This is a genomic window from Paenibacillus agaridevorans, from assembly GCF_003112455.1.
In the GTDB taxonomy this organism is placed as follows: domain Bacteria; phylum Bacillota; class Bacilli; order Paenibacillales; family Paenibacillaceae; genus Pristimantibacillus; species Pristimantibacillus agaridevorans.
The window spans coordinates 1-50,567 of record NZ_BDQX01000077.1 but is presented as its reverse complement, the minus strand read 5'-3'; the positions used below and the strand labels follow the sequence as shown (position 1 = coordinate 50,567).

Genomic DNA, 50,567 nt, shown 5'->3' with positions numbered 1-50,567 from the left:
CCCTCTTTCAAGATTGTACTTTATTTCCACTAGTACTCTCCAACTTAATTAGGGGGCTTAATAGCTTTAGTGCTGCTGAACAACTCTATATACTCAAAACTCACTCGGTTGATCGCTGCAGTGCTGGTGAACAGCTCTATTCACTCACAAATCTCTCATTTGATCGCTGCAGTGCTGGTGAGCAGCACTATTCACTCATAAATCGCTCATTTGATCGCTGCAGTGCTGTTGAACAGCACTATTCACTCATAAATCGCTCATTTGATCGCTGCAGTGCTGGTGAGCAATTCTATTCACTCGAGACCCTCTCATTCGATCGTTGTAGTGCTGGTGAGCAGCTCTACTCCCTGAAGGATCGCCTGAAAATGCAGCCCCTTCAAAGGAGCTGTTCGCCACCCGTCCGTCACTCCGAGTATTGATCAATCAATGCCTGTGCCTCACTGAACAGCAATACTCTTGCATCCTCCGATATAGAGGCTTGCAAACCCGGATTGTTCAGCTGTTTCTGAAAGTCACGTAGTTTTTTAATCATCTGCTTGATTTGACCTTTATCCAGATGATGCTCAGCCTGGTCAAGGCGTTTACTTAGTTGCTGATACAGAGGCGTTTGCAATGCGCCACTATTTTTGTAGAAATCGAGTTTTTCCCGAAGCAGTGGAATGTTGAAAGCGGGCTTTACGGTCGACATAGACAAAGTATAGCTCAGATTCCCACTACTCGTTTTTAAAGTTAATACCTGCATTCGATATTGAAAAATGTTGAAATCCGTTTGTTCGAGCTGGGTTTCGGCTGCTTCGTCAAAGGTAATTTCAAGCACCACATTTCCGCGAATCAGCTTGACACTGCCAGCTCCCTCCAAAATGTGATCATCTGGTCCGATCATCAATGGGATTCGCTCTTCGAAAGCCTCCTGATGCTGAACGGTAACTGAAATACTATTCTCCGCGAAACTGATTGTTTTATTACCTGCTGTCCCCAAGCTATACTTCATTTCTACATCACCTTGCGCCACATCGCCATGCCCAATCTCCGGCTGAAGGGCCACGCCATCGATGGAGTACACTGGGGTAACAGTGCCGTTTTCATATACTCGACTGCCTGTCATGCTCCTAGTTCCCCAAGACAAATTTCGACTAGTCGCCAAAGATGAGGCTTCTGTCTGACTGGACATCATAATTCCACCCTCTGGGTGCCAGATCAAGCCCAGTCCGAACACTTGCAAATTACCTCTCTGCAGGCCTGCATTAAACGTCGCATAATAATCCGGTCTTCGCAAATAAGTAAATTGCAGCCCGCTCCGATCATCAACCCGTTGATGGTTGAACCGATCGCTAGCTAGATAAGGTAGGGTTTGAATAGCCACAGATCGTTCGTTTTCTGTCGGATAATAGCGATTGAACAGCCTGTTATAAAGGCCGTACGGATTAAAAGAATTATCTCCTCCAAGCTTCAATGCATCCACATTCGGCCAGTTATCTTTTATAATGTCTGCCTTCGCCTGTGCTATTTCAGCTGCTATCTCCTCCTGTGTTCTAACAAACGCGCGAGCGATTGGAAGCTTTTCAGCTAAAGGAATATCCTTCCTTTCGATGCTGCTCGCAGTAGTCCGTCTCGAGGGCGCAGCATTAGGCGTGAAAAATGAACCGTCTGGTTCAAGCACCAAATTGTAAGACAACCAATCAAAAAAAGCGCGTTCTTTCTCTAGAAACGGTTGTTCGAGATCAGTATCTTTAAAGTAATGATAGCCAATCAGATCATTTTGCAGATGAACCCCAAGGTTATACCCCATATCAAATCCATCAGCTTCATAGTAAAATCCTGCTGGACTTATTAACTCGCTCGCCGATTGAGCAAACCTTACACGCATCTGCTGTTCAATTGCAGGATCTGGAAAGTATTCGAGATAAGCCGCTGCAGCCGACCATATCAACGTGAATTGATTCGTGTAGGATCTGCCATAGGTCCACAATTCATTGTCGTTTAACACATGGACAAGCGCCTTCCGGTAAGCCTCCACAACTCGGTTATATAAATCCTCATTAATGGAAGTAAACTCCACATCTTTAGCTTTCGCTTCATTTAACAACCGGACCGTCTGACCTAGAAACTGTACGGCAAACGTAGTACCTGCCAAGTTATACGACTGCCAGCCATACTCGGAAAATGCACCCTCTGGACTTTGCAAGGTCAGCAGATGCTCCAGCACTTCTTCAAGACGAACCTTCACCTCGGGCATCCCGTAATACATATTCCAGGAGGCTGGATTCGTATAAAAATACGTAAACCATAGATGGTTTTCTTGGACCCTGGCATTGTAAGGAAAATTATTGGCAGTACCGCGGTGCACCACAATATCAATAAATCCGCGGTTAGGCTTCTCCAGCCGCACCGCATTGACCACCGTACTGAAATGATAGTAATAATACGGTATTCCACGCCGGTCCTTATTCCAAACACGGGGCGAGATAAAATCCTCATCGGCAAAATCATCCACATCAAGCAAACTAAAATCCGGTGCAGGAACAGGACCAATAGTAGCTGTAGTTAAGACTGCCGGTCCCAGCACCTTGGATTGGTCGCCTTCTGAGCTGGCAACAATATGAAACTCATAGTCCATTTGCGGTCTTAGTCCTGTAAAGGTATACGTTGTCCCTGCTACTGCAGCTACCTCGCTATCATTTTTATATACATGATAGATGATGGCTGAATGGCTGTCCGCTTCCATAATAGACGGCCATGCAATCGTCATCTTATCAGGCCCTGCGGCAGCAGCCGTAATGGATGCACTCGCAGGCCAATTCAGCGCTAGAATAAACGTATCTTTGAATAGGGCACGAGCTTGCACCAGATCAGCATAAGCTGCCTGCAGTTGAGCTGTTGATGAAGTTGAATTGTCTGCTATGACCTGTGCAGCAGAGATGGCATCCATAAAAGCTTGGACCGCCGAAACTGGGTATTCACCTGGATTCGTACCTGCTGACGCATGATCCAGCTCGACTTGTGCCGAGGCTATCTCGTCATGCAGTGCCTGCAGGCTGTTGTCTTCTGCGTAAAGCATTACTTTACCAATCTGAATCGCCCATGTACTTGGATGATTCGTCGTATTTCCAAATATGAGTTTGATATATTTGGTTCCGGCTGGCAAAGACGATGCCGCCCAGCTTACCTCGCTCCAGCCACCTACCTGAGGCAGACTGCTAACTATTTTGCTATAATCCCCAACTGCCGTATAGGTGATATTATCGTTTGAAACCTCGAATGACATATCCCCCGGCAGTTGACCTCCGACGCCTTTATTGTACCATGTTTCCACATGGAAGCCGGTCCAAGCATGTGCGGCTGTATGCGGCACCTCGTAAATCACATAAGCTTCCGCTTCCGAGGTTTTATAAAACCTCGAAGTATCGCCATTATATCTTTCTGGACTACTCGTACTTACTTGAATATTAGCGGTCTTCATAAACACTTTGGAAAAATCTTCGCTTTCATCCACAATCGCCAAGCCTTCAGCCTTTAATACTTGTGCACCATGCAGCATACTCCCTATCAATCCGATAAATATAAATGTCAGTACAACCAGCCACGGAAACGATTTTTGCTGCGGCAGGCTGCTTTGAGCCGAGGTGGAATAACTTGCTAGATATGACATACTTGTTGTCTCCCATCATTCAAATTATTCCTCCCACTCCCAATATCTCTAGTCTCTAATTCTCTAATCTCTAATCGATCTTAATCTCGTACAGATCCTTTGTCATAATTGCATCGGCACTATGATTCACATACCAATTCGTGTACCAATCCTCTACCTGCTTGCCGCCTGATTTCTCCCAATACGCTTGTGCATCAGCCGCTGCCTGCTCCACCGTATATTTGCTTCCGCCAATAAGCGATTGCTGGTACATACTCGTAATTTGTTCTCTTGTATTTGTATTGATCAGCTGCAATTCTTTCGGTATTGTCGGCTTATGCTCACCATGTGTCATTTCCGCAAACGGAGCCTTAGGGTTCAGGTATGCTGCGTCTGCCTGATCCATAATCGCCATATACTCTTGATCGACCGGGTTATTTGGATCTAGCTGGTGCTTAAAGCTGCCGCAATCGCCAAACAAGCCACCGGAAACGAGCATCCGATAATCTGCCATCCAGCCTAGCTCCTTCTGATTCTTCTCTGCATCGATCGGCGTTGGACAACCGCTCTCACCCATTTTATAATGCTCATTTTCAATGCCAAACTGCAGCGTCTTCATCGTAGATTCGCGAACGAGAAAGTCGACATATTTCATTACAGCAACTGGATCCTTTGCGTTCGCGTTAATAGCTGCCGTCCCTTGCACAGGGTTGTTGATAATGGGACCGAATTGGCCGAATTCGCTTGCCGGTAGCGAAATCGCCATCACTTTTGCATCTGGAAGATTAGCCTTAAGCGCAGAGAACGTGGCGTAAGCTTCGCCTCCATTTACCCCATAAAAACCTAGCTTGCCGTTAATGAAATCCTGCTTGGCCTTCTCGCCATTCTTATCTGTCAAAAAGTCCTTATCGATCAGAGCGTTATCATAAAGCTTTTTCAAAAAGTTATTTTTCGCTATACTGTTTTCCCAGGTGCGCACAACAGCGCCATCTTTCACCTTGTATGCAACATCCTGAAACATTTGGTCAATAATCACACCGCCAACCATCGTAACGCCCATCGCTAGCGTATCTGTCTTGCCATTGTTATCCGGGTCCTGCTTAACGAATGCTTCTGCCACCTCATAAAATTCCTCCATCGTCTTCGGAACAGAGAGACTCAGCTTTTCCAGCCAGTCCTGACGGACAAACAAAAGATGGTTCGTCATCAAGCCGTTCAGCCGTGCAAATTCATACATATTGCCGTCCTCGCGAGTCGCTACCTTGCGTAGAATCGGATATTTCTCCAGCAGCGCCTTATATTCAACGCTATGCTCTTCAATTAGATCATTCAGCGGCATAAGCTGCTTCTGAGCAATCAGCTCATTGCGATACGCCGTATCATATTCGAAGATAAGGTCGGGTGCTTTGCTGGAAGCGAACATGACGTTGAACTTTTCCTTCGATTCCCAGCGCGGTACCGGTACAAACTTAACGTTCGCCGGCCCGTTCTCGCTCATCCATTTTGTCCACCGATTGTTTTCGGCCGTCCCTTCTTCTGGAGGCACGGAGCCGCGGTCATATATGGATACGGTAATATTTCCTCGTTCCTCTTTTACCGCTTCCTCTTTATTTTCTTCCTTGGTTTTTTCTTTTCCCCCTGTATTTACATTGCCACCCGAACAGCCAGCAATAAGCAAAGCAAAAACGAGCGTCATTGACAAACCTATTTTCCAACTGAAACGTTTTCCCATTGATAAATCCCCCTAGTAAAATATGAATGCTTACCCTTTAATGGCGCCAATCATAACACCTTTGACAAAATACTTCTGCAGGAACGGATAGATGATGACCATCGGCAAAATCATGACAATAACGCCCGCGGATTTGATCGTCTCTGACGTCATATTCATCACGTCCTCCGGCTGCAGATTCGATAATTCCTGAAGCATCGATTGGCTTCTTATCATTTGCTGTACCATGACGGTTAAATTGTATTTCATAGGATCGTTCAAATAGAGCAGCACATTCATAAATTGATTCCAAAAGCCTACCGCATAAAACAAGGTTAACGCAGCCAGCACCGGCATCGAAAGCGGAAGCACTACTCGTATAAGCAATCTCCATTCATTGCAGCCGTCTATGCGAGCAGCTTCCTCCGTCTCAAGCGGCATACTTTCGAAATACGTTTTGAGCACAAGCATATTAAACACGCTTACAAGCCCCGGCAGCCAAATCGCGCCATAAGAATCAAGCAAGCCAAGTGATTTAATGACCAAATAATTCGGAATAATACCGCCCGAAAATAACATGGTGAACACAACTGCCATCGTGAAGAAGCGCCGTCCATACATATCCCTGCGAGATAGCGGGTAAGCGGCAATGATCGTACATGCCATGCTTAGCGCAGTTCCTACGACCGTGATGACAACATTATTTTTGAAAGCATTCATTATATTCGTTCCGATAAATAGATTTTCATAGGATTTAAACGTGACATTCACTGGCCAAAATACAACCTTGCCCGACATGACGGCTTGCGCATCGCTGAAGGACAACGCCAGTATATGGACAATTGGCAAAATGCAGCTCAAGCCAATCAGCGACAACAGCACATAGTTCATCCCATAAAACAGTTTTTCTCCAAATGTAGGCTTCATGCTGCCCTCCTTACCACAAGCCTTGACCGAAACGGCGAGCTACAGTATTTGTCATGACCACCAGTACAAGACCGATTATAGATTCAAACAATCCCATGGCAGCGGTCAGACTGAATTGCAACTGCTGCAGTCCGATCTTGTATGCATAGGTGCTGATCACTTCGGATATTTCGAATACGGCGGAATTTTGCAACGTATACACCTGATCGAATCCAACCTCCATGACGTTGCCGACTGATAGGATGAATACAATGACGATCGTTGGCGCAATCCCTGGCAGCGTAATATGAAAGATTTGCCTCCACTTGCTCGCTCCATCCATACTAGCCGCTTCATACAAGCTCGGATCGATGGAAGAAAGCGCTGCCAGATAAATAATCGCTCCCCAGCCCATTCCCTTCCAGATACCGGAGCCGATAAAAATGGACAGCCATGAGCCATCCTTATACAAGAAAGCGAATGGTTCTCCAAGCCAGCCTGCAAACAGATCGTTAATAACGCCTTGCGTAGAAAAAATAGTAACGACCATGCCAGATACGATGATCCAGGATAAAAAATGCGGCAAATAAACGAGTGTCTGCACCAACCTCTTAAACCAAGCTCGTCGCGCTTCATTCAGCATGATCGCCAGCATTACTGGGAATGGAAAGCCGATCAGTAGTGAAAGCACACTGAGCACAAACGTGTTTCGAATAATTTGCAGCGTCTGTGGATTGCTGAACAATGTCTTGAATTGACCGATTCCATGCCATGGGCTTCCGAATACGCCGTCCGCAAAGTTATAATCCTTGAAGGCGATGACAAGTCCTCCCATCGGCATGTATTTAAAAAGGATGAAAAACACAATGACAGGGACAAACATGATGAAATAGGGAATGTTTTGTTTGAGCCTCTTCCGGTCGACCCTGCGTTCCTGCTGCCAGTCTGTACGACGGGGCACGGTCTCCTCGGCTGTATCCAAGCGAACCACCTCTTCTTTGATTGGTATGTCGATCGATCATGCTTCCCACTATACGTCCGTATTGCTGTTAACCGCAATCCGCATGATTCCCGCTGTATGCACAATATTCGAAAGCCTCGCTATAGCTGAGAAAGGGGACAGCTAGCCTGCTGTCCCCTTGCACCAATCCACTATTTTCGCCGCCTATGTGATTTTCATATCTACTGTACGCTGTTCATTCTCCTGGAAGCTTTTTCGGTAATCGCCTGGCGTAAAGCCGATGGTCTTCTTAAAAGCACGGATAAATGAAAAAGCATGATTATAGCCGACACGCTCGGCAATACTTTGAATCGAATGATCAGTAGAGTGAAGCAATTTTTGAGCATGCGAAATTCTTACTTCCGTCAAGTAATCCACGAACTTTTCACCGGTCTCTTCTTTGAACAAGTGGCTCAAGTATTTCGGACTAAGCTGGAAACTGGCGCTCAAAAAATTAAGTGACAATTGGGAATCTGCATGATGCTCCTCAATAAATTGCTTTACATTCTGCATGGTGGCTGAATAGGTTCGATCACTGCGCAATTTCATAAACTCCTGTTCAGCTCTTTCCATTAGACTAAATAACTGCTCCTCCACCTCTTGCAGCGTATCTGCTTCATTCAAAACAGCGTGTATGCGAGGCAGCAGCTCTTGATCCCATATTTTCCGATAATCACTGCTTAACGTATAGATATCTGCCGACAATTGATAGATCAAGTAGTTCAGTAAATACCATGTATCTTCTTTGATTAACAGTTGCTCCTTCAGCTTGCCGATCAGATCATGATAGGTCGTTCTCCACTCCGCATCCTGACGTTTAAACTGAGTTGCAAGCTGTTGAACCTGAATCATATTCGCGACGGGATTCAAGTCATCCGGATTAGGCATATCCCAATACCCGATCAAACGGCCGCCGCCCAGCGAAGACTTATACTGCAATACTTCTAGAGACCTTTCATAGGCATGCTGAATATGTTCAACCCGCTCTGCTGCTTCTCCCATTCCAAAGGTAATCGTAAAGTTCAACTGTTCGTTTATCCATGTTAGAATCTTTTCAACCGCTTCTCTTATTGCATGTTCATTCTGATCAGATTTATTCACTACGGCAACCCAGAGATTCGGAAGCGCCCAATCACCCTCCGATTCAAGCCGATGCTCACCCATAACCTCATTAAACACATTCATAATGACAAACTTGTGCAAGGACTGATCACGGCGGCTGTATTGCTTCTGAAAGTCAGCATATTTATCAATTTCAGCAACAATAATCGTATGCTCGCATGCTCGAAGAGACCAACCGAATAACTGCTCAATCTCCGGCAAACCCTTGCTTACCGCTTCAAATTGTCCATCCAGCAGCGCCTTGAGACTTAGCTTCTTTTTATGCTTCAAATGCTCCTCCCTTTGCTGTATAAAATCGTCTGTCTCTTCAATCATTTTGTCGAGCGCAGATTCAATATAGGAAAACTCATCCTTATCCGCTCGATTGAACAAATGCTTCGCTCTCTTCGTCGCATAATGCTCAATTTGCTCCGTTAGCTTAAGAATGGGCTTATAATTTTTGCGAGAAATATAAGTAATATATAGCGCTGACCCTATGACTGCAGCAATCCCAACAATCCACAGCATGTACATAAGGATAGATGTATATTGCAAATAACGATTGCCGCGCATTTCTGTATGCAGCTGCCAGCCTGTCTTTTCTGAAACGACCTTGGCGTTGGTATCCTGAACCATCGTATTATTGGGAGCATCAGAATGAGTTGTTATCCCCTCAAAGATTTGATTATTCTGGTCGGCAAGCTGTACGGATACAATTTTCGACCCGGCAATATCTTGAACCAGATTCAATATTTTATTAACGTTAATATTAATAACCACCAGGCCTTGATCGCCGTTCAAAACTGGATAAGGACGGACGAGCGAAACGACATTTTTTGGATTCTGATTCTTGAATGTCCGATATTGGCGCTGGCCTGACCATGAGCCGTAATTCGCTGCACCTTGATAAGCTTCAACCAATGACTTGTCTTCAAATTCGTCCAGTGTAGTGGACGTGTCGTTGCTAATGACTTTATGATCCGACCAGCGAACCATATATATTGAATCAATCAAAGCGTTTTCAACTGCGAAATCGGTCAATCTTTTTGCTGGCACAACTGTCGATTTCAGCACATCATCCTTAGAGGCTGTAAAAAAGCTCTGCAGCTCCCGACTGCTTGTCAAATTGGAATCCAGCATACGCAGAAATTGATACTCTGTATTGTCCAAAGCATTATCCACCATCTGCAACACATGCTGCGCCGAGCCTTGATCCATCGCCTTAGCCGCACTTTTCGTAATTTCCGCTACACTAAAAACAAAAATCGTTACCAATAAAGAAATGACTATAAAAAACACTGGCAAATAGGAAAACAATAGCTTCGTATACCATGTTCTTTTCATTTGCGGCCCCTTCTCTCCGTTGTTCGATGCTATGTTTCTCCTGCCAGTGTGTGCATTCGTTAATCAAATTCCCGCTTAACCCTCACCTGATAGCTCATCATGCTTTAAGCTTTCCACAAGCATGAGCAGCACCATCGATTGGCCGTATGCCATAGGCGTAATAGGAATGTCTCGGTAAACCTGCAAGGATCTCCCCAGCCCTGTGCCATAAGAGACGCCATGAACGACACCCTGCTCGTCAATTTGGCGCAAAACCGCTTTATAGGCCTTTACCGCGACTGGCTTGTATGCAGCAGGCAGCATATTTTTGCGAATGGCCTTAAGAATCCCATACGCAAAACCGGCTGTGGCAGAGGTTTCCTCATATGAGGCTGGATCATCAAGCAGCGTATGCCACATGCCTGACTTCGCTTGAACGTCCTGCAGCTTCTGGATTTGACGTTCCAGCGAGGAAAGCAGAAACCACTGAACACCTTGCGGCAGCTCCGCCATCTCCAAATAATCAACCAAGCCCGCCGTGTACCACGCATTGCCTCTTCCCCACAGTGCCCGAGAATAATGATGCTTATCTACAAACGTCCATCCATGGAAGAACAAGCCCGTTACTGGATCGGTCAAATATTTTAGATGCACCAGAAATTGCCGTATACTTTCTTGAATGTAATCGTCTCGCTTATCGATCTGACCCATGCGGCAAACAAATAATACGGTCATGTATAAAGTATCGTCCCATAACTGTCCTTCATTTAGATGCCCGGTCCCAACATGCTGGAAGCCGTTTTCTTCTGTACGGGGCAGCTCGTTCATCGCATATTCCACCCATTCCTTGCAAAGCGCTAAATAATCAGCTCTTCCAGTTTCCTCGTATACATAAGTAAGCGTAAGCATCGGACACATCGTATTAATATTTTTCTCTGGCAGCCCCTCTTGAATCCGCCGATCATACCACTCAATGAGATACTCTAAAATCTCTCTTTTTCCCGTTTCTTTATAGTACAAATACAGTGAAAATAAACCGACGCCTTGCGGCCATTCCCAGTTCTCCATGGAAATAATGCCAATAGGACAGCTCTCTTGAACGGTCCCCCCGCGTAATTCCTTCATCTGCTCAATGACACGCTCAATTCTATTATAACTGGCTTCTTTCGTCTCTTGCGCTTCTAACATGATCATGTACTCTCCTTACCCTTTTGTATTGAACCCATATGACAAACAAATATAAGCAAGCGTATGTGAGATGCTCCCAAAGCGCAATAAACAGATTTCCGATTATGCACAATCCTCCAAAAGCCTCGTATATTCTAGCGTTGAGCGGCTTACTCTATACAAATAGCTTGTCGAAAAGATAGTTATATTGAGTAGTAGAAAAAGGGGGCATACCAAAAGAAGCTGTCCCAAAGTCATGAATGACTGGGACAGCTTCTTTTGCTGGGTGGGCAAACAGCTCGTTCACGAGCAATATCACTATAGTGCTGGTGACCAGCTCTATTCACTCGAAACCCGCTCGTTCGATCATAGTATCGGAGTTTTTCAAAAATCGAGTGACTTTCCAATACGTGAAAATACGCCATGCCCACTCAAACGGTCCCATTTTAAATATTCTCAGCCATACAGCACTAAAAATAAATTGAACGACGTAAATGGCTGCACACAAGTAAAATGTTTGAATATATGTTAAATTCGCTGTCAAGTTGAATAGCTTGCCTGCTATCAAAATTAAAGCCGTTTGTCCGCTTTCTGTAGAGCTCCAGCTAGTAGGGACATACCTGTACATAACCCGTCATCTCCGGCATAATTGCGTCTTGCCCGTTAGGAATGAAGTCATTCGGTGTCAAAAGACGATCCCGATAAAACTCCCCGTTTAAATGGTTCGTAATGGCTTTAAACCCTTTGCGCAAATGTCCGGTTATGAGCTGACACGAATGATTCGTGAGCGGTTTACACTTACGGAGCTCCTTGTAACTTTTCATGTACATAACAGGTTGAATAGCGGGATGTTGTAGAACAAGAATAAGGAAAGCATGGATCTCGACTACAGTTAAACTGGAGATCTGGCGGAATGATCAAAATAGCCTATGATGCCCGGCACAGCGTTTACGGTCTATATTAAAGCAACTAGAGGAGCATCCTTGGCTGCTTCTTTCTTAATTTTCGCCGATAGACCCGTTAAGCTGAACCGTATCACAAGTAGAGCGGAATTATAGGATAGGAAGCGGAACTCTTCATAGCGGACTAAGGAGTCTAATGCGTATATGCTGTTACTTCCCGATTTCGTCGTCCGCGCGGTTGCGGTACTCGGACGGACTCGTGCCGGTCATGGACTTGAATACCCGGCTCAAATAATAGGGGTCCTCGTATCCGACCGCGTTGCCGATTTCTTTCAGCGTGAGCGGCGGGGTGTGGCGAAGTAATTCCATCACTTTCTCGATCCGCAATCGTGCGATAAATTCGGTCGGAGGAAGGTTTTTTGCTTTTTTGAAGATGGCGCTCAGGTAGGGCAGGGTAATGCCGAATTGCTTGGCAACCGCCTATTCCCCGTCTATGTATCTAAAAAAGCAGGATTGGGGGAACCCGTATCCTGCTTTCATATGTGTTATATGTTTTCTAGTGTACTAAATTATCCAAATCAGGCTGCAATTTGTTCCTCAGAACATACAGAATGATGGCCCCAACAAGGAATGCAACAACATCCGCAATGACGAGTGACCAAACTACCCCGTGAAAGCCGTTCATCCGGTTGGCTATATAAAGTACAGGAATCAGAGTAATTCCTTGTATAACAGACATAACAAACGCGGCGGTTCCTTGAGCTGTTGCTTGGAAGATTCCTATAAAAAGCGTAGTCATTCCTGTAACGAACAAGGATAAGAATGTCACATGTAGAACGTAGCTCCCCATCTGGATTAATTGCGGGTCATTCGTGAATAAACCAATCAAGTGGTCGGAGACCAGATAGACGATGACGCCGAATACGACTGCTAACGCAACAATTGCTTTGATTGTAAAACCAATTGTATGCTTCATGCGTAACTTATTAGCTGTAAAAGAAAAAGCAATCAACGGCACGACTCCCTCGCATAAGCCCATTAGAATAAACTCAGGAAATTGCAGTAAACGTGAGGATATCCCGTAAGCCGCTACAGCCGAATCCCCATATTCAATAAGATAGTGGTTTAAGATGAGTGACATAGCACCCAAGAAGATACTCATAATAAAGACAGGGACGCCGATTTTGAATACATTGCTTAGAATCTCCTTGGAAGCCTTAAACCATTTTACGGAGATAGATAAAAATTTGCTCTTATTCCCAATGTGAAAGGCAAAGAATACACTCGCAACCAAGTTAGAAATGACCGTAGCAGACGCAACCCCGATTACGTCCCAATGGAAGACGAAGATGACTATTGCATCGAGAATAATATTAACCACAACACTGAGAATCATACCGACCATTGATGTGATGGCTGCATCCTCCGAGCGGACGATATTCTCCAGCGTAAAGAATAATACGACGAATGGTGAACCTATAAGCATAATTGTGACAAAGTCCTTCGTGAATCCGAAGGAGTCATACGTTGCCCCCAAACTATGAACGATTGGATCAATCAACGGAAGGCCGACGGCCATCACGATAAGCCCGAGGACTAAACTACTGTAAAAGGCGAATGAAGACACATGCTTTACATCATCGTATCTTTTCTCTCCTAGCAAACGGGAGATGAATGTACCGCTACCCATGCCAATCCAGTTACCTAACGCCATAATGGCTGCGAATAACGGTAAGGTTAGTGCGAGTGCGGTTAACATGGCTGTATTGCCAAGTGTACCAAGGAAGTAGGCATTCAAGATGGAATATATGACACTCATTGACGTACCTAGCATCATCGGTACAGCGAAGTGTGCGACAGCTTTTGCTACTGGTGCTTTTTCAAAGTAATGGAGGTTTTCTGCATCCATGTGGGTCACCACTTTCTTTAATTTTCATCTAACAGTGTTAGTTTGAACCTTACAGTGTTAGATGATATCATGAGCTTATGAACATGTAAAGAGTAAACTTGCACTGTTAGATAGAAGGGAGGATAACGATGAAGAAGAAGCAGCAACCACAGATTTCGGAGAATAAGATTTTGGAAACCTCGTGGGAGCTCCTGGGAGAGGATGGCATTGAGAAATTCAGCTTGAGACGATTAGCCGACCGGCTTGGAATTCAGGCTCCCTCCCTGTACTGGTACTTCAAGAGCAAGCAGAATCTCTACCAGCGTCTGGCCAACCAGGTATCGAAAACGATTCTGGAGGAGTTCTACTCCGAGGGGGACTGGAAGGAGCAGCTGATGGGAATTGCGGTAACGGTACGGAGTGTACTCAGTCGTTATCCCTGCTCCACGCAACTCATGATGATGACGCTACCCCACGAACCGGACATCATCCGGTTCACAAACCGTATGCTGCTCTGCGTAGAATCGACGCCGCTTGAGCAAGAGCAGAAAATACAAGTGATTACTACGCTTGTGAACTATGTTTACTATTTCGTCCTAGACGATTATCAGCATGAGCGCAATGTCTCCGTTATCCTTAAGGAGGACCCGGGAGCAGTACCGGGTGAGGAGATGATTGGCCTTCTGGACACTATGAGCGAGACGGAAGCGGGACTGTTCCGGAAGATGTTCAAGAGCGGGCTATTTGAGCTGATGGGGACAGATGGGGCATTTGAGTTCGGCTTGAAGCTGATTCTGCTTGGGATTGAGCAGGTGATAAAGGAACAGGAGAAGTAGAATGTAAAAACCGCTCATATGTTTATTGGATGGGCGAATTTGATGAGGCTTATAGTTTATTCGCGCAAAAGTTTGCCCTATAGATGATACGGCGAACCGTACCATAAGTGACGGCGAAATTTTTCGCAGTTAGGGTGTTGAAGGAGAACCTTACCATAAGTGACGGCGAAAAATGGGGTCTAGAAAATAAAAAGCATGGGAGCGAGTCTCTGAGACTTTTGGTCTCAGAGGCTTCTTAGGATACTTCGAACGCGATCAGCCGAGCATCTTGCACTCGCGTGCCAGTGACTGCTGATTCAATCTTCATTTGACATCAGCCACCCCATATGTTTAAATGATTAAACCAATAAACGAAAGATGGAGATAACGTGTATGAACCAAGAGTATGAGCAAATGGTACAACAATTCAAAAATTATGTTCCTCTGCTTGATGCATTAAAAGACGAAAAACGTCATGCCATTATTCTGCTGCTTGCCCAACATAAGTCCGGACTTAATGTGAATACGATAGCAGAACATATCCAATTGTCCAGACCTGCGATCTCTCACCATTTGAAAGTGTTAAGGCAGGCAGGCTTTGTTGATTATGACAAAAGGAATGTAGAGAACTATTATGTGTTGACGATCCGTAAACCGCTTGAACAACTTAAATTATTAATTGCGACTATTGAAGCTCAATGCAGCCAATCCTGATTGGTAAAGAGCAGAGTTAAAAATAGTTGCTTGCTTTGTTGTCATTTGGTTTATATGTTTGAACCAATGAACATAGGAGAGGTGTTGTCGATGAAATCGATGGTCATTGAGAAATACGGAAAAAGTGTCCCCTTAGTGTTGAAAGAACGTCCGATGCCAGTTCTCGGTGAACATGATGTGCTGGTGGGCATTCGCGCCGCAAGTCTGAATCCCATTGACCATAAAATAAAAGCGGGAAAATTAAAGCTTCTATTGCATTATGAGATGCCTTTAATCTTGGGAAATGATTTTTCCGGTGTTGTTATCAAGGCTGGAGACAAAGTTGATCAATTTAAACCTGGGGATGAAGTATACGGAAGACCGCGAAAGAACAGGATCGGAACGTTAGCGGAGTATATAGCAGTTCATCAGGATGACATTTCTCTGAAGCCGACGAATCTTAGCTTTGAAGAGGCTGCATCCATACCGCTGGTCGGATTGACCGCTTATCAAGCCTTCCATGATATTCTCAAATTACAAAAAGGCCAAAAGATTCTCATTCATGCCGGTTCCGGAGGCGTAGGAACGTTTGCGATTCAGTTGGCCAAATCAATGGGGGCATATGTAGCGACTACAGTCGGCGAAAAAGGCTATGATCTGGTTAAATCATTGGGGGCCGATCAAATCATCAATTATAGAAAAGATGATTTTGAACAACTGTTGGAGGGATATGATGCCGTTTTGGATACTTTAGGTGGTGATGTTTTGAAAAAATCATTTCGTGTATTGAAGCCGGGGGGCAAAATCGTGTCTGTTTCCGGCCTTCCGAATGCCCGATTTGGCAAGGAGGCGCGTTTGGGGCGGTTGAAGACCATTCTTTTATCGCTTGTCAGTCACAAGCTTACAGCACTCGAGAAAAAGACTCAGACGCGCTACCATTTCTTGTTTATGAAGCCTGACGGAGCGCAACTGAAGAAGATTAAGGAGCTAATGGAAAAAGAGCGTATTATTCCTGTTATTGATCGGGTGTTTAAGTTTGCGGAAGCACCACAAGCCTTGGAATATCTTGAAGGCGGAAGAGCTAAAGGAAAGGTAGTCATATCCATATCGCCGAACCCATAATATTCCATAATCTCCCTTGTTGTAGGCTTTGTTTTAGCCATTGGATGGTTTAAGAGAGGGGCTGGCAGGCATGGGCAACAGGTTGCTTCGTCAAACGAAAGGGGAAATCTCGATAAGATCCGCCGAGCTCTATTAGATGGGCGAAAGATCAGATTTCATTATTCATTCCGATATCGAATTCGTGAGGAAGCCTGAAAAATTCTAGAACGCTACTGACATAATGTTGTAAGTAGCGTTCTTTTATAATCGGTCATGTAAACGTAAACGAGAGAGATAAGTAAAAAGTATGTTTTGAAACGGCTGGGGGCACAGCTCAATCTACTATTACTAGGAAGAAGGATATCTTGTGAATTTCGCTTCTGTACGCATCATTACAGATGACGTGGATCGTCTCGTCGAGTTTATGAGGGATAAGCAGAAGTGAGGTGGGAATGAAGTTGCGCGAGAAGGAGAAGGAGATCGCGTAGGACAGTTCTGGAGGCGCAGCTTCCATTTCGTATATTCTACATGTGGGCAAGACTCCTGAAGGAGAAGGCCACATAAGAATATTCAACTAACGGGAGTCAATAGCACCACGACATGAAGTCAGTCCGTTTTTTACAATCAACAAGATTGACATAGAAACTATAATGGTGATTGTAAGGTGTTGGGCATTTATTATAAAAATATGAGTCTGGAGGAACATTGAAATGGAACTAACTCACACTCGCATATTAGTGGATTGCTTTAAAGAATGTTTTATATTTTATCGGGATGTAATGGGATTTGAACCTATATGGGGCACGGAAGAGGGCAGATATGCTGATTTCAATGCAGGAAATACCACGCTAGCTCTTTTTGATAGAAAGTCCATGGCTGATGCAATCAACGAGGCTTATTCTGTAAACGATCAATTTAATGATCGTATCGTACTTGTGTTTCAGGTGAAGGATGTAGACAAGTCATTTCTGGAGCTGAAAGAAAAAATTAAATTTTTATCGGAGCCGATTTCTAGACAATATGGGATAAGGAGTGTGAACTTCAGAGATCCCGCAGGAAACTTAATCGAGTTATATCATGAAATCCCGATGGAGTAAGGGGAGATTGATAAGGAAGTTCTATTTTTTTGAGAATGACGAGATTCCAAACCATCCTAGACTAGGTCTTAATCTTACCCTAAGCCAAGAAAACGAGGATACGGATACATTTGGACCATCTAGTGAACATATTCAACAAGTTATTTTTTATATGTATGTTGAGGATGTTTATAGGCTCATCCAAAAGATGACAAATACAAATAGAGATGCCGAGGTTCTAATCGAACCCGAAGAGACTTTCTGGGGGGACATAAGAGCAAGATTAAAGGATCCATTCGGATACTTATGGGATGTTGCTCAAAAAGTGCATGTTTGAAAGAGTTCAACAGGTTTTCCGGTAATAGGAGACGGTAGTACAATACAAGATAAAGAATAAAACCTTTCATTAAGAAGCAAACTAGAATTAATAGCTTTTAAAGGGAGGTACTTATGCATCCCGATAGAAAAAATCTAAAAATGCCTCAAGAATCCATTCTAACGGAGAACGATAGTTGAATACCGATAACAAGGCCGCCAATTACTTCGGTGGCCTTCTGTGCATATTAAGAAAACAAGATCATCTGTGGAATAAGTAGCAGACCTCTTAGATGTCATGTTTGCTAAAACTTTGATAGTATATAATGAGTTCAAATTTGGCGGTGAGATTAATATTGTCTACAAGAAGGAGGCATGAATGAAACTAGCTTTTTATCTAGACACACATGGAACGTGTGTAGGTCAATTGAGTGATGAACTATTACCATTAGAAGAAGTAGCAGAAACATGGCAGTTTCCGTATGATATCATTGTTGTCTGGCGTGTGTTACCTGAAAGTTATGGCCGAAAAACATTTAGACGCTTTGATAGCAATGATAATACTTTAGCGTTAGACATGAGCATTACCTATGAACGGTATCAACTGATGTCTAAAAATGAACAACGTGAGGCATTAGGGATTTATCTCTATACTTATATGTCGGAGTCTGTTGCTAAATATAAGAAGTATGCAGATAAGGAAACGCAAAATCAATTTTTAGCTAAGATAAAAAGTTGGATGTTGGAAAACAATTGGCTAGATGGAAAGGTAAATCAAGCACGGGAACTTCTTACGCAGAATATGGGACTTTATGAAGTCAGCCAACAATTGCAAATGCCGTTAGAAGAAGTTGAGTATATCCTTCTCCGTATGAATGATTATGAGCAGGCAGACGTTCATCCTGATAATATTGTAGCCGGAAAAGCTCCGCCCTATCAGTTGTAAGAAGGCTGTGAGGGGATATGAGGCCCCTCTACTCTATAAGCAAATCAACGAAGGAGCTGGCCGCGGCAGCTCCTTTCGTCATTTTCGCCGATAGCCCCGTTAAGCTGAGCCGTACCACAAGTAGCGGCAAGTTTTTTAAAAATCGCGCTGAGGGCTTGGAACGGAGCCTGGAAGGACATGGGTTGAAGAGCGGTCACGCGCAGCAGCGAAGATGGAGCAAACGGACTTTTGCAAGCTTCTTGGAATTACAAATTTCAAAATAACGGAGGGTTATAAATGAAGTACTTTTACGGAGTATTATCTCTTTTGGGACTCGTCTTGCCCTATTCGCAATTTATCCCCTGGGTCGTGCGCAACGGCCTCGATCTATCTCTCCTATTTGAAGCCATAACCAGTACTCGTATCGGAGCTTTTGCATGGATGGATGTTTTAGTTACCGCGATCGTGCTTATGGGATTCATTCTGTTAGAAGGCACCAGAAAGAGAATGAAATATTTATGGCTGCCGATTGCAGGTACGCTACTGGTAGGTCCTTCACTGGGTCTTCCCTTGTTTTTGTTTCTTCGACAATTACACTTGGAGAAAAACATTCTAAAATAGCATCAAAAATGGGAACGGAAACATGGTTAAACGAATCAGTTTAAAATGTTCGGCATTTCTTGAACGTCATGGTTCCATCGACGCAGCAAAGAATGTAAGCTCGGATACAGAGGCATGGATCGTGGGGAGACTTTCCACAAGTAACGGCAAACAAAAGCTTTAGCTCCGTATTGAATTGAACTCCTTATAACCGTGTTGCATCAGGGCCGCCTAATTAACCGTCTGACGGGGCGTACTTCCCCACGTCCGTCTCGAATGTCGCTCCGCTCTCTTGGTCCAGCTCCACGTGGGTGGTTCCGCGATCGTCGGTCAGCACGATCAGTATCGACCCGACGACAGGGACGCGGTCGGCGCTGGTGCGCATGTATGCTGAGACGACACGAGGAGCACCGTCAACGATATAATGTACCTCAACCGTGAAAATCGGGAGATTAAAGAGCCAACTATTAGTAAAATTCAAGGCGGTCAACGTTCCGATGCATGACAAACCCTCCTTGCGGAGCCGCTCGATGTCCACCTGACGCCGCCGGGCGTGGGCGATAGAGCCGGGCAACCGCAGGAGTGTAATGGCGGCCCATAGGGCGAAGCTAGCTCCGACGACGGCGCCGAGCTCTAGGGGGATCGTCTGCGATGTCGCTATGGCCTCGAGGTCAAAGGGGCGAGACAGGTCGCTTGTCAGTGTCCAGAACAGGAGGATTCCCGCGACTGCTGCGAGCCCTCCTGTTACCGATAGCGTCGCGAACAGGCCGGCCACCCTGGTCTGCCCGAACTGCTCAATCGATCTCGAGTACGCTGTAGCGGTCATACTGATTGCCACGAACAGCAGCAAAACGGCGACCCCAACTGTGACCGGATGACCGAGCACCATGCTAATCGCCGGTGTTGGCGCCATGCCGAGCAGTGCGCCGAACGGCACGGAGCCTGTCAGCGCCCACAGTACAGCGGCTGTAAGCAGCCACGGCATCAGCGGAGCCGCGCGTCCGACGCGACGTCCCGGCGGGAGCATAGTCATCCGTCCGTTCTTATCCGTAGTGGAGAACAGCGGCAGCGTCTCGATATGTTCTTGCTGCCCGTGCTTCTGCTGACCCTCAGCAGTATCCCTCATTGGCATCGCCCTCCCGAGAAAACTACCCGCACCCTGAGCGGCGAAGGGGGATTCCCCGCGGCGCGGCCAGGATGAATAACTATAAAATTTTTATCTATATTTTACCACTATAAGGTTACCTGCTGTAAATACCCCCAAGCCGACATGCATTTCAATATGGCGTAACGGGAGATTAATTTAATAGTGAATCTAGCATCTCTCTTGAAACTAGGTTATTATTGGAAGAATTAATTGTGAGGGGAGATGCAGATGTCGGACATACAGGCAATTGTATTAGACTTGGACGGAACTTTGCTCGGCAACGACAAATCCATATCACCTAGAAATTATCAGACTGTTAAAAGGTGTTATGATTCTGGAATTCATATTATCGTTGCCACGGCGCGACCGCCTAGAGCTGCTAATCGATTTGTGAAGAATTTTCCTTTTGTAGACTACTTGGTTTATTACAATGGTGCTCTAATAACATGCAAGTCTAAGCAAACTCAGCGGCACATTAGTATCCCAATGGAGATTAGCCAACAGATTAACAATTTCATCGAGTTACATGCACCTCAATCGATAATTTCATACGAGGTCAATGACTCATGGTATACGTGTACACCAATTCCCGACTCGCAACTCGGTCATTTCGGTATCCGTCCAAATGATCATAAACCCCCGGTTGTTGATAAGGATTTCATTAGTTCACTATCCCCAACCAAAATATTGGTTCATGGATACAGCAGATGGAGGGACGTTATTGAGCAATTCGGCGACCATGTGAATGTAATCGCAACCGATAGAGGAGTATTGGTTCAAATCATGCAAAAATCAGCCTCAAAGGAAGAAGCCGTGCAATGGGTACTTAATGATATCGGGGTGAAGTCAGAACATGTAATGGTATTCGGGGATGACTTTAACGATTTAGGACTATTCCATAAGTGCGGATATCCGATCGCTATGGAAAACGCGATAATTGAGCTAAAAAATTGTGCAAAACACATTACCGAATCAAATGATAACGATGGTGTTGCTGTTGCTCTTGAGAAATTTGTGGTGTAATCAATTGCTGATAATGATTCACCTAACGGGACACAGCACTACCTCGATGCGCTTATATCTGCGGACGGATGCAAAAAGTGATGAGCAAGGAAAGGACGCCGATGCAAAATCGGTATGTCATACGCTTCAAAAGAGAAGGGGCTTCCTTTCAGCACCAAGTGGTCAGTGGCGCGATATTCGAGCCGCTTGGCGGCGAATTTCGCCGTGTGGATATCCTCCTGTTCGGCCAAATCCTCGAAAGCGGGATCCATTGCAAACCGATCCGCCGCTTCGTGGTGCAAGAACAACTGTTTCGCGCTGTTGCCGCTGTTCTTCATTGGTTTATCGTAAACCGACATTCCGGCATTCATCGTATTGACAAACCCGACCGCGCCTGTCCCCCTATGACGACGACAAAAACGATCTTCTCTTCCTAGCGGAACCTCTAAAAATCAAAGAGGCATCCCCTCTTTGCAAATTCAAGCAGATGTCTTCGTTTTTTTATCCCTTGACGCGGGGCTGGAGAGCTCAGGGACACGATAGTTAAATCATCGATAATAAGGCCGCCGATTACTTCGGTGGCCTTATTGAATTAAGCTTTGTTTATTTAAGCAAAAACTAAGACGGAATGTTCATAGCGGTCTGAATATTTTTTAGATCAAGCTGAATTTGCTCCGGAATATGGTAGGGATGGTATTGGCCCCGCTGCATCATGTAGTTTGTTATCTTTTCATGGGAGTCTATAGCTTCGTCGAGCTGTTTCATCAAAATTTGCTTGATTTCGGGGGTGGCACATTCGGTTACGGCCATGGCGTAGTTTCTGACTCCGCTCTTGGCGTTCATCAAAAAATCCATTGCGATCACGTCGTCGGTCAGCGTATGAAGCCCTGTCATGTGTTCTAGTAGGGTATTCATGTTTCTATCCTCCTTTTAAGTTAGAGTCACTTTAGACAGCACTCCACCAAGCTCCTGAAGCTGCTGCTGTGATAATTGCACATCTTGCTGCAAAATTTGCTTGAGCTCCGGGTCGGTTACCAGAGCTTGCATGGTTTTGGATTTGGTCATGCAAACGGTCTTGAACGCAGCCATCTCATGAACCTCCAGCATCTCATGCAAAGCGTAATTGGAATTCATTCGGATTGTCCTCCCCTGTATTTACCCATATTCAGGGCTTTAAGATGACTTTGATGCAATCGTCCGTTTTCGTATCGAACACTTCATAGCCGCGCTTGGCATCGCCGAGCGGAATGACGTGCGTAACAATGTCTCCAGGGTCTACTTTGCCTGACGTAACCAGCTCATACATATACGGCATGTAGTGAATGACCGGAGCTTGTCCGGAACGGATATTCACGTTGCGCTGCATGATGTCGCCGAGCGGGAATCCGTTATAGCGTCCGCCGTATACCCCAGTGACTTGGATGGTCCCGCCTTTGCGGACAGCCTGAGACGCAATGATAAATGCGCTCATGGTGCCGCCTTGCAGTTTCAAACCGCTGGCTAGAAATTCGAGATCGCTCATCTTGCCGTCCATTCCTACCGCATCAATCACGACATCGGCGCCGCCTTTGGTCATTTCCTTGAGATTGTTGCCAATATTTTTATCCTGTTCGAAGTTTACGATTTCCACATTGTTTGTTCGTTTCGCATGCTGTAAGCGATAATCGACATAGTCGACGGCGATGACCCTCTTTGCTCCCTTCAGCCAGCAGAATTTCTGGGCCAGAAGTCCGACCGGACCGCAGCCGAGCACGATGACCGTATCTCCATTCTTGACGCCGGCGTTATCTACGCTCCAGAATGCCGTCGTCATGGCATCGGCGATCAAGCTTAGCTTTTCGTCTGGTTGCTCGCAGTTTTCTGGAATCTTGAAGTGGGTGAAATTAGCAAACGGAACTCGTAAATACTCGGCTTGCCCGCCAGGGTAACCACCGGTTGTTCCGGAGTAGCCGAAATATGCACCCATATCCCCATGTTCGTTCGAATTGTCGCATTGGCTTTCCAGCTGATTCTTACAATAAAAACATTCTCCGCAAGCGATGTTGAAAGGGATGATCACCCTGTCGCCTTTCTTTACCTTGGTCACTCCAGGGCCTACTTCTTCAACAATCCCCATCGGTTCATGCCCGATGACATAGTTTTCCTGAAGGTTAGGGATCATCCCGTGAATTAGGTGAAGGTCCGAACCGCAAATGGCGGAACTGGTGACTCTTACGATCATATCGTCCGGTTTCTCAATCTTCGGATCCGGTACCTCTTTGACCACGACATTTTTAATCCCCTGATACGTTACCGCCTTCATGCATTATGTCCTCCAATATGTTCATCTGGGGTCCGATCAAACATCCCTTTACGCGACGTATCATCCGGGAACAAATTCATCTGCCCGATCATCACCGTATTTTTCGCTGAAAGCTGATCGAGTTGGTACTGTTCGTTCAGCTCGTAAGGATGGAACCATTTTTTGCGAATCATAAGCTCCGTGATTTCTTGGTGCAGTGCAATCCCCTGCATAAGATGATTGCGCAGCAGCGCTCTTACATCGGGAGAAGCCGTTTCCGTCAGGGCGATGGATAAATTTCGCACGCCTTCCTTGGCCCGAATAAGGAAGTCCATTGCAAATGTCATATCTGCCATCTCTGGCATATTTAATGAATTAATCGGGTCTAAATAATCGGTGTTCATGGGCGCTCCCCTTTAATGAGTAATAGGTGTTGGGCTATTCGGAACAGGCGCTTGGAATGGAGCTCTTGCGTAGATGGCCTGGAGCTCGGCGATCTGTTGCGTGGATAATATGACGTCCTTCTGCATCAACGCTTTGAGCTCTTGGTCAAAAACCAAGCCTTGCATAAGTTTTGACTTAGCGAGGCAGAGCGTTTTGAAGTTTAGCGCTTCATGTAGTTCCATCGATTCGTGTGGCGCTAGAGTTGACATATTCATTGAGGAATTATCCCTTCCTTTCATTTATCAACGTTAGACTTTCCAACGCATTGGAACCCTATTCTGAAATGATTTCCGGAAATGTGGGGTCCGAATATTCCCATGCAGTCGCAAGAATATAAACAAAATCTCAACCGCATACTTATTTCTGTTTAAGTTATTAATCTTTGCTCTAGGAAGGAGGAATCATCTTGCCCAATGAAAACAAAATTGATCTAGCGACCGAAAATGCAAGAAAACCGGCAGAAGGCACACTTCACTCGAGCGGCAATACGCTGGAGCAGCATGCATCCAACGCGGTTTCTGAGGCGCAAACAGCTTTAAATCAGGCGATAAGCTCGATAAGTGAATCTAATGCGGCAACAAATTCACAAGCTTTGGAGACGGCCCGGCAGCAATTGACCCAAGCAGAGGAATTTCTAGATCAAGCGCAAACTTCGGCAAACGCATTACGTCTGCCGGACCAACAATAGAGGCAGTCCCAAAAGTCGTTTTTGGTTTTTTGCCCCCATTTAAATGGTCAAGGCTAACAAAAAGGAGCCTTCAATTCCACTTTAATAGTGGTTTTGAAGGCTTCTTCAATATAATTTTGCGACTGCTCGATGGTCGACTGCACTGAAACACATCACCGTTTACTCGTTGTCCGACATAGGCACGAACTTGCGGGGATCCTGTAAAATTATTTATAATCCAGGCACTTGAACCACATTCAGTCATATAAATAGGTGATAGCAGTTCGAACCTGTTGAGGAGGATTTATACAAGTGATGTTACCGAGTGAAAAGTATTTCGGTAAGTTTGAGGCGGTTTTTTTATTTTACGGAGCTATGCCTACAGGTGTTACTGTTTCTGAAACGGGGCGCATTTTTATTTGCTTTCCGAAATGGGGAGACGACGTTAAATTTACGGTGGCTGAAATCGTTAGCGGCACATTGCAGCCTTATCCTAGTTTAGACGCCAATGTGGTAAGCCCATCGAATATCACAACGTCCTTCGTTAGTGTCCAAAGTGTCGTTGCGGATGGAAAGGGAACGCTTTGGGTACTGGATACGGGGGCTCCTAATTTCTCGGAACCCATCAAAGGGGGGGCGAAGTTAGTCGCTGTAGATTTAAATTCAAATACCATAAGAAGGGTATATACATTTACGGAGGATGTTGTCCTTCCAACCACTTATCTGAATGATGTCCGAGTTGACTTTCGTGTTGGTAAAGCAGGTTATGCGTATATAACGGATTCGTCTTCCCGAGGACCAGGAGCCATTATTGTCGTTGATTTAGAAACCGGTTATGCCTGGAGACGGTTAAACGGGGCAAATTCAACTTCACCCGATCGCTTTTTCTTACCGAAAGTCGAAGGTAAAATCCTGATGAATCGAAACAAAGATGGATCTGCTTCACCATTTAGATTGGCATCCGATGGTATAGCGATTTCCCCGGACGGCAAAATATTGTATTTTTGTCCTCTCTCCAGTCGTCATCTGTACTCGATTTCAACGGATGCCCTAAGAGACCGAACGATACCGGATATGAATTTACTATCTCACGTGAAGTATTGGGGAGAAAAAGGTGCTTCAGATGGAATGATCACCGATGCAAAAGGAAACGTTTACGCTGGAGACTATGAAAACAATAGTATTCGTAAGATATTGCCGAATGGAATAATGGAAACCATCGCACATGATCCGAGAATTTTATGGCCGGATACTTTTTCTATTGGTCCAGATCAATACTTATATTTCATCGTGAACCAATTACATCGGCAGGCAAGATTTCATTATGGAGATGACCTGCGGCAGAAGCCTTATAGTTTACTCCGTATGAAAATAGACGAACCACCTGCCCCTACCTTTTGGTAAATATTTCGCTTTACAAAGTTGACTCTATTTGAATAAAAAATGTATTTTATGACTTTATAGTTATTAAGAATTTGGAGGCTGCCGCTCGGCAGCCTGTTCAGCTTAACGGGAGGCGTAAGGTCAATGAATATTTCCCTCCATAACGGATGAGAAAATACATTTTACCCGGGTAATATTGATTTTTTATTTTTATCCGGGTATAATTTGGCGAGACATTCATAGAGGAGGTCAGCATGAATAATGCTCTAACGCGTTTTTACTGCACGGCATTTTTAGGCGTGCGAGTCGTCGCCAGTGGTTCGTTACAGCACGTTGTTACTACAGTGAAGGATGCTCTGGATGACGGAGACCTCACACAGCTGCTTTTATTTGACGATTCCACGGGGAAGCCGATAGATGTTGATTTTCGCGGAAAGACAGATGATGTGCTCAAACGATTAGGAGAACAGTTTGATGACTTACCCGGTACGGAAATGAATGACCAGCCTACGCGGCGGGTCGGTCGACCCAAGCTGGGGGTTGTTTCCGGTGAGGTTACGTTATTGCCACGGCATTGGGAATGGCTCAAGAGTCAACCTGGAGGGGCGTCGGTAACCTTACGAAAACTCATTGATGAGGCTCGCCGAGCTGGGGATAAACAGAGCAATATCCGAGAGTCACAAGAAGCAACACATAACTTTATGACAGCTATGGCCGGGAACTTCCATCAATACGAAGAAGCTCTACGGGCACTGTATGCTGGTGATTTGGATCGTTTTCACGACTTCATCGATGACTGGGCGCCTGATATCAGAAACCATGTCAAAAGATTAGCCGCTAATGCGTTCTCTAAAGAGCATTAGTGAATGAAAGCGATCGAAGATTCGCGCCTTCTGCCTATGGCAGAACTTCCGATACCGAATTAATTGGAGGAGAACATGATCATGAATATTGTGAAAGTCAACGGAGTTGATTTGGCTTATGACAGTTTCGGTAACGAAAATGACGAGGCTATCATCCTCATCTCCGGGCTTGGAACCCAGATGATTCGATGGACGGTTCCGTTTTGCGAGATATTGGTAGAGCGGGGCTTTCGCGTAATCCGCTTTGACAATCGCGACGTAGGTTGCTCGACACACTTTAACCAATATAGGGCGCTGGATTTTGACGCACTGGCGAATGCGCTCATGTCAGGACAACGAACGGACATCCCTTACACTCTCGATGACATGGCAGGCGACGCTATCGGACTGCTCGACGCCCTTTCAATTGACCGGGCACATTTCGTTGGCAGGTCGATGGGCGGAATGATCGCCCAGATTGCAGCGAGTGCGTACCCTGAACGGGTTTTATCACTCACCTCCATTATGTCTAGTTCCGGTAATCCCACCCTTCCGCAAGCTTCCCCGGATGTCATGGCGATGATGACTAAACCGGCACCGACCCCCTTTGAGGACGAAGCAGGATTTTTGGCGCACAACCTCTCTTTTGCCAAACGCATCGCAGGCACTGGCTATCCATTTGAAGAAGACGCTTATCGGGCACTCATTCTGGAGGAAGCCCAGCGAGCCTACGATCCAGGCAGTGTCGGACGACAAATTGCCGCGATCGCTGTTTCCGGTGACCGTCGTCCGCGGCTGGCGACCATAAAAGTACCAGCGCTTGTCATTCATGGGGTGGACGATCCCCTGTTCGTCCCGGCGTGTGGCGAGGACACGGCTTCTGCAATCCCGGGCGCCGAGCTAATGTTGGTTGACGGCATGGGACACGACTTGCCGCACCAACTGTATAAAGTAATCGCCGATGGCATAGAACGAACGGCTCGTCGCCACTGACACGTTTGTTAAAGTAGCCCCATGTGAACGTATATGTGGAAACGATCGAATAAGCGCCGGTTTCATGATAACATCGTGAGCCGGTTCGGGTTTGGGATAATTCTTACAATGTGGAAAAAATGGGTCATGGTGTTAGGCATTACTTGACGCTGTTGACCCTTTTTTTGTTCTTTCGCCAGCTTCGTATTCGAAGTGTGTTGCAAGCGCGAACTTAAAGATTTCTTTATCTTTCACACAGGGGCTAATCCAGCATGATAGAGTAGTAGCAAAATAGGATACATCAGCCAATGGGAGGCAATTATGAGAAGAACGTTTTCTAGATTTTTAATCACTATAATCATAGTTAGTTTCATTGTTTCACCAGGAGCTATGGTGTCTCATACATACGCTGGGGATGATCCTTGTTATGGGCTTGATCATTGTTTTATATCCACCAATGAAACGGGTACCACAGCTACTTTAGAATGGGAACCAATCGAGGGAGTTCAAAGTTATTCGTTGAAAATAACAATACCTTTTAACTATGATGATACGGATGAAGTAGTCTTAGAAGAGGAGCTAGATATTGATGATCTGCTCTTTGACTCTGAAAAGAACAGATACATATATAATCTGACAGGTCTGAAGTCTGGAACACTACACTATGCTTTGTTAAAATATGGTGAGGGGGATTGGGATTGGTCTCCTCTTTACTTCACTACCCTTACAAGCGTAGAACCACCTGCTAATGTGGAAGTCATAGATATAACCGAGACGAGTGCTACAGTACAATGGATGGATAATCCGGGTCACTCTGAATATTACATTAGCTGGGGTCCTGAGCTTTCGACTTATGTGCGAGACGGTTCTGGTTCATACACGATTGAGAACTTAACGAGTAATACGACCTATACAGTGTCTATCTATGCATTGGTGGGTACTACACTAACTTCTGAGCCTGTTGAAATCTCGTTCACCACAACGGAAGCGGCGATCGTATGGCCTACTGAAGTGAATTTTGAGGCAGAGGATATCACTCATCGGACAGCAACGCTAATATGGGATGAAGTTCAAGGTGCAACGGAATATCACTTATCCAATGGGGATGGCTGGGAGGCGACTGTAACTGATGCTGCCTATCAGCTTACAGGGCTAACGCCGAGTACAAGCTATACCTATAAGCTGACTGCAAGTAATGGAACAAGCACCTCGCAGGAGTTTACCCATACGTTTACTACGGCAATAGCAGCAGTGGACCATGAAACGATAAAGGTAGACATGCTAACACACGACAGTATAAAGCTAACTTTTGATGCTGTTGATGGTGCTGAAAAATATGCTTTTGAAGGTGCTAGATTTTATTCGGACAAGGGAACCAGTATACACATTAATTCGTTGGCTCATCAGACTTCATATACGATAAAGCTCTATGCCGTTCATCCAGGCGGTATAAAATCTGCTCCAACCCTATTTACTTTTACAACACTGGCTCCACCTTTACCAGGTGATGCTAACTTATCTTCTCTGGATTTTAGAGTAGAGTATCAGGAGGGCTTAAACGTCACGCTGGGATGGACTGCATGGATCCCGGATGCTTCCAGTTATGAGTTAATCATCGATGGGGGCGAACCGGAATATTTTGCGCGTGAAGATATGCATTGGTATGCTTTTCATCATCGTTTCACTAAGAGTTTAGCCTTTCGACAAAATGGAACTCATACTGCAAGCCTGCGCGGTGTGAATATGACGGGTAAATCTAAAGCCTATGAACTTACGTTCACCGTAGCAGCTCGTGAAGCCAATCCCACTCAGAGTGTGGTGCCAGTGTCAAAAGTGGGGGAAACGTTAAACGGGTTGGAAAATGTTATAAACAACTTAAACAACACCTTAAGTAACGGAACATGGAGGACTCTCCCTGAAGGTATGAAGCTAGATATTATGAACTCTATTATGAGTATCGTTAATGAAGGATATAATGAAGTGGGCAAAGTTATATTTACTTCTCAAGTAGAAGGGAATATTGCAAAAGCTACAGTAAGTGCTGCTGACGTTGCTTTGGCTGCAGCAGAAAGTAAGGATTATGTGGATCAGGCGAACAAACACTTAAATAAGCTTGGCGCCAATCCCGTCAAACCTGCGGTAGTCCTGGACTTTGAAGACGTTACCCTTCAATCTTCTGAGATTACGCTTGATGCCTCGGCTATGAAGACGCTGCTGGATGCTGGAGTCGAGAGTGTGACAATCAAGTTGAATGGCACACAGGTTTCCATCAATCCAAAGGAGTTTCCAAACGGATTTGAGTTGAATCGCGGGCAGCAGAGTGCGCCGAAGAATGCGTCTAATGGTTCTCCAAATTTTGTATCAGATATACACAGCTTCGAATTTACTGACAACAACGGAGTGCATTCTACTTTTAATAATCCAGTAGGTGTTTCTTTACCAACAAGAGGTTTGGGGAATGTGGATACTGCACTATTAACGGTAGTGAACGTTAGCGAGACTTCATCTGAACAAGGAGACGAACCAACAACGATTATCGGTAATTTTGGAGGAACTTTCAACCCTGCGACAGGTACCGTTGATACGGTGCTACATGGCTTCTCCTCCTATGCTGTTATCGAGAATAAAGTGAATTTCAACGATATGGGTTCGGTGAAATGGGCAGAACGTTCGATTCAGGTTGCTGCTGCCAAGGGGATCGTCGTTGGCGATGGCAAAGGGAACTATAACCCTACAGGCGATGTGACTCGTGCTGAATTTCTGAAGATGCTCGTCACTACATTCCATCTGAAAGCGCCTAAGGCAACGGAGCCGTTCATCGACGTGAACGATTCGGATTGGTTCTCTCCTTATGTTAAGGCTGGATTGAATAGCGGAATCATTGATAGCAGCACAGCATTCAATCCTCGCGCCGCGATTACGCGTGAAGAAATGGCCCAAATGATCGGCAGAGTATTGAGGAACCAGCCTGGAGCCTTCGAGATTGCGAATACAGATGAAATATTGAAGGATTTCCCAGATGCTGCGAGTATCTCCTCCAATATAAAGGATGATCTGGCTTTCACCGTGCTGAAGGGGATCATGGTTGGTAAGGATAATGGTTTTGAGCCAACGGCCAAGACAACACGTGCTGAAGCAGCTGTAATTGTGAAGAGGCTGATTGACCTAAAGTAATTCGTAACCCTATATCTAAAATGAAAGAGCATGGTCTTGCAATGGATCATGCTCTTTTCGCTTTTTTTGCGCTAAGGATGATAAGGAGAACCGTATCACAAGTAGGGCGAAAGGCCTGCAGAATAAGTGCAGGAAGGTGCTATGGTACAAGGCGTTTTGTTAAAGTAAATATGAAGTGGTGAAAAGCTAAAATTGACGATAAAATGAATCATATGAAGTAGTAGGATGGAGCGGGTGATCCTTATTTTAAAAAATACGGGCGGAACTCATTTGAATGTGAGTATAAATCGATGAACATGACCATTTTAGCCACAAAACTGTTTATCCCCGTGCCACGGACAACCGTTGTCCAAAGGCAGCGCCTGATCGATCGGCTAAACGAGGGTCTGGACCGCAAGCTGACCCTCATCTCTGCCTCAGCCGGCTTTGGCAAAACTTCGCTGGTCAGCGAATGGGTCGCTGGTTGTGATCGACCTGTCGCATGGTTGTCGCTGGACGAAGGGGATATCGAATCTGTGCGCTTCCTGTCTCACCTTGTCGCTGCTCTGCAGACGATTGAGGACAATATTGGAAGTGGCACGGTTACTGCACTCAAATCCCCGAATCCACTGTCAATCGAATCGATTCTAATGATCTTGTTGAATGAAATCTCAGCTCTCCCATACAAATTCGTCCTCGTCCTGGACGACTACCATGTTATTGATGCTGAATGGATCGACGATGCTCTCAACTTCCTAATCGCGCATCTCCCTCCACAAATGCACCTTGTCATCGCCACACGCGAAAATCCGCAGCTTCCCCTGGGCCGATTACGCGCCCGGAGCCATTTGACTGAGCTGCGCGACACCGACCTGCGTTTTATTCCCGGCGAAGCGGCCGCGTTCCTCGATCAGGTCATGGGTCTGAATCTTACGGCCGACGAAATGATGGCGATAGAAACCCGTACCGAAGGCTGGATCGCGGGGCTTCAGCTGGCGGCGCTCTCGATGCAGGGGCGCGAGGATATCCCTACGTTCATTCAGGAATTTGCCGGAGACAATCGGTACATTATGGACTATTTGGTCGAAGAGGTCCTTCAGTGCCAGTCCGACCAGACCCGGAGTTTTTTGCTTCAGACCTCCATTCTCGACCGGTTGCATGGACCGTTATGTGATGCCATCACCGGCCAGGTGGATGGCATAGCGCGGCTCCAATCCTTGGAGCGAGGCAACTTCTTTGTCGTTGCGCTGGATGACAGGCGCCAATGGTATCGTTATCATCACCTCTTCGCCGAGGTTCTCTCTGTCCATTTGAGGTCGGATCAGCCCGATCAGGTGGCTGCATTACATCAGCGCGCAAGCATATGGTTCGAACGGCATGGCTTGCCGGACGATGCGATCCGACACGCGCTGGCCGGCAATGATTTCGGGCGGGCGGCAGACTTGATCGAGCTGGCGATACCAGCCTTGCGCAGGAGCAGACAAGAGGCCGTGATGTTGAATTGGCTGAAGAAGCTCCCCGACGAACTGATTCGTTGCAGACCTGTGCTCAGCGTCTGGTATGCCGGGGCGTTGCTGGCCGGAGGCAAATTAGATGCCGTTGAGGTCCGACTGCGAGACGCCGAACAATGGCTTGAGACAGTGGAAGATCAGGGTGAACGACAGCAGGGCAGCCCGGTCAAAATGGTCGTTGTGGACGAAGAGGAATTTCGCCGTCTCCCGGGTTTGATCACCGTGTACCGGGCCGGACTAGCCTTGGTTCTCGGTGATGTGCCCGCCGCCATGAGCTACGCGCGGCGAACGCTCCAACTCGTGCCCGAGGATGACCATCTTCCGCGCGGAGCGGCGACTGCGCTTCTGGGACTCGCATTATGGAGGAACGGGGATCTCGAGGAGGCGCGCCGGATATTTGCCGGTGGCATAGCAAGCGTGCAGCAGGCTGGGGCTATCTCCGACGCGATCAATGGCTCCATCGCTTTGGCCGAAATACGGATCGCACAAGGCCGACTCCGCGAGGCGATGCACATCTATGAGCGGGGATTGCAGCTTGCGGTGGAACATGGCGAGCCTGCTCTGCGGGGGACGGCAGACATTTACGTAGGAATGAGCGAACTTTGTCGCGTGCATGACGATCTGGAAGCCGCCACACGGAACCTGTTAAGAAGCAAGGAGCAGGGTGAGCACACTGGGTTCCCGCAATACCGGTATCGTTGGCGAGTCGCAATGGCACGAATACGGGAGGCCGAAGGGGATTTGAACGACGCGCACGATCTTCTCTGCGAGGCGGAGTCTCTGTATGTGGACGACTTCTTCCTAAATGTACGTCCTATAGCGGCGTTAAAGGCGCGGGTGCGGGTTAAGCAGGGGAGGTTAGGTGAAGCCCTCGATTGGGCACGGGAGCAAGGCCTGTCCGCCAAGGACGATCTTTGCTACCTGCGCGAATTCGAGCACATCATCCTGGCAAGGGTGATTCTGGCCCAATATAGAAGTGACCGTGCGGATCGAACCGTACTTGAGGCGATCGGTCTCTTGGAGCGTCTCCTTCAAGCAGCCGAAGAAGGAGGAAGGACGGGAAGCGCGATCGAAATCCTGGTGTTGCAGGCAATTGCTCGCCATATGCAAGGCGACATCCCTGCAGCGCTTTTGCTTCTGGAACGAGCCTTAACGCTTGCCGAGCAGGAAGACTACGTCCGAATCTTTGCAGACGAAGGCCGGCCAATGGAGGTCCTGCTGGAAGCGGCTGAGCAAGAGGGGATAGCCCCGAACTATGTCCGACGCCTTCTGACGGCATTTGGGAAAGAAGAGGGCAGAATGCTTGCCAAACCGGTTATTCGCGAACCTCTGAGAGAACCGCTAAGCGAACGTGAGCGCGACGTGCTTCGACTGCTCGGAACTGACTTGAGCGGCCCGGATATGGCCCGCGAACTCAGGGTGTCTCTGAACACCTTACGGACCCATACCAAGAACATTTACGAGAAGCTTGAGGTAAATAACCGTCGGGCAGCCGTCCGCCGCGCTGAGGAACTCGATCTATTAAAGTGAGCTTGAATAGTTGAATAGTTCATCCCCCCACGCCCTGGCACAATTGCCGGGCGTTTTTTTATTTTCAGCAAGTCCCTTGTTGAAAAAATCACCACGTCACTCACCACATGTGGTGATGCGGTCTCACCCTATGTACGTGTATTTTTAATTATGCAAGGAACAATTCCACCTCATTGGTCTACGTGAAGAAGCAAGGAAGGCGGCGGCGGTCAAAAATGAGTGAAACACACGGTTCAACAGAGGAACATCACAACCCCGATCTGTATGAAATTCGACTCAAGGGCCACCTTGATGACCGGTGGATTTATAGGTTCGAGGGGCTAAGCCTCACCCACGAAAGCGACGGAACAACCATCCTCACTGTTCAAGTGGTCGATCAGCCCGCATTGCACGGCGTGCTCAGGAAAGTTCGCGATCTCGGCTTGCCTTTGGTCTCGGTCCTCCAGCTTGATCCCAATCAGGCGAATGGTCCGAATAGCAACGAGAACAAATATCCTAATCATTCGAAAAAAAGGAGACAAACCTATGACAACGAATCAACCTACCGCAGTTCTAAAGGGTAGCGAGCATACGCAAACCAATCGGCGAGCCGCTATTACAGCCCCGAATCTTATCCGTTTCGCAGGTATAGCCGCTATGCTGGCAGGGATCCTGTTTATTGTCGTTCAGATGATCCATCCTGCCGATATTCTTTCGTCAGTCAACACCGGTCGATGGGCCATTGTTCACTACTTGGGCGTCGCCATGTGCTTTCTGGGCATGCTCGGCGTAACGGGGATCTACGCAAGGCAAGTGGAGAAGGCCGGTTGGCTCGGTTTGGCCGGTTATCTCCTGTTGAGCATCTTCTATGCGCTCACAATGGCTTTTCAATTCATCGAAGCCTTTGTCTCGCCACCGCTCGCTGCCGAATCGCCAACCTTTGTCGAGGGCATGTTGGGAATTCCAAGCGGCAATGTCGGCGATATCAATGTCGGCTTCCTCGAAACGATCTATTCGGTAACAGGGGGCTTGTATTTGCTCGGCGGGCTGCTGTTCGGCATCGCTACGCTCCGAGCAGGCATCTGTCGCGCTGGGCTGCCGGTCTGCTTACCATTGGGACCCTTCTGCCCCTCCCGCTGTCTTCGCTGATCCACCACCCGTATGATCGGATACTGGCGGTGCCGGTAGGGTTGGGTCTGGCTTGGTTGGGGTACTCGGTCTGGTCCAAACGGCGTGAGAAAGCCTGATATGAGAATAAAAGAGGTCGCGCTCGTAACAACTCGAAGAAACAAAAAGATAAAAGGAAAAATGCATTACACCCGCGCGGAACTGGGACCGTAGAAATGGAGGGATAGGGATGAAAGCAATCGTATACGAGCGGTATGGGCCACCGGATGTCTTGCAGCTGCGGGAGGTCGCCAAGCCGGTAACGCAAGACGACGAGATCCTGATTAAGGTTTATGCGGCAACTGCCGCTGCGGGGGATTGGCGATTACGTAAGGCAGATCCTTTCCTGGCACGGCTGTTCAACGGTTTATGGAGACCGAAACGAATCAAGATTCTTGGATTCGAATTAGCCGGCGTAGTCGAATCGACGGGCAGAAGCGTTACTCGATTCAAGCCAGGAGATGCCGTGTATGCCGCCTGTGGTGCCAGTTTCGGTGCGTACGCCGAATACAAATGCCTGCCGGAGACGGGAAGTGTCGCACCGATGCCGGTGAACATGACGTTCGAGGAGGCTGCCGCGGTTCCGGTCGGCGCCTGTACGGCCTTGCATTTTCTCCGGAAGGGCAACATCCGGCGCGGCAGCAGAGTGCTCGTCTATGGCGCTTCAGGCAGCGTCGGGACATATGCGGTGCAGCTGGCCAAGCATTTCGGCGCGGAAGTGACCGGAGTATGCAGCACATCGAATGTGGAGTTAGTAAGATCGCTCGGTGCCGATTGTATGATCGATTATACGAAAGAACGGTTTTCGGATGGCGGTCCGGCTTACGATATTATTTTCGATACGGTTGGGAAGAGTCCATTCAAGGTTTGCATCAAGCTTCTGACACCTGGAGGGTTCTACTTGCAAGCGGTCCAAGTAAGCCCATTGCTAATCGTTCAAGGTTTATGGATCAACTTGACGAGCAGCAAGAAGGTGATTGGCGAAACAATGAAGGAAAGCGCCGAAGACTTGATTTACTTGAAGGAACTGATCGAGGCCGGCACGTTGCGTTCGGTCGTTGACCGCCGTTATTCGCTGGAGCAAGCGGCGGAAGCTCACCGCTACGTGGAGCAGGGCCATAAAAAAGGCAACGTGGTTTTAAACGTTCGGCAGAATATTATAGATGATTTCTAAGCCACCAAGCTTCCACGATATCAATAGGATCTACGAAGGGCACCCCACTATCGGGTGCCTTATGGTGAACCACACCATAAGTGACGGCGAAATTTTTCGCAGTTAGGGTGTTGAAGGTGAACCTTATGATAAGTGACGGCGAATTTTCTGAGAAAACCAAATTTGGAAATATGTAACCAGAATTATCCTGAGAGTGCAAGGGGTATGATTAGTGATGCATCGGAAAGATAAGGTAACCCCCAATTCTTTACTGATCGTTCTCAATATGCTATATTGATGACTGGAGGGAGATGAAAATGGCGAGAAGTAAGGAGTTTGAAGAGAACGCGGTATTGGATAAAGCGATGAGACTCTTCTGGGAACAGGGTTACGAGAAGACGTCCATGACCGATCTGGTCGAGCGCATGGGAATCCATCGAAGAAGCTTGTATGACACATTTGGAGACAAACATATGTTGTTTCTAAAAGCGATGGATCGTTTTAGCGAGAAAATCAATGCTGAGCTTGAATCTGGAATTAAACGTTCCAAGACTGCAACGGAAGCTCTTCAATTTATATTTGGCTTCATGATTGATGGACAAGCAGACTCGCCTTCCGGCTGTTTAATGGTGAATTCCGCAGTAGAATTGGCAGTACGCGATGCCGATGTTGATGCCAAGCTCATTCAGGCGTTTACAATAGCAGAGCAGCAACTCAAGGAAATTATTCTCTGGGGGCAGCGGGACGGCGAATTCACCACGGATTACCATGCCGGAGAATTGGCGGAATACCTGCATAATGTATGGGTTGGTTTAAGGGCAATGGCAAGAATGTCGGTTGCCAAAGAAAAACTTCACCGTATCGCACATACATCTATGAAACTTTTAGAGAGGTGATGGCTTTTTTTTAATTTAATTAGAACGATCGTTCTCAAAAGGGAACCGAAACTAAAAAGGAGGAACCAGTCAATGTCTAAACAAGAAAAGATGAGAGTTATGGTAATGGACAAATACGGGAAATTCCCGTTCAGATCAACTGAAATTCCAATGCCCGCAGTAGGCGATCACGATGTGCTGGTGGAAATCCATGCGGCCAGCGTGAACCCTCTCGATCTTCTGGTGAGGGACGGTAAAGTACGCATCCTGCAGAAAATCGATATGCCTCATGTATTAGGATATGATTTTGCAGGCATGGTCATTCAAGCGGGACGGAAGGTTAGAAAGTTCAAGGTCGGCGATGAAGTATACGGACGACCAAGCAAGGGCGGAGCCTTCGCTGAATATATCTCCGTGAATGAAGACGATATCGCGCTCAAGCCTCGCAACCTTAACTTTGAGGAAGCGGCGTCCATTCCGTTGGTCGGGCTTACCTCCTATCAAGTATTGCATGAAAAATTGAAACTAAAGGCCGGACAGAAGGTATTGATTCAAGCTGGTTCCGGCGGAGTCGGTACTTTTGCTATCCAACTTGCCAAAGCGATGGGACTTTATGTCGCAACAACGACAAGCGAAGCTGGAGCCAAATTGGTCGAGTCGCTTGGAGCCGATCGAATCATCAATTACAAAACAGAACAATTCGATACGCTGTTACAAGGTTATGATGCCGTTTTCGATACCAAAGGCGGAGAGACTTTAGAGAAGGCCTTTAAAGTTGTCAAAAAGCAAGGTCAAATCGTATCCATCGTAGGGCCGCCCAATGCGCGCTTCGGAGAAGAGGAGAGGGCCGGCTTCGTCAAAATGAATCTATTTCGATTGGTTGCACGGAAGATTACCAAAATAGAGAAAATATATAAGGTCAAGTACAGCTTCCTGTTTATGAAACCAAGCGGCAAACAATTGGAGATCCTTACCGAATGGATCGAATCCGATGAAATAAAGCCCGTTATTGATCGAATTTATCCTTTTGAAGACACCCAGAAAGCGATTGAGCACTCCGAATCGGGCAGAGCAAAAGGGAAGATCATCGTAAAAATCAAGTAATCGCCACTTTAAAACAAACCATGCTAAGGAGCGAGTAATCATGAAAATTTCTGAACAAGTTGCCTTTATCACCGGCGCGAACCGAGGTTTTGGCCGTCATCTGGCTCTTGAACTTGTATCTAGAGGAGCTAAGGTTTATGCCGCGGCTAGAAATCCGGAGTCCATTGACATCCCAGGCGCAATTCCAGTCAAACTGGATATCACTAACCCTCAAGAAGTAGCTGAAGCTGCTGCTACCGCGAAAGATGTAACGATTCTGATTAACAATGCAGGAGTATCAACAGGCGCTTCCTTGTTTGACGGCGATCTCGATCACATCCATCTGGAATTCAATACGCACTTTTTCGGCACCCTATCCATGATTCGGTCTTTCGCACCTATCCTTGCGAATAACGGGGGAGGGTCCATTCTGAATATTCTCTCCGCCTTATCTTGGTTAAGTACGGGAAGCATAGGAGCATATTCGGCTGCGAAGGCGGCAGAGTGGGCACTGACGAACGATCTGCGTATTAGTCTGTATCCTCGGAATATTCGAGTGGCCGGCCTGCATGTTGGATACATGGAGACAGATATGACCTCAAGCGTTAATGCTCCTAAGTCCAACCCTGCGGAGATCGCAAAAATCGCTATTGATGGAATCGAATCCGGAAGCTTTGAGATTCTTGCCGATGATTCGAGCCGCATGATCCAAAGCGGGTTGGCCGGCGGTGTAGCTGCGATTTATCCGAATTTGGCATAACACAACACGAGAGGAGCTTATTAAATGAATAAATTATGGAGTAAAACAAGACTCGGAAGAATGGAATTGTCTAATCGCTTGGCGATGGCGCCCATGACACGCAGCAGAGCGCAAGAGGATGGGACTCCGGGAGAACTAACTTCCCTTTATTATGCCCAAAGAGCATCTATGGGACTTCTTATTACGGAAGGCACGCAGCCTTCCGATGATGGTCAAGGTTATTTAGGATCACCTGGCATCTATACGGATAAGCATATTGAAGGGTGGAGAAAGGTAACGGATGCGGTGCATGAAGCAGGCGGGTTTATGTTTATCCAGCTAATGCATGTCGGTCGTATGTCGCATCCCGACAATACGCCGCATCATCGCCAGCCTGTTGCGCCATCGGCTATCGCCCCCGCTGCGCAGATGTTTACGGCTAAAGGGATGCAGGATGTCCCCGTTCCGCGCGAGTTAAGCGAAGCTGACATTCAAGCGACAATTGAAGACTTCCGCCGGGCAGCTGCGGCAGCGGTTGAAGCCGGTGCGGACGGCGTCGAAATTCACGGAGCCAACGGTTATCTCATCAATCAATTTCTCAGCGAGAATTCGAATAGGCGAACGGATTCATACGGCGGCTCCGTCGAGAATCGCGCTCGTTTCGCGATAGAAGTAACCAAGGCTATCGTTGAAGAGATCGGGGCAGACCGAACAGGTTTCCGGATCTCCCCGGGAACAACGCTTGGAGGCATTGATGAAGGAGAGCAAGGTTCTGAAGTGTATCGTTATCTGGTCAAACAATTAGCCCAATTGGATCTGGCTTACCTTCATGTCATGCATCTCGGCAACGAGGCGCTACTTCGGGAGATCCGTTCCCTATGGCCCAATCCGCTATTAGTCAATCGGGCCGGGCGAGCACTTGAAGACCTTAGCGTCGATCTGGATAATGGCCTTGCGGATGTGGTACCGGTCGGGGTATGGTCATTAGCTAATCCGGACTTCGTCGAACGTCTTAAAGTAGGTTTTCCTTTGAATGAGGCAGACCGCGTAACTTTGTACTTTGGTAACGGAAGCGAGGGTTATACGGATTATCCAACGATGAAAGAATTAAAATCTCAGAACGGATGAGAGTAGCTAAGCAAGGCAAGGCAATCTCTAATGTTGTAGACATTGAAAAAGTCCTCGGTAGCAAGGTGACGACGGTAATCAACCGCTGTCACCTTATTTCATTTTATCGTTTTGCTTCTTCAAGAGGGACATCTGCTACTGTTGGGTGCCCTAAAATTCGCCGTTAGAGTGATACGGTGAGCCTTACCACAAGTGATGGTAAACAGAGTTAGACATGAAATTGTATTAGATAGTTACTACATAAGCAAGCTAATAAGAGAACCGTATCACAAATAGTGGTGAAGCTGAAAATCGAACTGAAGATTGACGAAGTAATGCTATATTTGCAGGAGGAAGCGCAAATACTCGACACACTCGGAGCCCTCTCTAGCAAAAAGGAGCTGACCTAGTTAGGCCAGCTCCAAAATCTTATGATCGCTTCGTTTGAAGGCTCTCTCCTACCGTGCTTCTGCTAAGCAGAGCTTTGCTGACCAAGATCATTACAATGGCCAGACAGAGAAAATAAAGCGGCATCGTAAGCAAAGAATCGTTATGCAAATAGCTCATACCGCTCGTAATCAGGCTGACAAGTAAATAGTAGCCCAGCCCGAATACCGCTCCTGCAGTGCCGACCACATCCTTATACTGAACAAGAGCCAGGCTTAGGCAATTCGGAATCGCCATACCGACGCCGAGCAGCAAAATAAAGAGGCAGGCAACGAAGAAGGCCATCGAGATTGTACTGGACTGAAGTCCGATCAAAACGAGGGCCACTAATATCAAAGCCCCGGCTGAAGCTGTAAGGCAGCCCCAAACAATAATTTTTTCAGCGGTTAGCCGACTTAGAAGCTTCTTGGACAGCATGGCGCCCATAATAGACGACAAGGCCACACAAATGCCAAGCAACCCAAACCAGCCAGGCTCCAGTCCGAAGAAGTCAATAAAAATAAAAGGGGCCTCGGCATAATAGCTAAAAAGAATCCCGTTCATTGCGCCAATCAAAAAGCCGAATGCCCAGATGCGGCCATCTGTAAGCATTTTACGAGCTACCGCAAAGGAGCTAGTCTTTGTAATCGAAGCTGCATCTCGCGTTTCCTGCAAAGAGGTCCACGTATAGGCGAATATGGCAACACTAATCACAATTAAGGTCATAAAGACAGCACGGAATCCGAGCCATTGATCTATCCATCCGCCCAGCAATGGTCCAATAGCCGGAGTGAAGGCGAGTGCGGCAGAAATTTGGGCAAACATGCCATGTCGCTTGTCATCCGGAATGCTCTCCCGCAAAATGGTCTGTGTCACAACAGAGCCTGTACTTGCCCCAAACGCTTGAATAAAACGGCTAACAAGCAACCATTCTGAAGACGGCGAGAAATAACAGCCAAGGCTTCCGATTCCATAGACAGCAATCCCCCACAAAAGAGAAGGTCTGCGGCCAATTAGATCGGATAATCTGCCCCAGAAAAATACGCCTACGGCAAAGCCGAGAAAATAGATACTTAATGTTAATTGAATACGATTGCCGCTGACTTGCAACTGCTCCGCAATATCAGGCAGTGACGGCGTATAGATCGTTTCACTTATTTGCGGAAATCCTACCAATACGATTAACAACAATAATGATGGTGCTGAGATTTTTCGTAACACTTTTGCTTCCCCCTATACTTGCAAAATCTCAATCAAATCATTTATTTGTTGAGATTACGGGATTGGGGGCTTGCACTTGCATAACCTGGAAAATAATAACATTCGAATCAACAACCTTTTCGTTTATAGGGGGGATAATCTTTTTAGCAGTATAACAGGGTTGCTTTATTGCCACAAGCAGGTTTCAGCAGGCTTGTTTTGTAAACTTAGTTCACTAGCTTTAAATAATCGCTAGTCCTCCACATGAATAACAACAAATTCGCCCTAGAAGACGAGCAATATTCGATATTTGCGAATACCCCAATGCATATGTGATGAAATTTTAAAACAGGCTGCCATCCTACACCGGCTGTGAGTGGTTAACCGCCTATCTTTTAAAATTTAAGATATTTAAATAATCTATGCCCGTTTTGCTGATTTGGCATAGTACTCGATGAAAAAATCGCGAAACCTGCGCGCAGCGAGGGATAGGTACCGCTTCTCATGCCATACGATTTGGAAATTACGCTGGCAAACGGGGAACTCAATATGCAGCAAGCTTAGCGTGGAGTTTGGACCGCCGCAATTTCCTACAAGTGCAACGCCAAGCCCGGTCTGGACAAGACTTGCAATGCCGGCAGGCTCGTCGACCCGGCAGACGAAGTTAGGCGATATCCCGGCTTCTTGAAAAAACAAATCGTTCATTTTCTGAAAAGGAAATTCCTCCTTGTATCCGATAAACGGGTCCTCCGCCAGTTCACTTAACCGGATGCTCTTTCTTCCGGCAAACCGGTGTCTTTGGGGAACAGCCAAATAAACCTCTTCCTTCAAGACGGATACCGTGCTAATGTCGGGCCGATCGATTGGCAGCGCCGTAAAGCACAGGTCGACCCCGCCTGCCTCCACTAACTGTGTCATCTCTTCCATTGAAGCCTGTGTAATCTTAAAGTTGACATCCGGATGAAGCGCGAGAAATTCGCCTAGCGCATCCGATAACCGGTCCAGCGTCGATGTCGCGAGGTGAATGCTCCCTTGCTCGAGTCCCGCCAGCTCGGATACTTCTTTCCGTCCTTCTTCCAGTAGGGTGAGTGCCTTCTCGACTTTGTCCAGAAACGCCTTGCCGAACGTATTCAGGCGAATTCGGCCTCCGTGCCGATCGAACAACGGAACCCCTACATCTTGCTCCAGCCTCGAAATCGTCTTGCTCAACGCAGGCTGCGCAATTAACAACTCCTGTGCCGCCTTAGTCATGTGCTCCATCCGGGCAACCGTTCGAAAATACTGCAACTGCAACAATTCCATATGCGTCTCTCCTTTCCCATATACCCGAGTATATAACCTTTATGTTAAAAGATATATTTCTGTTTATCTATACGTAATTGTAAAATAAAACCTGTAGCGAGATCAATTACGATTTTCACTGCACGTTGATAAAATAAACACCATGTTAGATCAACTTATCGCATGGAGCGGGGCATTAAAAACGTTACGGTCATGACGTGACAAAAAGGGATAAACAGGAGGAGGATTGTACGATGAAAGCAGCAGCATTTCGTTTGGTCGGTGGACCCGAGGTTATGGAGGTCATGTCGTTTCCCGATCCGCAGGCCGGTCCAGGGCAAGTCAGGGTCCGGGTAAAAACGGCCGGGGTACAGCATTACGATTGCGGCGTGCGGAGCGGGTGGACTCCACAGGGCGTTGACGTTCAGCTTCCGCAAATTCCGGGCAACGAGTTCGCGGGCATCGTCGATCAAGTGGGAGAAGGGGTTACCGGCCTTGACATAGGCAGCGAGGTGCTCGGCTTCGGGCTATTGAATTGTTACGCCGAATACGTGGTCGTGGGCGCTAAACCAAATCGTAAGTAAGCCCGGCAGTATGACCTGGGAAGAGGCAGGCGGGCTGACAGGCAATGGCCAGGGTGCGTATATCGCCATGAAAGCCATCGGCGTTGGACCGGGCGATACGGTTTTGATCCATGGCGCAGCCGGATCGCTTGGAGCTTTTGCGGTACAGTTGGCGAAGGAGTGGGGGGCCAAAACGATCATCGGCACTGCCAGCGAAAGCAACCATGATTACGTGCGCTCGCTCGGGGCTATCCCGATTACGTACGGAGAGGGACTTGTCGAGCGAGTGCAGGAGCTGGCGCCGAACGGCGTCGATGCCGCTTTCGATACGGCCGGGGCGGAAGCGGTGCGTGCCTCGGTCGAATTAGTGAAGGACAGGAACCGTATTTGTACGTTTGTCGCTTACGACCTTATCGAGGAGCTTGGTCTCCGTGTCATCCGCGGCGAGCGCTCCGCCGCCCGTCTGGCCGAGCTCGTCGATCTGCACAGTAAGGGCAAGCTGCGCATCCATATCCGGCAGACGTTCCCGCTTGAACAGGTCGCGGATGCACACCAACTGATCGAAACAAGGCACGGCCGCGGCAAGATTGTCCTCACTATCGGATAAGGCGAGGCGGAATTACCCAATTCCCCGATTTTAGAAAATTTTTCGAATTGCTTTCGAGGGACTTTAGACTCCTCCTTTAGAATGAAGTTGTAGGCGAGAGAGGCCATACAACCTTAAAGGAGCGAGCGAGAATGAAAAAGAAAAGCAAATTCATCATGATAGGCGCGGCATTGGGCGCCATTACACTATTTACGGCGACGGCTTTCGCGTATAGTCCGAACACGGAAGGTTACGATGCATTTAAAGCGGTGCTGAAAGCGAACCATACGTCGGGAACTGCCATCGAAAGCGCGACATTCAACGGAAACTTTAGCGTTACGGTTGACGGCCAGACGGTGCTGAAGGCGGACGGTTTGGCGAAGATGGGTGAAGCAGGCGGCGAGCACAACGTCAGCGGCGACTTCGACTTCACGATCATGGGTGTCGAACGAAACGCCAGCTTGTTCAGCAGTGGAGACGACAAGGTCTTTCTCGTAGACCGGACGCATGATTTGCATTATCAAGTGATCAACTTTAACGATGAACACGCCGGCGAATATCGAGAATGGTCGGATGAGGAGTTCCAGGATCGTCCGATGAACAAAGCGGAAGAAGCGCTCCTCGATTTCATGGTCGGCGACCTGAAGGACAACTTCAGCGTGGCGGACCTGGCGGACGGCTCGAAAACGATTACGGTCGACATCAGCAAGGAGGACATTCCGCTCCCGATACGTTTACTAATGGACGCGGCATCGGCTGAGGAACGGGTCGGGCGCGCACATGCGCCGGAAGCGCATGCGGGGTGGGAGCAGCTCAGACAGCTTCCCTTCTTCCAAGGACTTGAGGGAATCGACCTGGAAGCGCAATTGCCGGAGTTGACGAAAGACGTTGCCATTGAACATGTGCGGCTGCAAATGACGGTCGATGCGAATAACGAGGTGCAAAGCGTGCAAGGCGAGCTTGAAGTGAGCGGCAAAGATAAGGCGGGCGTCACCCACCGCGTGGAGATGGAAGGCGCAGGTGACGTGAGCGGCATCAATGCCACGACGCCGGATGCGTATGACCCTGCCGGCAAGCCCGTGGAAATGATCGACGCGGCAACTTTCGACGATCGCAGCTAACACAATTGACCTCGGGAGGACCATGCGAATATGTTCAAAGTGAACGATCTGACGAAGGTCTACCCCGGCGGTCGCGGGATCCAAGGGCTGAACCTCACCGTGCATGCCGGTGAGGTTGTCGCCTTATTGGGACCCAATGGCGCCGGGAAGACGACGGCGATGCAGGCGATGGCCGGCTGGCTCGGGACAGACCGCGGGGAAGCGTGCTGGAACGGCGCCTCGGTCGCCGAACGGCCCGAGCTGACGAGGCCATACATGGGCCTGATGATCGGAGAGCCGTCTCCGTACCTCTATCTGACGGGATATGACTATCTGAGATGTTACCATAAGCTATACCCGGGTGTCGACGAAGCCCGCATCCGGCAGACGCTGGAGCTCGTGGGCATGACGAAGCACCGGGACCTTAAGATCAAGAAGTATTCCACCGGCATGAAGCAGCGGCTCGAGCTGGCCAGCGTGCTGCTTCATCGGCCCAAGCTGCTGCTGCTCGATGAGCCGTTCTCGGGCATGGACATTGAGGGTAGGCGAGAGATTGCGTTGATGCTGCGCGGCCTCGTGGCTGACACGGGGATGAGCGTCATTGTGTCGTCGCATCAGGTGCACGACATCGAGGACTGGATTACGCATGCTTGCATTGTTTACGAAGGGCGGCATATCCATACGGCGGGTATCGTGCAGGTTCGGGAGTCGTTTGCGGGCGTGGAGGACTATTATTTGCATCATCTCGCACAGGAAAGGAGCGGGGGCGTATGATCGCGCAGATGAATTACCTTGCCGCAGAGGAGCTGCTCAAGCTGTTCCGCGGGGGCAAGCTGAAGGTTCTGCTGCTTCTCTCCTTCATCATTGGCGTTCTCTTCGTCTTTATCGGTGACAGCCTTGGACTGGAGGATAACCTCCCGCTGACGGCAATCGAGCTGCTGCTTGCGGTCGTGCTCCCTTTTCTTATGGTGGCGTTAGGCAGCGACCTAATGGTCGGCGAAAGCAAGGGAACGATCAAGCATGCGCTGAAGCTGCCGATCAGCCGGGAGTTTCTCTTCCTGGGGAAATTGTTCGCGGGGTGGGCGGCCGCTGCTTTCATCGTATTGTGTATGTTCGTGCCGACATTCGTTGGAGGCTTCATTCTTCACGGCGTGCCTGCGGCTTCCTCGCTTGGGGCGGGTTTAGCGGAGCTTGGCGGCGCGATCCTGTTCAGCGGCTTGTTGCTCGTATTGGCGAATAGCGTGTCTCTATGGGTGGGAAGCAGCGGTGTTGGGCTGGCGGTAAGCGTCGTGCTGTGGATGGCAATGAGCGTCGTCGGATTTCTCGAGCCGCAGCTGAATCGGTTTTTCGTCACGGACTATGCCGATTGGCTGCAGCCGCTCCTGTATGGGGGGAATGCCGGCATGACCATTTCAACGTTGCTATTTATGACAGCCTACTATATTATTGGCACTATATTAGGCTTGCTGGCCTTCCAGAGAAAAGGGTTCTGACGTATGTCCATTCGATTGAAACTCATTTTAACGTATTTATTTGGCACGATACTGACGGCGATTATCATTGCGATGACCGGAGTCGGACTCGTCACGGCGATCCTCTCGTATCTCGCGAGCGGTATCGTGAAGGATCAATCCCCGCATGAAGCGTTCTCTCGCGGCATCGATCTGTTCGTGGACCTGCGCTATGCGGAGCGGTATACGCCGGAGGAACTGACGTCCCCCGCGTTCGCAGCCTCCATTGGCGATCGGCTGCAGCCCTTCGGAGGGTTCCTTGTCGTCCGGCAAGGGGAGCGCTGGGAAAGCTACGGCGCGCTCAGCGAAGGAGAGGCATTTCTGGGGCAGCTGCGGCAGGATGTGTCCACGGCTGGACCAGACAAAGATGGCTTGTTTGTCGCGAGCGAGTGGGAGGAACGCGACTTGCTTTCGATTGCCTATGATTTCCCTGAAATCGACGATCCTTTAACGTATTACCTGATGGCCGACATGACGATTGCAGAGTCCAATACGAGCCGATTCGAGCAATTCGTGCTGCTCGGCATCGCGATTCTAGTCGGTATTATTTTGGTCCCGCTGCTCTGGATCACGACGAAGGATATCGTAAGGCCGCTGCGACAGCTCGAACAGGGCTCCCGGCGCATTGCCGAAGGGGACTTGAACTTCCATTTGGAATCCAAGGCGCGCAACGAAGTGGGAAGCGTCATCCGCTCGTATGAAAAGATGCGCAGCGAGCTGCAGCGGTCGATCGACGTTCAGCTGGCGCTAGAGGAGAATCGCAAGGAGCTGATCTCGAATATTTCGCATGATCTGAAGACGCCGCTGACCTCGATCAAAGGCTATGTAGAGGGGATTCGGGTAGGTGTTGCGAACGATCCGGAGAAGCTGAAGAAGTATATCGACGTGATTTATGCCAAGACGCTCGATATGGACCGGATGATCGACGATCTGTTCCTATTGTCGAAGCTGGATCTCGAGCAAGAGCGTTTCCACCTGGAGACGGTGCCGCTGGAGCCGTTCTATCGGCAGACGATGAGCGAGCTTCAAATGGAATGCGAAAGCGCGGGCGTGCGGTTGACGGGCGAATATGAGGCGGGGCAAGATGATGTTGTGACGATGGATGTACAGAAGATGAGGCGCGTCATGCAGAACATCGTCGGCAATTCGGTGAAATTCATGGACAAGAAAGAGCCCCATATTCACGTTTATTTCGGGCGGCAGTCGGACGATTGGGTATTCGCGGTTACGGATAACGGACCCGGGATGGGCTCGAACGAGCTGGAGCGGATCTTTGATCGTTCCTATCGCGCGGATACGTACCGGAATCAGAACGTGGCCGGCTCCGGATTAGGCCTTGCCATCGTGAAGCAGATTATTGTTAATCATGGCGGAACGATCCATGCGAAAAGCGAACCGGGACAATCCATGACGGTGATGATCAGCATTCCGATGAAACGGGATAGCAACGAAGCGGGGAGAGCGTGAGATGTCGAAGCGGAAAGTGTTAATTGTTGAGGACGATCAAGCGATTGCCGAGCTGGAGCGGGATTTTCTCGAGGTAAATGGCTACGAGGTTACGCTTCGGGCAGACGGCCGGCAAGCGCTTGAAGAAGCGCTGGAACGAGAATACGATCTAATCATTCTGGATGTCATGCTGCCGGGCATGGACGGCTTTGATCTCTTGCGACGGATCCGGGAGACCAAGTTTATTCCGGTGCTCATGGTTTCCGCCCGCAAGGAGGATATCGACAAGATCCGGGGCCTCGGCTTAGGGGCTGACGATTATGTGACAAAACCGTTCAGCCCGACGGAGCTCGTGGCGCGGGTAAAGGCTCATCTCGAACGATATGACCGATTGACCGGTGTCGCGGCAGGCACCGGCCATTCGCATGCCCGGAAGTCGCGCGAGCTTAACATTCGCGAACTCGCGATCCAGGTCGATGCAAGACGGGTAACGCTGCGCGGGGCTGAGGTTGCGATGACGGCAAAAGAATTCGACCTGCTGCTGTTCCTCGCGGAAAACCCGGATCGGGTCTACTCCAAGGAGGCGCTGCTGGACAGGGTCTGGGGGATCGAAAATTATGGCGATACCGCCACGGTCACGGTCCATGTAGGGAAGATCCGGGACAAGATCCAGAAGGACCCGTCGCAGCACCAGTTTATCGAGACCGTATGGGGCGCTGGATATCGCTTCAAGGTGTAAATTTACGCATGAACGGGGATTCGTAATATGCCTATGGAAAATCACATGAATATTTTAGTTGAGAGAACGGACAGTCTTCTTTATTATGCAGAATCAAGCCTTTCGAACGAACAGGGTAAAGGCTGGATCGGCGGGAATGCACCTGACTTCTTTGATGATCGAGATGACCTCATCCACGAAGGTAACCTAAAATATTACTTTTATTTGAGCCTCGTCCATCCCTTTAAACCTGAGAGCATGATTTCGATCTTCATTCCTGAGGACTATGAGGAATATTTGGAAAACAATATTTATCCTAATTGCTCGATAAAGGTGATTGAACATCCGATTTCAACTGAAAGCGTCAAAGATATGTTTACTAACCCAGGTCTTATAAAACATGCAATTTCGGACGGGGCACTAAGCAATGACGAGAAGGCAATGGATCAGTCTTTTTTGATCAAACTAGGCGGAAACCCGAGACTTATACAAAATGAAGATTATTATTATACGAAGCTGAAGGATGAATCATTTTCTTTTTTATTTCAGGTAGATGAAGATGGTTACCCCGAAACTTTGCTTCAAGATGATTACAGTTATCCTTTTGGTTTTGGCTCTCTCTATATTTTCGCCAAGATCGGGACGGATGAGATACAAAATCCAGTAGCAGGTTTTTGGCAATTTTCTTGAATTTCTTCTTTAATTAATCACATTCTTTGATTTTGACATTGTCCAGTATCGTATTTCCCCAAACAGGGAGCAAGCCAGTCTCTCCCGTAAAGCGGCTTCCTGCTAACGAACCGTTATGAAAAAAAGCTCCATCAAAACTACATTCCTCAAACCGGCAATACAACAATAATGCCCCGCGAAAATTGGCGTCGGAAAAACGGCAGCGTATGAACGATACATCGTTCGCTATCGCTTTACTTAAATTGCAGCCTGTAAAATCGCAATCGTTAAATTGTTTGCCGATCCTTGCATGATTTAGCTTTGCTCCTCGGAAAGAACAGTGGCTGAATGTATGATTCACATATCTGCTATCCAGCTTGACCCCGTCAAAGCAACAATTTATAAATGTTGAGGTGTTCAAGCTTGCAGAATAATCGAAACGCGCATAAGACAGATCGGCGCCCTGTACTGTCAGGTATTGTATGGTCTCGGTCAGGGCAACTCCCCGATAATCCTCTAGTCCAGCATCCGTTTTTCCATACGGGGACGATGGGAAGGAGCGGTCTTTTTTATCACAATCACCGAGAATACCCCTGCCTCTATGCCACCTTACTCACGAAGTGAGAGCGAAGGAAGGGGATGAATCGGGAATTTTGTAGGTGAATATAAGCGAACGTATGTGCTATAATTAGGTGGTGTTAACAATTGTATTTCTTGTAGATAGGTGGTGAAACAGGCGATGCTTCATCATAAGGCATTCAAATTTCGTATCTATCCGACTCAAGAGCAGAGCGTGCTCATGCGCAAAACATTGGGCTGCAGCCGCTTCGTGTTTAACCATTTCCTAGAGAAATGGAATCAAACCTATCATACTACAGGTA

Annotated in this window: 45 protein-coding genes and 4 pseudogenes; 30 read left to right on the top strand and 19 right to left on the bottom strand. The window is 47.6% G+C overall.

From position 1 onward, the window contains the following. A partial coding sequence (locus PAT3040_RS37955) for a hypothetical protein (protein ID WP_219930258.1) occupies positions 1-419 on the top strand: 419 nt, incomplete at its 5' end. On the opposite strand, the gene PAT3040_RS08330 is transcribed toward PAT3040_RS37955, so the two are convergent. From PAT3040_RS08330 to PAT3040_RS08290, 9 genes and pseudogenes are all read right to left on the bottom strand, one after another. After that, positions 404-3,649 carry a fibronectin type III domain-containing protein gene (locus PAT3040_RS08330; protein WP_108992242.1) on the bottom strand — a complete coding sequence of 1,082 codons (3,246 nt, stop codon included), beginning with the start codon at positions 3,647-3,649 and terminating at the stop codon, positions 404-406. The two genes, PAT3040_RS37955 and PAT3040_RS08330, sit on opposite strands and share 16 nt — an antisense overlap. Before the next feature lie 70 nt (positions 3,650-3,719). Further along, positions 3,720-5,360, bottom strand: a complete 1,641-nt coding sequence (locus PAT3040_RS08325) for an extracellular solute-binding protein (RefSeq protein ID WP_108992241.1) — start codon at positions 5,358-5,360, stop codon at positions 3,720-3,722. A gap of 30 nt (positions 5,361-5,390) precedes the next feature. Further along, entirely contained in the window at positions 5,391-6,266 is an 876-nt protein-coding gene (locus tag PAT3040_RS08320; RefSeq protein ID WP_108992240.1) for a carbohydrate ABC transporter permease, read from the bottom strand. 10 nt (positions 6,267-6,276) lie between these two features. Further along, on the bottom strand, positions 6,277-7,128 hold the full coding sequence (locus tag PAT3040_RS08315; RefSeq protein ID WP_108992244.1) for an ABC transporter permease: 852 nt from the start codon (positions 7,126-7,128) through the stop codon (positions 6,277-6,279). 282 nt (positions 7,129-7,410) lie between these two features. After that, the gene (locus PAT3040_RS08310) at positions 7,411-9,564 is read right to left on the bottom strand and encodes an AraC family transcriptional regulator (RefSeq protein ID WP_219930257.1); all 2,154 of its coding nucleotides are present in this window, start codon (positions 9,562-9,564) and stop codon (positions 7,411-7,413) included. 201 nt (positions 9,565-9,765) lie between these two features. Beyond that, positions 9,766-10,857 carry a beta-galactosidase BglB gene (gene bglB / locus PAT3040_RS08305; RefSeq protein WP_108992238.1) on the bottom strand — a complete coding sequence of 364 codons (1,092 nt, stop codon included), beginning with the start codon at positions 10,855-10,857 and terminating at the stop codon, positions 9,766-9,768. Between the two features lie 322 nt (positions 10,858-11,179). Then, a pseudogene (locus PAT3040_RS08300) lies at positions 11,180-11,422 on the bottom strand (DUF418 domain-containing protein); the annotation flags it as partial. 526 nt (positions 11,423-11,948) lie between these two features. Further along, positions 11,949-12,200 (bottom strand): annotated as a pseudogene (locus tag PAT3040_RS08295) (helix-turn-helix domain-containing protein); the annotation flags it as partial. A 94-nt stretch (positions 12,201-12,294) separates the two neighbouring features. Further along, positions 12,295-13,647: an MATE family efflux transporter gene (locus PAT3040_RS08290; protein ID WP_108992235.1), complete on the bottom strand. Its 1,353-nt coding sequence runs from the start codon at positions 13,645-13,647 to the stop codon at positions 12,295-12,297. A gap of 128 nt (positions 13,648-13,775) precedes the next feature. On the opposite strand from PAT3040_RS08290, the gene PAT3040_RS08285 reads away from it, so the two are divergent. The 7 genes from PAT3040_RS08285 to PAT3040_RS08250 all read left to right on the top strand — a co-directional run bounded on the left by PAT3040_RS08285 (position 13,776) and on the right by PAT3040_RS08250 (position 19,172). Beyond that, complete coding sequence (locus PAT3040_RS08285) at positions 13,776-14,462, top strand: TetR/AcrR family transcriptional regulator (protein ID WP_108992234.1); 687 nt, start codon at positions 13,776-13,778, stop codon at positions 14,460-14,462. Positions 14,463-14,834: 372 nt separating this feature from the next. Next, positions 14,835-15,155 (top strand): ArsR/SmtB family transcription factor, encoded by a 321-nt coding sequence (locus PAT3040_RS08280; RefSeq protein WP_108992233.1) that lies wholly within the window; start codon positions 14,835-14,837, stop codon positions 15,153-15,155. A 90-nt stretch (positions 15,156-15,245) separates the two neighbouring features. Further along, positions 15,246-16,256 carry an NADP-dependent oxidoreductase gene (locus tag PAT3040_RS08275; protein ID WP_108992232.1) on the top strand — a complete coding sequence of 337 codons (1,011 nt, stop codon included), beginning with the start codon at positions 15,246-15,248 and terminating at the stop codon, positions 16,254-16,256. A gap of 689 nt (positions 16,257-16,945) precedes the next feature. Further along, entirely contained in the window at positions 16,946-17,332 is a 387-nt protein-coding gene (locus PAT3040_RS08270) for a VOC family protein (RefSeq protein ID WP_108992231.1), read from the top strand. A 7-nt stretch (positions 17,333-17,339) separates the two neighbouring features. Beyond that, on the top strand, positions 17,340-17,648 hold the full coding sequence (locus PAT3040_RS08265) for a VOC family protein (protein WP_108992230.1): 309 nt from the start codon (positions 17,340-17,342) through the stop codon (positions 17,646-17,648). Positions 17,649-18,005: 357 nt separating this feature from the next. Further along, on the top strand, positions 18,006-18,572 hold the full coding sequence (locus PAT3040_RS08260) for an Imm44 family immunity protein (RefSeq protein ID WP_108992229.1): 567 nt from the start codon (positions 18,006-18,008) through the stop codon (positions 18,570-18,572). Between the two features lie 276 nt (positions 18,573-18,848). Then, a complete protein-coding gene (locus PAT3040_RS08250) occupies positions 18,849-19,172 on the top strand; it encodes a DUF2834 domain-containing protein (RefSeq protein WP_087568454.1) in 324 nt (107 codons plus the stop codon). A gap of 214 nt (positions 19,173-19,386) precedes the next feature. Here PAT3040_RS08250 and PAT3040_RS08245 read toward each other — a convergent pair whose 3' ends face one another. Further along, complete coding sequence (locus PAT3040_RS08245; RefSeq protein WP_108992227.1) at positions 19,387-20,277, bottom strand: hypothetical protein; 891 nt, start codon at positions 20,275-20,277, stop codon at positions 19,387-19,389. A gap of 249 nt (positions 20,278-20,526) precedes the next feature. On the opposite strand from PAT3040_RS08245, the gene PAT3040_RS08240 reads away from it, so the two are divergent. Beyond that, positions 20,527-21,321: a Cof-type HAD-IIB family hydrolase gene (locus tag PAT3040_RS08240; RefSeq protein WP_181376501.1), complete on the top strand. Its 795-nt coding sequence runs from the start codon at positions 20,527-20,529 to the stop codon at positions 21,319-21,321. Between the two features lie 52 nt (positions 21,322-21,373). Here the strand turns inward: PAT3040_RS08240 and PAT3040_RS40270 are convergent. The 6 genes and pseudogenes from PAT3040_RS40270 to PAT3040_RS38505 all read right to left on the bottom strand — a co-directional run. Next, positions 21,374-21,629, bottom strand: a pseudogene (locus PAT3040_RS40270) (DJ-1/PfpI family protein); the annotation flags it as partial. 289 nt (positions 21,630-21,918) lie between these two features. Beyond that, complete coding sequence (locus PAT3040_RS08230; protein WP_087568451.1) at positions 21,919-22,215, bottom strand: spore coat protein; 297 nt, start codon at positions 22,213-22,215, stop codon at positions 21,919-21,921. A 15-nt stretch (positions 22,216-22,230) separates the two neighbouring features. Then, positions 22,231-22,434 (bottom strand): hypothetical protein, encoded by a 204-nt coding sequence (locus PAT3040_RS08225; RefSeq protein ID WP_087568450.1) that lies wholly within the window; start codon positions 22,432-22,434, stop codon positions 22,231-22,233. A gap of 31 nt (positions 22,435-22,465) precedes the next feature. Beyond that, entirely contained in the window at positions 22,466-23,602 is a 1,137-nt protein-coding gene (locus tag PAT3040_RS08220; RefSeq protein ID WP_108992225.1) for a zinc-dependent alcohol dehydrogenase, read from the bottom strand. After that, complete coding sequence (locus tag PAT3040_RS08215; RefSeq protein WP_108992224.1) at positions 23,599-23,985, bottom strand: spore coat protein; 387 nt, start codon at positions 23,983-23,985, stop codon at positions 23,599-23,601. The genes PAT3040_RS08220 and PAT3040_RS08215 overlap by 4 nt, the downstream gene beginning before the upstream one ends. Before the next feature lie 12 nt (positions 23,986-23,997). After that, positions 23,998-24,240 (bottom strand): spore gernimation protein GerQ, encoded by a 243-nt coding sequence (locus PAT3040_RS38505; RefSeq protein WP_087568447.1) that lies wholly within the window; start codon positions 24,238-24,240, stop codon positions 23,998-24,000. 191 nt (positions 24,241-24,431) lie between these two features. On the opposite strand from PAT3040_RS38505, the gene PAT3040_RS08205 reads away from it, so the two are divergent. The 13 genes from PAT3040_RS08205 to PAT3040_RS08145 all read left to right on the top strand — a co-directional run bounded on the left by PAT3040_RS08205 (position 24,432) and on the right by PAT3040_RS08145 (position 40,207). Further along, positions 24,432-24,713: a hypothetical protein gene (locus tag PAT3040_RS08205; protein WP_063184920.1), complete on the top strand. Its 282-nt coding sequence runs from the start codon at positions 24,432-24,434 to the stop codon at positions 24,711-24,713. A 285-nt stretch (positions 24,714-24,998) separates the two neighbouring features. After that, complete coding sequence (locus PAT3040_RS08200; protein ID WP_108992223.1) at positions 24,999-26,096, top strand: L-dopachrome tautomerase-related protein; 1,098 nt, start codon at positions 24,999-25,001, stop codon at positions 26,094-26,096. Between the two features lie 233 nt (positions 26,097-26,329). After that, on the top strand, positions 26,330-26,938 hold the full coding sequence (locus PAT3040_RS08195) for a DUF2239 family protein (protein ID WP_108992222.1): 609 nt from the start codon (positions 26,330-26,332) through the stop codon (positions 26,936-26,938). Between the two features lie 81 nt (positions 26,939-27,019). After that, positions 27,020-27,910, top strand: a complete 891-nt coding sequence (locus PAT3040_RS08190) for an alpha/beta fold hydrolase (protein WP_108992221.1) — start codon at positions 27,020-27,022, stop codon at positions 27,908-27,910. Between the two features lie 300 nt (positions 27,911-28,210). After that, entirely contained in the window at positions 28,211-31,063 is a 2,853-nt protein-coding gene (locus PAT3040_RS08185) for an S-layer homology domain-containing protein (RefSeq protein ID WP_108992220.1), read from the top strand. Between the two features lie 290 nt (positions 31,064-31,353). After that, positions 31,354-34,083 (top strand): winged helix-turn-helix domain-containing protein, encoded by a 2,730-nt coding sequence (locus PAT3040_RS08180; RefSeq protein WP_108992219.1) that lies wholly within the window; start codon positions 31,354-31,356, stop codon positions 34,081-34,083. A 215-nt stretch (positions 34,084-34,298) separates the two neighbouring features. Further along, positions 34,299-34,646 (top strand): DUF8691 family protein, encoded by a 348-nt coding sequence (locus PAT3040_RS08175; protein WP_219930256.1) that lies wholly within the window; start codon positions 34,299-34,301, stop codon positions 34,644-34,646. Then, a complete protein-coding gene (locus PAT3040_RS08170; RefSeq protein ID WP_219930255.1) occupies positions 34,609-35,211 on the top strand; it encodes a hypothetical protein in 603 nt (200 codons plus the stop codon). The genes PAT3040_RS08175 and PAT3040_RS08170 overlap by 38 nt, the downstream gene beginning before the upstream one ends. Before the next feature lie 208 nt (positions 35,212-35,419). Continuing rightward, on the top strand, positions 35,420-36,403 hold the full coding sequence (locus tag PAT3040_RS08165; protein ID WP_108992218.1) for an NAD(P)-dependent alcohol dehydrogenase: 984 nt from the start codon (positions 35,420-35,422) through the stop codon (positions 36,401-36,403). Positions 36,404-36,699: 296 nt separating this feature from the next. Continuing rightward, positions 36,700-37,278 (top strand): TetR/AcrR family transcriptional regulator, encoded by a 579-nt coding sequence (locus PAT3040_RS08160; RefSeq protein ID WP_108992217.1) that lies wholly within the window; start codon positions 36,700-36,702, stop codon positions 37,276-37,278. Between the two features lie 90 nt (positions 37,279-37,368). Next, on the top strand, positions 37,369-38,361 hold the full coding sequence (locus PAT3040_RS08155) for an NADP-dependent oxidoreductase (protein WP_108992243.1): 993 nt from the start codon (positions 37,369-37,371) through the stop codon (positions 38,359-38,361). Between the two features lie 40 nt (positions 38,362-38,401). Continuing rightward, positions 38,402-39,100: an SDR family oxidoreductase gene (locus tag PAT3040_RS08150; RefSeq protein WP_108992216.1), complete on the top strand. Its 699-nt coding sequence runs from the start codon at positions 38,402-38,404 to the stop codon at positions 39,098-39,100. Between the two features lie 24 nt (positions 39,101-39,124). Beyond that, on the top strand, positions 39,125-40,207 hold the full coding sequence (locus PAT3040_RS08145; RefSeq protein WP_108992215.1) for an alkene reductase: 1,083 nt from the start codon (positions 39,125-39,127) through the stop codon (positions 40,205-40,207). Between the two features lie 408 nt (positions 40,208-40,615). Here PAT3040_RS08145 and PAT3040_RS08140 read toward each other — a convergent pair whose 3' ends face one another. Together PAT3040_RS08140 and PAT3040_RS08135 are read right to left on the bottom strand one after the other, a co-directional pair. Next, a complete protein-coding gene (locus PAT3040_RS08140) occupies positions 40,616-41,833 on the bottom strand; it encodes a multidrug effflux MFS transporter (protein WP_108992214.1) in 1,218 nt (405 codons plus the stop codon). Positions 41,834-42,232: 399 nt separating this feature from the next. Further along, the gene (locus PAT3040_RS08135) at positions 42,233-43,114 is read right to left on the bottom strand and encodes a LysR family transcriptional regulator (protein ID WP_108992213.1); all 882 of its coding nucleotides are present in this window, start codon (positions 43,112-43,114) and stop codon (positions 42,233-42,235) included. A gap of 233 nt (positions 43,115-43,347) precedes the next feature. Here PAT3040_RS08135 and PAT3040_RS08125 point away from each other — a divergent pair. The 7 genes and pseudogenes from PAT3040_RS08125 to PAT3040_RS08095 all read left to right on the top strand — a co-directional run bounded on the left by PAT3040_RS08125 (position 43,348) and on the right by PAT3040_RS08095 (position 49,707). Next, positions 43,348-44,263 (top strand): annotated as a pseudogene (locus PAT3040_RS08125) (NADP-dependent oxidoreductase). A gap of 131 nt (positions 44,264-44,394) precedes the next feature. Then, a complete protein-coding gene (locus PAT3040_RS08120) occupies positions 44,395-45,363 on the top strand; it encodes a hypothetical protein (protein ID WP_108992212.1) in 969 nt (322 codons plus the stop codon). Between the two features lie 30 nt (positions 45,364-45,393). Next, entirely contained in the window at positions 45,394-46,116 is a 723-nt protein-coding gene (locus PAT3040_RS08115) for an ABC transporter ATP-binding protein (protein ID WP_108992211.1), read from the top strand. Next, entirely contained in the window at positions 46,113-46,835 is a 723-nt protein-coding gene (locus PAT3040_RS08110) for an ABC transporter permease (RefSeq protein ID WP_108992210.1), read from the top strand. The genes PAT3040_RS08115 and PAT3040_RS08110 overlap by 4 nt, the downstream gene beginning before the upstream one ends. Positions 46,836-46,838: 3 nt before the next feature. Then, a complete protein-coding gene (locus PAT3040_RS08105) occupies positions 46,839-48,320 on the top strand; it encodes a sensor histidine kinase (protein WP_108992209.1) in 1,482 nt (493 codons plus the stop codon). 1 nt (position 48,321) lies between these two features. Then, positions 48,322-49,038 (top strand): response regulator transcription factor, encoded by a 717-nt coding sequence (locus tag PAT3040_RS08100; protein WP_108992208.1) that lies wholly within the window; start codon positions 48,322-48,324, stop codon positions 49,036-49,038. A 27-nt stretch (positions 49,039-49,065) separates the two neighbouring features. Continuing rightward, positions 49,066-49,707 (top strand): hypothetical protein, encoded by a 642-nt coding sequence (locus PAT3040_RS08095; protein WP_108992207.1) that lies wholly within the window; start codon positions 49,066-49,068, stop codon positions 49,705-49,707. Positions 49,708-49,720: 13 nt separating this feature from the next. On the opposite strand, the gene PAT3040_RS38500 is transcribed toward PAT3040_RS08095, so the two are convergent. Next, complete coding sequence (locus PAT3040_RS38500; protein ID WP_258234897.1) at positions 49,721-50,047, bottom strand: pentapeptide repeat-containing protein; 327 nt, start codon at positions 50,045-50,047, stop codon at positions 49,721-49,723. A gap of 378 nt (positions 50,048-50,425) precedes the next feature. On the opposite strand from PAT3040_RS38500, the gene PAT3040_RS08085 reads away from it, so the two are divergent. After that, a partial coding sequence (locus tag PAT3040_RS08085; RefSeq protein ID WP_181376499.1) for a helix-turn-helix domain-containing protein occupies positions 50,426-50,567 on the top strand: 142 nt, incomplete at its 3' end.

Excerpts from the sequence above, each read along its gene's own strand:
- PAT3040_RS08330 (WP_108992242.1), bottom strand. The coding sequence starts at position 3,649 with ATGTCATATCTAGCAAGTTATTCCACCTCGGCTCAAAGCAGCCTGCCG.
- PAT3040_RS08325 (WP_108992241.1), bottom strand. The coding sequence starts at position 5,360 with ATGGGAAAACGTTTCAGTTGGAAAATAGGTTTGTCAATGACGCTCGTT.
- PAT3040_RS08320 (WP_108992240.1), bottom strand. The coding sequence starts at position 6,266 with ATGAAGCCTACATTTGGAGAAAAACTGTTTTATGGGATGAACTATGTG.
- PAT3040_RS08315 (WP_108992244.1), bottom strand. The coding sequence starts at position 7,128 with ATGTTTGTCCCTGTCATTGTGTTTTTCATCCTTTTTAAATACATGCCG.
- PAT3040_RS08310 (WP_219930257.1), bottom strand. The coding sequence starts at position 9,564 with ATGGATCAAGGCTCGGCGCAGCATGTGTTGCAGATGGTGGATAATGCT.
- bglB (WP_108992238.1), bottom strand. The coding sequence starts at position 10,857 with ATGTTAGAAGCGCAAGAGACGAAAGAAGCCAGTTATAATAGAATTGAG.
- PAT3040_RS08290 (WP_108992235.1), bottom strand. The coding sequence starts at position 13,647 with ATGGATGCAGAAAACCTCCATTACTTTGAAAAAGCACCAGTAGCAAAA.
- PAT3040_RS08285 (WP_108992234.1), top strand. The coding sequence starts at position 13,776 with ATGAAGAAGAAGCAGCAACCACAGATTTCGGAGAATAAGATTTTGGAA.
- PAT3040_RS08280 (WP_108992233.1), top strand. The coding sequence starts at position 14,835 with ATGAACCAAGAGTATGAGCAAATGGTACAACAATTCAAAAATTATGTT.
- PAT3040_RS08275 (WP_108992232.1), top strand. The coding sequence starts at position 15,246 with ATGAAATCGATGGTCATTGAGAAATACGGAAAAAGTGTCCCCTTAGTG.
- PAT3040_RS08270 (WP_108992231.1), top strand. The coding sequence starts at position 16,946 with ATGGAACTAACTCACACTCGCATATTAGTGGATTGCTTTAAAGAATGT.
- PAT3040_RS08260 (WP_108992229.1), top strand. The coding sequence starts at position 18,006 with ATGAAACTAGCTTTTTATCTAGACACACATGGAACGTGTGTAGGTCAA.
- PAT3040_RS08250 (WP_087568454.1), top strand. The coding sequence starts at position 18,849 with ATGAAGTACTTTTACGGAGTATTATCTCTTTTGGGACTCGTCTTGCCC.
- PAT3040_RS08245 (WP_108992227.1), bottom strand. The coding sequence starts at position 20,277 with ATGAGGGATACTGCTGAGGGTCAGCAGAAGCACGGGCAGCAAGAACAT.
- PAT3040_RS08240 (WP_181376501.1), top strand. The coding sequence starts at position 20,527 with ATGTCGGACATACAGGCAATTGTATTAGACTTGGACGGAACTTTGCTC.
- PAT3040_RS08230 (WP_087568451.1), bottom strand. The coding sequence starts at position 22,215 with ATGAATACCCTACTAGAACACATGACAGGGCTTCATACGCTGACCGAC.
- PAT3040_RS08225 (WP_087568450.1), bottom strand. The coding sequence starts at position 22,434 with ATGAATTCCAATTACGCTTTGCATGAGATGCTGGAGGTTCATGAGATG.
- PAT3040_RS08220 (WP_108992225.1), bottom strand. The coding sequence starts at position 23,602 with ATGAAGGCGGTAACGTATCAGGGGATTAAAAATGTCGTGGTCAAAGAG.
- PAT3040_RS08215 (WP_108992224.1), bottom strand. The coding sequence starts at position 23,985 with ATGAACACCGATTATTTAGACCCGATTAATTCATTAAATATGCCAGAG.
- PAT3040_RS38505 (WP_087568447.1), bottom strand. The coding sequence starts at position 24,240 with ATGAATATGTCAACTCTAGCGCCACACGAATCGATGGAACTACATGAA.
- PAT3040_RS08195 (WP_108992222.1), top strand. The coding sequence starts at position 26,330 with ATGAATAATGCTCTAACGCGTTTTTACTGCACGGCATTTTTAGGCGTG.
- PAT3040_RS08190 (WP_108992221.1), top strand. The coding sequence starts at position 27,020 with ATGAATATTGTGAAAGTCAACGGAGTTGATTTGGCTTATGACAGTTTC.
- PAT3040_RS08185 (WP_108992220.1), top strand. The coding sequence starts at position 28,211 with ATGAGAAGAACGTTTTCTAGATTTTTAATCACTATAATCATAGTTAGT.
- PAT3040_RS08180 (WP_108992219.1), top strand. The coding sequence starts at position 31,354 with ATGAACATGACCATTTTAGCCACAAAACTGTTTATCCCCGTGCCACGG.
- PAT3040_RS08175 (WP_219930256.1), top strand. The coding sequence starts at position 34,299 with ATGAGTGAAACACACGGTTCAACAGAGGAACATCACAACCCCGATCTG.
- PAT3040_RS08170 (WP_219930255.1), top strand. The coding sequence starts at position 34,609 with ATGACAACGAATCAACCTACCGCAGTTCTAAAGGGTAGCGAGCATACG.
- PAT3040_RS08165 (WP_108992218.1), top strand. The coding sequence starts at position 35,420 with ATGAAAGCAATCGTATACGAGCGGTATGGGCCACCGGATGTCTTGCAG.
- PAT3040_RS08160 (WP_108992217.1), top strand. The coding sequence starts at position 36,700 with ATGGCGAGAAGTAAGGAGTTTGAAGAGAACGCGGTATTGGATAAAGCG.
- PAT3040_RS08155 (WP_108992243.1), top strand. The coding sequence starts at position 37,369 with ATGAGAGTTATGGTAATGGACAAATACGGGAAATTCCCGTTCAGATCA.
- PAT3040_RS08150 (WP_108992216.1), top strand. The coding sequence starts at position 38,402 with ATGAAAATTTCTGAACAAGTTGCCTTTATCACCGGCGCGAACCGAGGT.
- PAT3040_RS08145 (WP_108992215.1), top strand. The coding sequence starts at position 39,125 with ATGAATAAATTATGGAGTAAAACAAGACTCGGAAGAATGGAATTGTCT.
- PAT3040_RS08135 (WP_108992213.1), bottom strand. The coding sequence starts at position 43,114 with ATGGAATTGTTGCAGTTGCAGTATTTTCGAACGGTTGCCCGGATGGAG.
- PAT3040_RS08120 (WP_108992212.1), top strand. The coding sequence starts at position 44,395 with ATGAAAAAGAAAAGCAAATTCATCATGATAGGCGCGGCATTGGGCGCC.
- PAT3040_RS08115 (WP_108992211.1), top strand. The coding sequence starts at position 45,394 with ATGTTCAAAGTGAACGATCTGACGAAGGTCTACCCCGGCGGTCGCGGG.
- PAT3040_RS08110 (WP_108992210.1), top strand. The coding sequence starts at position 46,113 with ATGATCGCGCAGATGAATTACCTTGCCGCAGAGGAGCTGCTCAAGCTG.
- PAT3040_RS08105 (WP_108992209.1), top strand. The coding sequence starts at position 46,839 with ATGTCCATTCGATTGAAACTCATTTTAACGTATTTATTTGGCACGATA.
- PAT3040_RS08100 (WP_108992208.1), top strand. The coding sequence starts at position 48,322 with ATGTCGAAGCGGAAAGTGTTAATTGTTGAGGACGATCAAGCGATTGCC.
- PAT3040_RS08095 (WP_108992207.1), top strand. The coding sequence starts at position 49,066 with ATGCCTATGGAAAATCACATGAATATTTTAGTTGAGAGAACGGACAGT.